Origin of the sequence: Seongchinamella unica (assembly GCF_004354085.1) — a bacterium.
Taxonomy (GTDB): Bacteria; Pseudomonadota; Gammaproteobacteria; order Pseudomonadales; family Halieaceae; genus Halioglobus; species Halioglobus unicus.
Map to the genome: position 1 here is coordinate 114832 of NZ_SMSE01000002.1, position 57671 is coordinate 172502.

Annotated in this window: 50 protein-coding genes and 1 tRNA gene (1 of these 51 running past the window's edge); 23 read left to right on the forward strand and 28 right to left on the reverse strand. The window is 60.9% G+C overall.

The window, feature by feature from the left end:
• Both E2F43_RS07630 and E2F43_RS07635 read right to left on the reverse strand, forming a co-directional pair.
• Positions 1-53, reverse strand: the 5' portion of a protein-coding gene (locus E2F43_RS07630) for a transglutaminase domain-containing protein (protein WP_133211343.1). The gene continues 742 nt to the left of window position 1, outside the view; 53 of the gene's 795 nt are visible here — the first part of the coding sequence; the start codon lies at positions 51-53; its stop codon lies beyond the left edge, outside the window.
• Positions 54-99: 46 nt separating this feature from the next.
• Entirely contained in the window at positions 100-543 is a 444-nt protein-coding gene (locus E2F43_RS07635) for a nuclear transport factor 2 family protein (protein WP_133211345.1), read from the reverse strand.
• A 71-nt stretch (positions 544-614) separates the two neighbouring features.
• On the opposite strand from E2F43_RS07635, the gene E2F43_RS07640 reads away from it, so the two are divergent.
• Together E2F43_RS07640 and E2F43_RS07645 are read left to right on the forward strand one after the other, a co-directional pair.
• Positions 615-1973, forward strand: coding sequence for a DUF2868 domain-containing protein (locus E2F43_RS07640; RefSeq protein ID WP_133211347.1), 1359 nt, complete (start codon positions 615-617; stop codon positions 1971-1973).
• On the forward strand, positions 1970-3391 hold the full coding sequence (locus E2F43_RS07645; protein WP_133211349.1) for a DUF3482 domain-containing protein: 1422 nt from the start codon (positions 1970-1972) through the stop codon (positions 3389-3391). Before E2F43_RS07640 ends, E2F43_RS07645 begins: the two co-directional genes overlap by 4 nt.
• A gap of 7 nt (positions 3392-3398) precedes the next feature.
• Here E2F43_RS07645 and E2F43_RS07650 read toward each other — a convergent pair whose 3' ends face one another.
• The 5 genes from E2F43_RS07650 to E2F43_RS07670 form a co-directional block, all read right to left on the reverse strand.
• Positions 3399-4364 (reverse strand): YheT family hydrolase, encoded by a 966-nt coding sequence (locus E2F43_RS07650; protein WP_133211351.1) that lies wholly within the window; start codon positions 4362-4364, stop codon positions 3399-3401.
• 2 nt (positions 4365-4366) lie between these two features.
• Entirely contained in the window at positions 4367-5914 is a 1548-nt protein-coding gene (locus E2F43_RS07655) for a sodium:solute symporter family transporter (RefSeq protein ID WP_133211353.1), read from the reverse strand.
• Positions 5915-5924: 10 nt separating this feature from the next.
• Positions 5925-7115: a glycine C-acetyltransferase gene (gene kbl / locus E2F43_RS07660; protein ID WP_133211355.1), complete on the reverse strand. Its 1191-nt coding sequence runs from the start codon at positions 7113-7115 to the stop codon at positions 5925-5927.
• Between the two features lie 10 nt (positions 7116-7125).
• Entirely contained in the window at positions 7126-8154 is a 1029-nt protein-coding gene (gene tdh / locus E2F43_RS07665) for an L-threonine 3-dehydrogenase (RefSeq protein ID WP_133211357.1), read from the reverse strand.
• Between the two features lie 93 nt (positions 8155-8247).
• Positions 8248-8559 (reverse strand): DUF4124 domain-containing protein, encoded by a 312-nt coding sequence (locus tag E2F43_RS07670; RefSeq protein ID WP_165954230.1) that lies wholly within the window; start codon positions 8557-8559, stop codon positions 8248-8250.
• Between the two features lie 165 nt (positions 8560-8724).
• Between E2F43_RS07670 and E2F43_RS07675 the strand changes: the two genes are divergently transcribed.
• The 12 genes from E2F43_RS07675 (at position 8725) to mmuM (ending at position 22083) form a co-directional block, all read left to right on the forward strand.
• On the forward strand, positions 8725-9354 hold the full coding sequence (locus E2F43_RS07675; protein ID WP_133211361.1) for an ATP-dependent zinc protease family protein: 630 nt from the start codon (positions 8725-8727) through the stop codon (positions 9352-9354).
• Positions 9354-10871, forward strand: a complete 1518-nt coding sequence (locus tag E2F43_RS07680; protein ID WP_133211363.1) for an inactive transglutaminase family protein — start codon at positions 9354-9356, stop codon at positions 10869-10871. Before E2F43_RS07675 ends, E2F43_RS07680 begins: the two co-directional genes overlap by 1 nt.
• The gene (locus E2F43_RS07685; RefSeq protein WP_133211365.1) at positions 10871-11821 is read left to right on the forward strand and encodes an alpha-L-glutamate ligase-like protein; all 951 of its coding nucleotides are present in this window, start codon (positions 10871-10873) and stop codon (positions 11819-11821) included. The genes E2F43_RS07680 and E2F43_RS07685 overlap by 1 nt, the downstream gene beginning before the upstream one ends.
• A complete protein-coding gene (locus E2F43_RS07690) occupies positions 11821-12249 on the forward strand; it encodes a PGPGW domain-containing protein (RefSeq protein WP_133211367.1) in 429 nt (142 codons plus the stop codon). The genes E2F43_RS07685 and E2F43_RS07690 overlap by 1 nt, the downstream gene beginning before the upstream one ends.
• Positions 12250-12310: 61 nt before the next feature.
• Entirely contained in the window at positions 12311-12682 is a 372-nt protein-coding gene (locus E2F43_RS07695; RefSeq protein WP_133211369.1) for a hypothetical protein, read from the forward strand.
• Between the two features lie 67 nt (positions 12683-12749).
• Entirely contained in the window at positions 12750-13151 is a 402-nt protein-coding gene (locus E2F43_RS07700) for a hypothetical protein (RefSeq protein WP_133211371.1), read from the forward strand.
• A gap of 5 nt (positions 13152-13156) precedes the next feature.
• Positions 13157-14440: an acetyl-CoA hydrolase/transferase family protein gene (locus E2F43_RS07705; RefSeq protein ID WP_133211373.1), complete on the forward strand. Its 1284-nt coding sequence runs from the start codon at positions 13157-13159 to the stop codon at positions 14438-14440.
• A gap of 68 nt (positions 14441-14508) precedes the next feature.
• A tRNA-Arg gene (locus E2F43_RS07710) sits at positions 14509-14585 on the forward strand.
• 778 nt (positions 14586-15363) lie between these two features.
• Positions 15364-16311 carry a patatin-like phospholipase family protein gene (locus tag E2F43_RS07715; RefSeq protein WP_165954231.1) on the forward strand — a complete coding sequence of 316 codons (948 nt, stop codon included), beginning with the start codon at positions 15364-15366 and terminating at the stop codon, positions 16309-16311.
• 386 nt (positions 16312-16697) lie between these two features.
• Positions 16698-20150 carry an indolepyruvate ferredoxin oxidoreductase family protein gene (locus E2F43_RS07720; RefSeq protein WP_133211377.1) on the forward strand — a complete coding sequence of 1151 codons (3453 nt, stop codon included), beginning with the start codon at positions 16698-16700 and terminating at the stop codon, positions 20148-20150.
• Positions 20151-20247: 97 nt separating this feature from the next.
• A complete protein-coding gene (locus E2F43_RS07725; RefSeq protein ID WP_133211379.1) occupies positions 20248-21153 on the forward strand; it encodes a crotonase/enoyl-CoA hydratase family protein in 906 nt (301 codons plus the stop codon).
• Positions 21154-22083, forward strand: coding sequence for a homocysteine S-methyltransferase (mmuM, locus tag E2F43_RS07730; RefSeq protein ID WP_133211381.1), 930 nt, complete (start codon positions 21154-21156; stop codon positions 22081-22083).
• On the opposite strand, the gene E2F43_RS07735 is transcribed toward mmuM, so the two are convergent.
• The gene (locus E2F43_RS07735) at positions 22080-23288 is read right to left on the reverse strand and encodes a protein kinase domain-containing protein (RefSeq protein ID WP_133211383.1); all 1209 of its coding nucleotides are present in this window, start codon (positions 23286-23288) and stop codon (positions 22080-22082) included. The genes mmuM and E2F43_RS07735 overlap by 4 nt on opposite strands.
• A 278-nt stretch (positions 23289-23566) precedes the next feature.
• Between E2F43_RS07735 and surE the strand changes: the two genes are divergently transcribed.
• Complete coding sequence (surE, locus tag E2F43_RS07740; RefSeq protein WP_133211385.1) at positions 23567-24493, forward strand: 5'/3'-nucleotidase SurE; 927 nt, start codon at positions 23567-23569, stop codon at positions 24491-24493.
• Here surE and E2F43_RS07745 read toward each other — a convergent pair.
• The 5 genes from E2F43_RS07745 to E2F43_RS07765 are packed head-to-tail and all read right to left on the reverse strand — an operon-like array spanning position 24462 to position 30426.
• On the reverse strand, positions 24462-25613 hold the full coding sequence (locus tag E2F43_RS07745) for a helix-turn-helix domain-containing protein (protein ID WP_133211387.1): 1152 nt from the start codon (positions 25611-25613) through the stop codon (positions 24462-24464). The genes surE and E2F43_RS07745 overlap by 32 nt on opposite strands.
• Before the next feature lie 36 nt (positions 25614-25649).
• Positions 25650-26432 (reverse strand): SDR family NAD(P)-dependent oxidoreductase, encoded by a 783-nt coding sequence (locus E2F43_RS07750; protein WP_133211389.1) that lies wholly within the window; start codon positions 26430-26432, stop codon positions 25650-25652.
• Between the two features lie 9 nt (positions 26433-26441).
• A complete protein-coding gene (locus E2F43_RS07755; protein ID WP_238946800.1) occupies positions 26442-28370 on the reverse strand; it encodes a flavin-containing monooxygenase in 1929 nt (642 codons plus the stop codon).
• Positions 28371-28389: 19 nt separating this feature from the next.
• Entirely contained in the window at positions 28390-29238 is an 849-nt protein-coding gene (locus E2F43_RS07760) for an SDR family NAD(P)-dependent oxidoreductase (protein WP_133211391.1), read from the reverse strand.
• A gap of 12 nt (positions 29239-29250) precedes the next feature.
• Entirely contained in the window at positions 29251-30426 is a 1176-nt protein-coding gene (locus E2F43_RS07765) for an acyl-CoA dehydrogenase family protein (RefSeq protein ID WP_238946801.1), read from the reverse strand.
• A 191-nt stretch (positions 30427-30617) separates the two neighbouring features.
• Between E2F43_RS07765 and E2F43_RS07770 the strand changes: the two genes are divergently transcribed.
• Positions 30618-31694, forward strand: coding sequence for an SMP-30/gluconolactonase/LRE family protein (locus E2F43_RS07770; protein WP_133211393.1), 1077 nt, complete (start codon positions 30618-30620; stop codon positions 31692-31694).
• A gap of 65 nt (positions 31695-31759) precedes the next feature.
• Positions 31760-32530, forward strand: a complete 771-nt coding sequence (locus tag E2F43_RS07775) for a substrate-binding periplasmic protein (RefSeq protein ID WP_133211395.1) — start codon at positions 31760-31762, stop codon at positions 32528-32530.
• 75 nt (positions 32531-32605) lie between these two features.
• Here the strand turns inward: E2F43_RS07775 and egtD are convergent, their stop codons facing one another.
• From egtD to E2F43_RS07790, 3 genes are all read right to left on the reverse strand, one after another.
• Positions 32606-33601: an L-histidine N(alpha)-methyltransferase gene (gene egtD, locus E2F43_RS07780; RefSeq protein WP_133211397.1), complete on the reverse strand. Its 996-nt coding sequence runs from the start codon at positions 33599-33601 to the stop codon at positions 32606-32608.
• 3 nt (positions 33602-33604) lie between these two features.
• The gene (gene egtB / locus E2F43_RS07785) at positions 33605-34852 is read right to left on the reverse strand and encodes an ergothioneine biosynthesis protein EgtB (RefSeq protein ID WP_133211399.1); all 1248 of its coding nucleotides are present in this window, start codon (positions 34850-34852) and stop codon (positions 33605-33607) included.
• Between the two features lie 152 nt (positions 34853-35004).
• Entirely contained in the window at positions 35005-35679 is a 675-nt protein-coding gene (locus E2F43_RS07790; RefSeq protein WP_238946802.1) for an SDR family NAD(P)-dependent oxidoreductase, read from the reverse strand.
• Positions 35680-35814: 135 nt separating this feature from the next.
• Here E2F43_RS07790 and E2F43_RS07795 point away from each other — a divergent pair, with 135 nt between their 5' ends.
• From E2F43_RS07795 to E2F43_RS07805, 3 genes are all read left to right on the forward strand, one after another.
• A complete protein-coding gene (locus E2F43_RS07795; protein ID WP_238946880.1) occupies positions 35815-36996 on the forward strand; it encodes a thiolase family protein in 1182 nt (393 codons plus the stop codon).
• Between the two features lie 8 nt (positions 36997-37004).
• Positions 37005-38174 carry an acyl-CoA dehydrogenase family protein gene (locus E2F43_RS07800; RefSeq protein WP_133211403.1) on the forward strand — a complete coding sequence of 390 codons (1170 nt, stop codon included), beginning with the start codon at positions 37005-37007 and terminating at the stop codon, positions 38172-38174.
• 110 nt (positions 38175-38284) lie between these two features.
• Positions 38285-38980, forward strand: coding sequence for a TetR/AcrR family transcriptional regulator (locus E2F43_RS07805; RefSeq protein WP_165954232.1), 696 nt, complete (start codon positions 38285-38287; stop codon positions 38978-38980).
• 114 nt (positions 38981-39094) lie between these two features.
• On the opposite strand, the gene E2F43_RS07810 is transcribed toward E2F43_RS07805, so the two are convergent.
• From E2F43_RS07810 to E2F43_RS07845, 8 genes are all read right to left on the reverse strand, one after another.
• Positions 39095-39517 carry a GFA family protein gene (locus E2F43_RS07810; protein ID WP_133211407.1) on the reverse strand — a complete coding sequence of 141 codons (423 nt, stop codon included), beginning with the start codon at positions 39515-39517 and terminating at the stop codon, positions 39095-39097.
• Positions 39518-39539: 22 nt separating this feature from the next.
• Positions 39540-40343 carry a methyltransferase family protein gene (locus tag E2F43_RS07815; protein WP_133211409.1) on the reverse strand — a complete coding sequence of 268 codons (804 nt, stop codon included), beginning with the start codon at positions 40341-40343 and terminating at the stop codon, positions 39540-39542.
• Positions 40344-40362: 19 nt separating this feature from the next.
• The gene (locus E2F43_RS07820) at positions 40363-41205 is read right to left on the reverse strand and encodes an alpha/beta fold hydrolase (RefSeq protein WP_133211411.1); all 843 of its coding nucleotides are present in this window, start codon (positions 41203-41205) and stop codon (positions 40363-40365) included.
• Positions 41206-41391: 186 nt separating this feature from the next.
• Positions 41392-42951 carry a winged helix-turn-helix domain-containing tetratricopeptide repeat protein gene (locus tag E2F43_RS07825; RefSeq protein ID WP_133211413.1) on the reverse strand — a complete coding sequence of 520 codons (1560 nt, stop codon included), beginning with the start codon at positions 42949-42951 and terminating at the stop codon, positions 41392-41394.
• Between the two features lie 265 nt (positions 42952-43216).
• Positions 43217-43594 carry a hypothetical protein gene (locus E2F43_RS07830; protein WP_133211415.1) on the reverse strand — a complete coding sequence of 126 codons (378 nt, stop codon included), beginning with the start codon at positions 43592-43594 and terminating at the stop codon, positions 43217-43219.
• Positions 43595-43653: 59 nt separating this feature from the next.
• Entirely contained in the window at positions 43654-44448 is a 795-nt protein-coding gene (locus E2F43_RS07835) for an SDR family NAD(P)-dependent oxidoreductase (RefSeq protein WP_133211417.1), read from the reverse strand.
• Between the two features lie 84 nt (positions 44449-44532).
• Complete coding sequence (locus E2F43_RS07840; protein WP_133211419.1) at positions 44533-44853, reverse strand: 2Fe-2S iron-sulfur cluster-binding protein; 321 nt, start codon at positions 44851-44853, stop codon at positions 44533-44535.
• A gap of 30 nt (positions 44854-44883) precedes the next feature.
• Entirely contained in the window at positions 44884-45072 is a 189-nt protein-coding gene (locus E2F43_RS07845) for a hypothetical protein (protein ID WP_133211421.1), read from the reverse strand.
• Between the two features lie 116 nt (positions 45073-45188).
• Between E2F43_RS07845 and E2F43_RS07850 the strand changes: the two genes are divergently transcribed.
• Entirely contained in the window at positions 45189-47177 is a 1989-nt protein-coding gene (locus tag E2F43_RS07850) for a beta-glucosidase (protein ID WP_133211423.1), read from the forward strand.
• 114 nt (positions 47178-47291) lie between these two features.
• On the opposite strand, the gene E2F43_RS07855 is transcribed toward E2F43_RS07850, so the two are convergent.
• Positions 47292-47507 (reverse strand): hypothetical protein, encoded by a 216-nt coding sequence (locus E2F43_RS07855; RefSeq protein ID WP_133211425.1) that lies wholly within the window; start codon positions 47505-47507, stop codon positions 47292-47294.
• 41 nt (positions 47508-47548) lie between these two features.
• Here E2F43_RS07855 and E2F43_RS07860 point away from each other — a divergent pair, with 41 nt between their 5' ends.
• Positions 47549-48361, forward strand: a complete 813-nt coding sequence (locus E2F43_RS07860) for an alpha/beta fold hydrolase (RefSeq protein ID WP_165954233.1) — start codon at positions 47549-47551, stop codon at positions 48359-48361.
• Positions 48362-48560: 199 nt separating this feature from the next.
• Here the strand turns inward: E2F43_RS07860 and E2F43_RS07865 are convergent, their stop codons facing one another.
• Complete coding sequence (locus E2F43_RS07865) at positions 48561-50978, reverse strand: efflux RND transporter permease subunit (RefSeq protein ID WP_133211429.1); 2418 nt, start codon at positions 50976-50978, stop codon at positions 48561-48563.
• Positions 50979-50983: 5 nt separating this feature from the next.
• Positions 50984-52066, reverse strand: coding sequence for a WD40/YVTN/BNR-like repeat-containing protein (locus tag E2F43_RS07870; RefSeq protein WP_165954234.1), 1083 nt, complete (start codon positions 52064-52066; stop codon positions 50984-50986).
• Positions 52067-52689: 623 nt separating this feature from the next.
• Between E2F43_RS07870 and E2F43_RS07875 the strand changes: the two genes are divergently transcribed.
• On the forward strand, positions 52690-54525 hold the full coding sequence (locus E2F43_RS07875; protein WP_133211433.1) for an ABC transporter ATP-binding protein: 1836 nt from the start codon (positions 52690-52692) through the stop codon (positions 54523-54525).
• A 113-nt stretch (positions 54526-54638) separates the two neighbouring features.
• On the opposite strand, the gene E2F43_RS07880 is transcribed toward E2F43_RS07875, so the two are convergent.
• Positions 54639-57650, reverse strand: coding sequence for a carboxypeptidase regulatory-like domain-containing protein (locus E2F43_RS07880; RefSeq protein WP_165954235.1), 3012 nt, complete (start codon positions 57648-57650; stop codon positions 54639-54641).
• Positions 57651-57671: the final 21 nt, after the last annotated feature.

Here is a 57671-nt window from a genome sequence, read left to right on the forward strand (position 1 = left end):
GGGGTGGCGACATTGGCGTCGAACATGAGTCGCGTTGATGTGTGCAGCCACATGGGGTGTATCCTGTCGCTAAACCCTCAGGGTGACACCGAACAGGGCTTAATGCCACTGCAGGCGGGTAATTTGCCACTCCCCGTCGATTTCCCGCCAGCGGGATTCAACCCGGTAGAAACCCGCCGAATTCGGTATCAGCCTTTCGCCACCGGCCAGGGCGACGTTCGCTGTGGCCTGGGCCAGGGCGGGCTCATAGGGGTCGATCTCTACCTCCACCTGCGTCACCACCACGCGAATCCTGTGGTAACGCAGGAAGTACACCGCCAGCGCCTTTTGTGCCCCTTCCTTGTCCATGTCCAACTGGCCTGAGCTGCCGCCGAGAAAGGACTCGGCAAGCTTGTCCAGCACCCCGCCGGGGCTGCGTTCGGCGAGCGCGGTCTCCAGCTCGCGGATACTCTCGCGCAGCGCCTGTTCCGGGCCCTGGCGCTGGCCACAGGCGGCGAGCAGCACGACGAACAGGGCGATTGTCGTGGCGAGCGCAGGTTTCATGGCAGTTAATCCGTCCCCAATGGCGTTGGTTTAATCTATCATGGGGCACTGGTAATTGAGAGAGAAGCGATATGCCCGCTCCTGGCGTCACGCCGATCCTGGCTGATATCTATCTGTTGGACAGGCAGTTGCAGGCCGATCGCCGGCGTTCCCTGGAGCAACTGCAGGAGCGCGACCATGCGATTGGTCGGGAGTGCATGGGCGCGAGTGACACCGCCTGCCTGTTGCATTGGCGGCAAGCGGTGGCGGAACCATCAGCGCGCCAATCCGTAGGCTGGTTGAATGAGGCCAATGCCGCACTGCTGTTGCGCTTGTTTGCCCTGCTCGCCGGGGTCCTGGCCATGGGCGGCTTTCTGCTGGCCAGTGAACGGGCACTGGTCAACGTCTTCCTGCTGCTGGTGTTTTTCGTGTTTTTGCCGCTCGCCCTGTCGCTGGTTTCCGCCTGGGTGATGCTGCTGTCCGCAAGGGGCTCGCCGCCACCGGTTTTTGCCCTCAACCCCGCGCGTTTTGTTGCCCGCTGGGCGGTACCTGATGGGAGCTACCTGAAGTCCGGGAGTGGCCCGCTGCGCCTGCTGATACTGAAATACGCCCAGGAATTTGCCCTGATGTTCGCCCTCGGCGTTATCGCCGCGTTTCTGCTCCTGCTGGCGTTCAACGACTTCAGTTTTGTCTGGGGCTCCACCTTCGGTTTCAGCGACGAGCTTGTGGCTGCGGTGACAGGGGTCCTGGCTGCGCCCTGGTCATCATCACTGCCCGCTGCAACGGTCACGCCGGAGATCATCAGCGAGACACGCTATCACGCTGCCCAGCTGGATCTGGGGCAGGTCAGCGCCGCCAGTCGCCGCGGCTGGTGGCCGTTTCTGTTGCTGTGCCTGCTGGCCTATACCCTGTTGCCGCGCCTGCTGCTGTGCCTGGTCGCAAGGCGCAGTTACCGGCGCGGGCTCAATGCCGCATTCCTGGCGGTGCCGGGTGCAGCCAGTGTTCTGGCCCGCATGCGCGCGCCGGTGGTGAAAACCCGGGCCCTGGACGCAGACCACGAGGACCGCCAGGCCAGCCCGGTCATCAGCGAGCAGGGCGCGGTGCTGCTGGAATGGGCCGGTGCGCTCAGCGCCAGTTCCGTGCAGTGGGAGGTGGCCAGGAAATTGCGCGCTGGCCTGGGTTCCCCCGGCGACGATCTCGACAGCATTGAAACTATCAATCAACTGCGTCCGCCCCACCTGCTGGTGGCGGTCAAGGGCTGGGAACCGCCCATGGCGGACCTGGCGGACGTACTGGCCGATGTCCGCGAGGTGGACTACTGCACCCTGCAGTTGGTCGCACTGCCCGGGCGTGAATTGGGCGAGGCCGCATTTCGTGACTGGCAGGCGTTCGCTGACCAATTGCCATTTCGGGTGACGGATGTGGTCGCCCTCGGGGGCGCTGGCCAATGACCGCAGTGCGCCGGGACAGCCTGCCCAGCTTTGCCGTGGTCGGCCGGCCCAACAAGGGCAAATCGTCCATTGTTGCGACCCTGGCCCGGGACGATTCGGTGCGCATTGCCGCTCGTGCGGGTTCCACCCGCTCGACCCGGCGCTTTCCCATGCAGGTGGACGGGGAGGTGCTTTACGAACTGATTGATACTCCCGGGATGCAGCGCTCGCGGCAACTGCTGGCCTGGCTGCAGTCCCACTGCAACGACGCGGCCTCCCGCCCGGCGGCGGTGAAGCGGTTTTTGCAGGAACACGGGCAGGATGAACAATTCGCCGATGAGTGCCGGGCGCTGCAACCCATTGTCGAGGGTGCCGGCATTATTTATGTGGTCGATGGTTCGGTGCCCTTCGGTGCCGATTACGAGGCGGAGATGGAAATCCTTCGCTGGACCGGACGCCCCAGCCTGGCGCTGGTCAACCCCATCGAAAACACCGATTACGTGGAGCAGTGGATTACCGGTCTCGGCCAGTATTTCCAGACCGTGCGCAGCTTTGATGCCCATCGCGCCGAACACAGCAAGCAACTGGACCTGTTAACCCTGTTCGGCCACCTTGACCCCCAGTGGCGCCAGCCATTGCGGCGCGCGGTGCAGGTACTGGAGGCCGACCGGTTGCGCCAGCACCAGGAGTCCGCCGAGCTGATTGCCGGGCTGATCTGCGAAGGCCTGACCTACCGCGTTGAGCAGGCGGTGCCGGAAGGGGCGCCGGAGGCACCGGTGCGCCAACTGCTCTTCAGTCGCTACCAGCGGCACCTGATCAAGCGCGAGCGGGAGTGCCGTACGCGGGTGGAGGAACTGTTCTACTACCACGGTCTGAACAAGTCCGAGCAGGCCATGGACTTTGCCGAGGACGACTTGTTTCACCAGCAACACTGGTACCTCTGGGGCTTGAACCGGCGCCAGCTGCTGCTGGCCGCCGGCGCTGCCGGGGGTGTGGCGGGCGGCGGCGCCGGTGTGGTTGTCGATGGCATGACCGGCGGGCTGCTGGGTGGTCTGGCGACCATGGCGGGGGGCATTGGCGGCGCGATAGCCTCCACCCGCAGTGCCATCAAGTACTCTGACGATATCGCCCGCTGGTCGGTCAAGGGCATACCGACCGGCGGCAATCGTCTCTCCTATGGGCCGTCGCGCAATGTGAATTTCCCCTTTGTGCTGCTGGGCCGGGCGATGCAGCATCATCGCCTGATCAGCCAGCGGACCCATGCGGTGCGCGAATCCCTCAAGCTGACGGAGCCTGCCCTGGACTGGTTGAGCGACCGGGAGCGCCGCCAGCTGGCGCGGGTGTTTGAGGACCTACGTGGCGGCAAACGGCAGCCCGAGCGACGGGCGCAGCTCAGCGCGCTGGTGCAGCAGTGGTGTCAGCAGGTAGACGCAGGTTGAGCAGTCCCTAGTGGAATAATTCCAGCAGGCGCTGGTCTATCCAGCCATCCAGGCGCCAGTTCATCAGGAAACCGCAGTGACCACCGTAGCGCGGCGTCTCTATCTGCAGGGCCGCGGTTTTGGCAATTTTCTCCAGGTCGTCACAGGGAATCATCGGGTCATCCTGGCTGAGAATAAGGTGCGAGGGAATCTCCAGGCCAGCCAGGGTATCGCCGGTGAGGGCGTAGGCGTCGTAGTAGCTGCGCGGGTCGTCGAAGCCGGTGTAATGGGGGACAAAATAGGCGTTCATGTCAGCCAGGGTTGCCATGTCCAGCAGGCTGTCGCCATAGCCGAGCTCGGGAAAGTGCTCCAGCTTGATCGTCAGGGATCGCTTCCAGCGATGGACGAAGTACTTGTGGTAAATCTGGCTGCCCCGCTCCAGCTCGCCCATGGTGCGCCAGGGATCCAGCACCGGGCATACGGCCACCACCTTGTCCAGTTGCAGGCCCTGCCGGGGTGCCTGTGCCGCCAGCCGCAGGGCGAAATTTCCGCCCAGCGAGTGTCCCGCGAGAAAGGTCTTCGGCTGCGGGTAACGCTGTTTGACCTGGATGACCGCATCGATGACTTCCTGCAGCCGGGTTGAGTTGTACAGTTCGGGGTTCAGGGCGTGGCTGGGACCGTGGTCGCGCAGGTGCAGGCGGAACACCGCAAAGCCGGCCCGGTGCAGCGAGTGGGCGTTGGAGAGCTGGTAGCTGGACTCGGCGTCGCCCTCCCAGCCGTGCAGCAGGATGGCCAGTCCGCGGGACGGGGCGGGGTGCGGGTTGTAGAGACCGTGCAGCTGGATGCCGTCACTGCACTGCAGGATCACATCTTCAGCCTCAGCCTGCAGATAGCGGGTGCGGCGCTTCAGCGGCCAGCTGCGCAGTGGCGTGCTTGAAATCAGCGTTTGCACGTGGGCATTGCGCAGCAGCGGTGGTGGGTTGAAGCCGGACATGGCTACGGCCACCACAGGGCCACGCAGATCGCCAGAATGAGCCCGAACATGGCCAGAAGCTGTAAGGTCGGGCGCCGCGGTAACTGCAGTACTTCAGCGGCCCGGTCGCCCCTGCCGCCGATGACGCCGGCCGCGAGGGCAATCGACCAGCCCGCCACAAAGCCGGAGACGTTCCACCACAGCCAGGAAACGGACGGCAACAGTAACCAGATCAGCAGGTTGCACAGCAGGCCCCCGACGAAGCCGCTGATGGCCGCGCCCTGGCCCAGTTGCGGGCGCAGAATCGCCAGCGTGAACAGCATCAGCAGCGGGCCGTTGGCCATGGAGCCGACCTTGTTGATCGCCTCCAGTACCGTCGGTGCGATGCGTTCCACCTGGAAGGAGAAGGCAATCGCGAACAGCCCCCAGGCCACGGTAACCAGCTTTGAGGTGATGAACAGGGAACGCTCCGGCAGCGGCCGGAAGCGGGCGATAAAATCCTCCACGGTACTGGCCGACAGGCTGTTCAGGGCGGAGTCGATGGAAGACATGGCCGCGGCAAACAGGCCGACGATAGCGAGGCCGGCCAGGCCCGGGGCGAACTCCCGGGCGACGAAGGCGGGAAACACCAGGTTGTAGTTGGGCGCGCCGGCCGCGGTGCGGGGCAGGGAACGGATGAAGTCGCCGTGGTCCAGGGCATAGGCGGCCAGTCCCAGCCCCACCAGGCAATAAGCCAGCACCAGCGGGAATCGCAGTACCCCGTTGAGCACCAGGATCTGCCGCAACTGGTTTTCATCGCGGGCGCTGAGCAGCCGCTGGGCCTGGCTCTGGTCGCAGCCATAGTAGGCCATGTAGAGAAACAGGCCGCCGAACAACATCGGCCAGAAGCCATAGTTGTTGCCGCTGGCCAGTCCCCAGTCATGCTGTAGCGGGACCGTACGCTGCTGCAAATCGCCGAAATGGGCGGCCAGTGGCTGCGCCAGCCACAGCAGGGCCACCAGCACCGCAGCCAGCAGCAGGATCATCTGCAGCACGTCGGAGATGACCACGGCGCGCATGCCGCCCAGAGCATCGTAGGTGACGGTGATGCCCATCAGGATCAGCACCGACCAGGCAAAAGGAATGCCGGTGACCAGGCCGATGACCGAGGCGACCCCGTACACGGTGACACCGGTGGCGACCCCGCGGAAAAACAGGAAGCAGCCGCTGGCCACCAGCCGGGCCCCGAGGCCGAGACGCTGCTCCAGATAGGCGTAGATGGAGATAACGCCGCTGTGGAATACGGGCAGGAACAGCACGCACAGGCCCAGCATCGCCAGCGGCACCGCCAGTTCGTACTGCAACCACAGCAGGCCACCGCCGATCACGAAGCCGACAAAGGCCGGCGCTCCCAGCAGGGAATTGGTAGAGCACTGGGTGGCGACGATGGAACTGGCCAGGGCCCAGCCGGGGAGTTTGTGGCCGCCCAGGTAGTAGTCCTCCCTGGATCCCTGTTGGCGGCCCAGGTACACGGCCAGTAACAGCATGGCGGCCAGGTAGAGGCCGATAACACTCCAGTCCAGGACAGTCACGGGATGGGGTTCAGCGTTGCTCGGTAATGGCTTTTGCCCGCCCGAAGGCCTCGATGGCCATTTGTACGTCGTCGTCAGTCAGCGCCGCCGACATCTGGGTGCGGATGCGCGCCTTGCCCCGCGGCACCACCGGGAAAGAGAACGCCACCACATAAACCCCCTGGGCGAGCATGGCCTCGGCGAACTGTGCCGCCTTGGCCGCGTCGTGGAGCATCACCGGGACAATGGGGTGCTCCCCGGGTAACAGCTCGAAACCGAGCTTTTCCAGGCCCTCGCGGAATACCGCCGTGTTGGTTGCCAGCCGCTGGCGCAGCTCCGGTGACTCGCTGACCAGCTCGATGGCCCTGATCGCACCGGCTACCACCGGCGGCGCCACCGTGTTGGAGAACAGGTAGGGGCGGGAGCGCTGGCGCAACAGGGCCACGATCTCCTGCCTCGCCGCGGTATAGCCACCACTGGCACCACCGAGAGCCTTGCCCAGGGTGCCGGTAATGATGTCCACCCGATCCATGCAGCCGCGGAATTCATGGGTGCCACGGCCACCTGCACCGACAAAGCCGGTGGCGTGACAGTCATCGAAGTGCACCAGGGCGCCGTATTTTTCTGCCAGGTCGCAGATCTCGTCCAGGCGGGCGATGTAGCCATCCATGGAAAACACACCGTCGGTGGTGATCAGTTTGAAGCGGGCGCCGGCGACGTCCGCCGCCTTGAGCTGTGCCTCGAGATCGGCCATGTCGTTGTTCCTGTAGCGATAACGCTGGGCCCGGCACAGGCGCACCCCGTCGATAATGCTGGCGTGGTTGAGTTCGTCGGAAATCACCGCGTCTTCCGCGCCGAGCAGGGTTTCGAACAGGCCGCCGTTGGCGTCGAAGCAGGAAGGGTAGAGGATGGTGTCCTCGGTGCCGAGGAAGGTGCTCAGGGCAGCTTCCAGCTGTTTGTGCAGGGTCTGGGTGCCGCAGATAAAACGTACCGAGGCCATGCCGTAGCCCCAGTCCTCGAGCCCTTTTGCCGCGGCAGCGTTGACCTCCGGGTGCTGCGCAAGCCCCAGGTAATTGTTGGCGCAGAGGTTGAGCACGTCGCCTTCCTTCACACCCACGTGGGCGCCCTGGGGCGAGGTGATCAGCCGTTCGTGCTTGAACAGGCCCGCTTCTTCAATGCCCTTGAGTTCCTGCGCCAGGTGTTCGCCAAAACGATCGTACATGTGCTGTTCCTTACAAATCCCAGTTGAGGACTACCTTGCTGGCTTCCCCGCTCTTCATGACATCAAAACCGCGCTGGAAATCGGTGTAGGGCAGGCGGTGGGTGATGACCGGGGAAATGTCCAGGCCCGAGTCGATCATCACTGACATCTTGTACCAGGTTTCGTACATCTCCCGCCCGTAAATGCCCTTCAGGGTGAGCATGTTGAAGATCACCTTGTTCCAGTCGATGGCGGTGTCCTCCGCGGGAATGCCGAGAATGGCGATTTTGCCGCCGTGGCACATGTTATCGATCAACTCGTTGAAGGCCTGCGGATTGCCCGACATTTCCAGCCCCACGTCGAAACCCTCATCCATGCCCAGCGCTGTCTGCACATCGGCGATACGCTCGCGGCTGACATTCACGGTGCGGGTGGCTCCCAGGGTTCTGGCCAGTTCCAGCCGCGAATCGATGACATCGGTAATCACCACGTGGCGGGCGCCGGCGTGTTTACATACCGCCGCCGCCATGGCGCCGATCGGGCCGGCACCGGTAATCAGCACATCCTCGCCCAGCAGGTCGAACTGCAGCGCGGTGTGGGTGGCATTGCCGAAGGGGTCGAACAGGGCGGCAACGTCAAGGTCTATGCCGGGGCTGTGTTCCCAGACATTGGACATGGGCAGGGCCACATACTCCGCGAAGGCGCCCGGACGGTCGACGCCGATACCCGAGGTCTGGTTGCACAGATGGCGACGGCCCGCCATGCAGTTGCGGCAGCGGCCGCAGACCACATGCCCCTCGCCGGAAACCACCTGCCCCGGGTGGAAGTCGTTGACATTGGAGCCGACCTCAACAATCTCGCCGACAAATTCATGTCCCACCACCATCGGTACCGGGATGGTTTTCTGCGCCCAGGCATCCCAGTTGTAGATGTGCATGTCGGTGCCGCAGATGGCCGTGCGCTTGACCTTGATCAGGACGTCGTTGATCCCGAGCTCGGGCTCAGGCACATCTTCCAGCCAGATGCCCTCGCGGGCTTCTTTCTTGACCAGTGCTTTCATGCTGTGTGTCCATTGAATTCAGATCCTGAATTCTAGACGCAAAAGTGCCCCGGGGCGATGTTGGCCGGGAATGGTGGGTCTTATGGGGAGGTATCAGTCGTTGCCGGAGAGATAGCGTGCGGATTCCACCCGGCGACTGTGGCCCTTCAAATTGGCGCGGCCCGCTTCGCTGGTGTCGCGGTCACTGGTCCAGGTGCCCTTGTCCTCGCCCGCTCGGGTACCCTCGCCAAAATTGGTTGGCTCCACCTTGACCTTCTTGCGTTCGCCCGTGGTGGGGCAGGCCTTGTCGGTGAAGGTCTTTTCGCCGCTGACCGGGTCGGTGCACATAAACACTTCCGCGCCGGACAGCGGCGACGCAGCCAGTAGGGCAGCCAGCATCAGGCCGCGGTAAATCCTTGTTCTCATAACCTCGCCCTCGGCGGACAGTCGGGTTTGCAGCTCTACAGTGGCCACTTTCATCCCGCCGGTCGAGGAAAAACTGGAGAAATCTCCAGAAACTCCCAGGCTCCTGCCATCACTGGGCTGGCGGCCCTTCTGTACTTCGGGGAGGGTATTCAGTAACCTGCGCGCATGAAACTCGCCAGTGCCCTGTTGACCCTGTTGCTGCTCTCCGGCTGCGCCCTGACGCCCGAGTCGGAGCCACCGGCAGAACCGCCGCCCGTTTGCCCTGAGCCGGTGAGCTGTGACGCCTGCCCGGTTGCCCAGTGCCCGGAACCGGAAGTGGTGGAAACGGTGAAAATCGTCGAGGTACCGGCGGAGCTGCCGCCAATGGCGACCACCGCTGGAGCCATGCACCTGCCTATTATCGGCGAAGTGGAGTGGGTGCTGGTGGAACCGGTTGGGCTGCGGCTGGAAGCGCGAATTGATACCGGCGCCGAAACCACCTCCATCCACGCCGAGAATATCCAGCTGCTGGAAAAGGAAGGGCGCCGCTACGTGCGCTTTGATCTCGAGGACCCGGAATCGGGGGAACGCCTGCCGCAGGAGTTACGGCTGCGCCGCCAGGTGCTGATCAAGCAGCATGACGATGAACCGGAACGGCGCTATGTGGTGCGCATGTGGCTGACCCTGGGCGAAATGCGCCACCGGGTTGACGTGACCTTGTCGGATCGGGATGTGTTCGAGTTCCCACTGCTGGTGGGGCGTAACTTTCTGCTGGATGCGGCGATCGTCGATGTCAGCCGCAGTCATACGCAATAGTGTTATCCAGTCGCCTCAAGATTGAGTTGATTGCCGGTGCGCTGATCCTGTTCGGGGTGGGACTTACCGTGTACAAGGTCTTCGCGCTGGGCTTTCCGCTGCTGCCCGGCGAGTACCGTGAAGTCTGGACCATCGAAACCAAGATCAGCTTCCAGCCCGAATCCGGGGCGGTGGATGTGAAACTGACCCTGCCGGAACCCGTGGCGGGGTGGGAATTGCTGGACGAGCACTTTGCCTCCTCCGGATTCGGTTTTGCGATACGCGGCGAGGAACCGCGACGCGCCAACTGGACCAAGCAGAATCTGCAGCGTGAAACCACGCTGTACTATAAATTGCAGGCCTATCGCCCCACCGTTGATGCGCTGCCTGATCGGCCGCCGGAAGCGCTGATGCCTCCCCTGCTGAATCCCGACCAGCAGGTGGCGATGGAGCGTCTGTTGAATGTGCTGCGGGCGAAGTCCGTCGATGTCGAGAGCTTCACCTCACTACTGCTGGTGGAGATGGGGCCGGAGGGTAGCGACCCCGACGCCGGCTTTTTGCGCAGTACCTGGGAGGAGGAGTCAGGGGATATCCTGCTGGGAATTCTCGCTCACGCCGGCATCCCGGCGGGCCATTTGCGGGGTATTCGCCTGGAAGACGGCCGGCGCCGGCAGACTGCCAGCGCCCTGCTGGAGGTGTATGACGGCGACAACTGGCTGGTGTTTGACCCGGAGACGGCCAGCCGGGGCCTGCCACCCAACTTCTTCGTCTGGCAGCGAGGTTCGCAAGCGTTGCTGGATGTTGTCGGCGGCAGCCGGTCGCGGCTGGAATTTGCGCTGGTCAGCAACAGCCTGCCGGCCCGGGCGGTGGTGGCCATGGAACAGCGGCTGGGACGTTACGCCCTGCTGGACTTCTCGGTTTACGCCCTGCCGGTAGAGCAACAGGGCGTGTTCAAGGGCTTGTTATTGCTGCCGGTGGCTGCCTTGGTCGTGGTGATTATGCGCCTGCTGGTTGGCATCAGCACTTCAGGCACCTTTATGCCCATCCTGATTGCCATTGCCTTTATCCAGACCACGCTGCTGGTGGGCCTGGGTATTTTCCTGACGCTGGTGGCCGCGGGCCTGTGGATTCGTTCATGGCTCAGTCACATGAACCTGCTCCTGGTCTCGCGCATTTCCGCGGTGGTGATTGTGGTGATATTCCTGATGGCAACCCTGGCCCTGGTCAGTTACAAGCTCGGCCTTGACCAGGTGTTGAGCGTGTCCTTCTTCCCGGTGGTGATACTGGCCTGGACCATCGAGCGGATGTCGATCCTGTGGGAAGAGGAAGGCCCCCATGAGGTGCTGGTACAGGGCGGCGGCAGCCTGTTGGTCGCGGTGCTGGCCTACCTGGCGATGTCGAACCGCCTGGTGTCCCACCTGACCTTCAACTTTCCCGAACTCACCCTGAGCCTGCTGGGCGTTATCCTGCTGTTGGGTAAATATACCGGTTATCGCCTGAGCGAACTCTACCGCTTCCGCAACCTGGGGCGCGACTGATGCTGTTTCGCTCGCCTGCCGCTTTGCGCCGCATGGGTGTGCTGGGTATGAACGAGCGGAATGTCGGTTACATCGGCCGCTACAATCCCCGCCGTAACTATCCGCTGGTAGACAACAAGCTGCTCACCAAGAGCCGGGCCCAGTCCCGGGCAATTCCGGTGCCCCAGCTGTATGCGGTAGTGGAATACCAGCACCAGGTTGCCAGGTCCAATGAGTTGTTGGTGCCTTACCAGGGCTTTGTGATCAAACCTGCACAGGGCAGCGGCGGCCGGGGCATACTGGTTGTGCAGGGCCGGCGCGGGGACAATTACCTCAAGGCCAGCGGCATGGAGATCAGTCCCGACGAGGTGGCCCGCCACATTTCCAATATTCTCGCCGGATTGCACAGTCTCGGCGGCCGTAATGACACCGCCATGGTCGAGGCGTTGATCGACTTTGACCCCTGCCTGGCAAAATTCAGCTACGAAGGTGTCCCCGATATCCGGGTGATTGCTTTCAGGGGAGTGCCGGTCATGGCAATGATGCGCTGCGCCACCCACGCTTCCGACGGCAAGGCCAACCTGCACCAGGGGGCGGTGGGAGTGGGGCTGGATATAGCCACCGGCAGCGCCCTGCGGGCGGTACAACACGGCCAACTGGTGGACGCCCACCCGGATACCGGCGCCAGCTTCGACTCGCTGCAGATTCCCCACTGGGAGCGGGTGCTGGACCTGGCTGCCAGCTGTGTGGAGATGACCGGCCTGCAATACCTGGGCGCGGATATCGTGCTGGACCGGCAGCAGGGCCCCGTGCTGCTCGAATTGAATGCCAGGCCCGGGCTGGCGATACAGGTCGCCAACCAGGCGGGGCTGCGCGACCGGCTGGCAATAGCGGCGGAAATAGCCGCCGCAACCGACGACCACGATGAGAAAATTGAGGCGGCCAGGGCAAGGCTGGGTGGTGGTGGCTGATGGCCTGGCTGGAGCAGTGGCTGCCCGATATTCTGCTGTGGGGCACCGTGGTTTCGCTGCTGAGCCTGTTGGCCCTGCTCATCACCGCACCCTGGGTGGTGTCGCGTCTGCCGCAGGATTATTTCTCGTCCCGCCACCGGCACCCGCTGCAACGCAGTAACGGCATTTTCGGCTGGGGGCTGTCCCTGCTGAAGAACCTGCTGGGATCGCTGTTGGTGACCCTTGGCTTTATCATGCTGTTTACCCCGGGACAGGGTATCCTGGTCACCGTGGTTGGCCTGTTAATCATGAATTTTCCTGGCAAATACCGGCTCGAACGGGCCCTGGTCAGCAGGCAGAGCGTGCTCAACGGGCTCAACTGGCTGCGCCGCAAGCAGTCCCTGCCGCCGTTTGAAGCTCCCCGGCCCCGGGCAGAAGCAAGCGATTGAGCTGCCACTGCCCGGCTGATCGTTTTATAATGCCCACTGCATCCGACGAGAGAGGTATCCAATGATCGGTAAGATGATGGCCATGGGGTTCGACCTCGCCACCATGCCCGCCCGCCTGACCTGGCGCAGTGCCCGGGCACTAACCATGACACCCGCCCAGTTCCAGCAGTTCAGCGATGAGCTGCGCCAGGCTTCGGAGGAGGTCGCCCGCGAGATCCAGACCGTCATCGCCGGCGTCGATGCGGAAATGTCCGCCAAGGCCGCGCATCTGAGCCCGGAGCAGAAAGCGCAGGCGGCCGGGCTGGCGCTGCAGGCCGCCGAGCAGCACCTGAGTATGGCGGCGGTGAACATGCTGCGTGCGCTGTGGTTGTCTGCTCACGCCAGCAGGGAACTGGACCGCAGCGATAGCGTGATTATTGAACACGAATCCTGACAAGCCGTCAGATTCAGCTATGCTGGTTACGGTGCCCAGCAAAGCACGGAACCGGAGTACTATGCCCATGAGATTAATGAAAACCCTGTTGCTGTGCGTGCCCCTGTGGTCGCCGCTGGCGCTGGCACAGGAGGCCACCTCCCTGCAGTCTGACTGGATCGACCTGGTCAAGGGCAGCAAGGGCAGCAAAATGGGTGTGGAAGTGCAGGATGTGCAGCCCGGCGATACACCCGGCACCCGCAAGATCTACATCTCGGTACCCAAGGTGTCCATGGGAAACCCCGACGCGATCGAGGAAGTGGTAGTTGTGGGCCAGGCGCCGGAGAAGTCGGAGCCGCTGGATATCCAGTACGAGTGGGTCTACGACTATGACGACGACAACTATGGGCTGATATTGCAGTTGGGCGAGGGTAACTGGCCGATTCGCCTCTACATGAATTCAGGGCCTGGTTACCTGCACCCGGAATAAAGCTCATGGCGCAATTTACCGAGACGGCACTGGAAGCCGTTTCCATCATCGGTTCGGGCGAAAAGATCTGGTGCCATTCCATGGCCGCCACCCCCATTGTATTGCTCGAGGCACTGGCCCGGCACGCGGTCTCCCTGTCCGACGTCACGATCATGCAACTGCACCTGGAACATGCCGACGCGATTGCCGACCCGGCGCTGGACGGCCACCTGCGCAACCGTTGCTTCTTTGCCGGTAAGACCACCCGCGGCCTGATCAATGAAGGCAGGGCGGATTATGTGCCGATGTTTCTCTCCGAGATTCCCAAACTGTTCCGCCACGGGGAACAACACATCGATACCGCGCTGGTGCAGGTGTCCACGCCCGACCAGCATGGCAATTGTTCCCTGGGCATATCGGTGGAGGCGACCGCCGCCGCCTGCGATGTAGCCAACCGCATCATTGCCCACGTCAATCCCAATATGCCGCGCACCCACGGTGACAGTTTTATCAATATTCGCGACATTGACTACGCCTATGTGGAAGAGGCGCCGCTGATCACTGTCGATAACCGGCGCACATCCGAGACCGAACAGCGTATCGGCGAAATCGTCGCCAGCCGGATCAATGACGGTGATTGCCTGCAAATGGGCATCGGCGCCATACCCGACGCGGCGCTGTCGTTCATGAAGGACCGCCGCGACCTCGGCGTACACACCGAGATGTTTTCCGACGGTGTGCTCGACCTCATCGAGGCGGGGGTGATCACTAACAGCAACAAGAAAGTTGCCCGGGGGCGCACGGTCACCGGCTTCACCATGGGCAGCGAACGCCTCTATCGCTTTGTCGACGACAACCCGGAAGTGACCTTCCTGGACATTGAATTCGTCAATAACCCGGTGGTCATCGCCAAGAACCCCCAGGTGACCTCCATCAACAGTGCCATCCAGATCGACCTGACCGGCCAGGTGTGTGCCGACTCCATGGGTCACAAGATCTATTCCGGTGTGGGCGGGCAGGTGGACTTCGTGCTGGGGGCCAGCTTCTCGGAGCACGGCAAGTCGATTATCGCCCTGCCCAGCACCGCCAAGCGGGGTACCCTGAGCCGGCTGGTGCCGGCCCTGGAACGAGGGGCCGGGGTGGTGACCACCCGGGCGCTGGTGGACTACGTGGTCACCGAATACGGTATCGCCGAACTGCGTGGCCGCTCCATCGCGGAACGGGCCCGCGACCTGATCAATATCGCCCACCCCGACTTCCGCGAGGAACTCTCAAGGGAGGCCAGGGACAACCTGGGAATGTCCATATAGGGGCCAAAATTTCCGTCCGTAAGCCCTTGACGAATAACAACTTCGTCCCTATAGTACCGCCCCTCAACGCGCCTGTAGCTCAGCTGGATAGAGTACCTGGCTACGAACCAGGCGGTCGCACGTTCGAATCGTGCCAGGCGCGCCATCTAAACAAAAAAGCCACCCCTCGGGGTGGCTTTTTTGTTTAGCCGGGTGGGTTTGGTCGCTTAGAGCGCCGGGGCGCCGGACCGGTCCGTTCGACAAAACGCGCCAGCGTTTTGCACCCAGGCGCGTAGCGCCGAAGCCCCTCGGGGTCAGAACAGCCCAAAGGCTGTTCTGAGTCATCGTGCCTCCCACCCGCCAAACCCGAGTTCTCGACGAGAAAGTGCCCGTTCGAAAAACGCGCAGCGTTTGGACCGCAGCGACGCACCCCGCAGGGCGATAACAGCGGAACGCCGCCCGGCCCTGAGGCTGTTATCGGTCAATCGTGCCCCGCCCGCCAAAGCCGATTTCTCGACGAGAACGTGTCCGCGGCTCTACCCAATTAACGGGATCGGGCATTCATCCGTTCCCGATTGATAATCACTCCCAACCGCAGTGGGTCAGCACTCTCAATCGATAGTTCTCAACCTTTCAAAAACCAGAGGCCCTGCTGCGATCATTTCCATTTTGTTGTGGAAATCCTCTATTAGGCGATTGCCTTTGCTGATTCGCCACAGGGCCCAGATCGGCTCCGCCAACGGGTCAGGGTCCTCGCCAGGGATCGTAGCGGGCTGTCGCCTTTGAGCGCTGGAAGTGCCACCCTGGCCTTGCAGGCAGATGAGTGGTCGCGACGGGGTGCGTCTTGCCATGATTGGTACTCCTGATTGTGGGGTAGTATGCTACCGGTGTCAGGCAGCCAATCCACCTACGGGGCTGTTCAAACTTTCTGGGGCCACCTCTCTATGACCACATCCGCGCCCACGGTAAAACGAGCACTCATCCTGTCCGGCGGCGGTGGTCGCGGCGCTTACCAGGTCGGTGTGTGGCGGAGGCTGCAGGAAATCGGCTGGCAGCCGGACATCGTCTGCGGCACGTCTATCGGCTCCATCAATGGCGCCCTCATCGGCTCGGGCTGGGATGCCGAACAGCTTGAGGCGTTTTGGGCATCACTGGATCGAAAACACGCGTTTCGCGTGTCACTGTGGCGGCGAATCAAGTACCGGATCAATCGAGTCCTGGGGCGACACCCGAATTTTCCCGCGTTATTGGATAATGAACCTCTGCGGCAGACCCTCGCGGAAGCGATTGATGTGGCGCGCCTGCGAGACGATCAACCCAGAGTGACGGTGGCGGCAACCAACGTCTGCCGGGCGCGACTGGAGTATTTCGCCGGCGAGCAGCTCACTGTTGACCACATCCTGGCCTCTTGTTCCATTCCGGTGGTCTTTCCCTGGTGTGAAATCGCCGGGGAGCTCTACTGGGATGGGGGCGTGATGGCGAATACACCAATTTTCCCCGCACTGAATGCCGGGGCCACAGAGATTCTGGTGGTATTGCTGGCGCCGTTAGTGGGCGAGCCGGTGGCGCCGCCGAAAACAACCAGGGCAGCGTTTTCCTGGGCGTTCGACATCATTACTATCGGCTCGGCCGCATCCTTGCTGCAGGAGCTTGCGTCCCATCTCGGCCTGGACCTTCGTGCCAGGCGCGATACACTGACCAGCCAGCATTTTCTCGATCTTGGCGATATACGTATCGGAGTTGTGGCGCCGAAAACGGCATGGGGTATCGACTCCATCCTTGATCTGGACAGGCAACATATAAGGCAGCGGATTGGCGCGGGTTATGACGATGCTACCGAGCAGTTAAGCGGATTTTTGCAACAAGCCAGGGGTGAGCAGCCATCCGTGTAATGGATCGGTACAGTAATAGTTTAGCAGGGCAATCGCATGAGGCGATCGGGGCGCGAGATCAGGGTACTGCAATTTGCACCGAGAGGCGTAGCAACGAAGCCCAGAAGGGGCAGTACATCCCTTGGGGTGTGCCGAGCCATCATGCCACCGGATTATCCCCGGCCACTTTCGCCTCCCCGTCATTCCTGGTTCGATCGCGCGACATTAATCTTGTCCGGCTGACCTTGTCCACGGGCGCTTTTTTGTCGGTGCCAGGATGGCAGTTCAGGTTGGTTGATACCAGGCGCTAAATTTCTGATACTGCAGGGGTAATCTGCGATCAACCACAGCGGCTGATTAAGCGCTACACTTGCAGTGCGAAAATACAACATCGAGAGGCAATTCCAATGACGTCGGATAATCCGGTTCTCCAATCCGTTTCGCTGGCGGACAAGTATGACAAGAGCGAAGGACGGGTCTTTATCAGTGGTACCCAGGCGCTGGCGCGGCTGGCGCTGGTCCAGCGTGAAATCGATACCAGGGCGGGCCTGAATACCCGGGGATTCATTAGCGGTTACCGGGGTTCCCCACTGGGTACCCTGGACAGTGTGCTCTGGCGCGAGCACAAACGGCTGGACGCGGCTGGCGTCGTGTTTCAGCCCGGGGTGAATGAGGATTTGGCCGCCACAGCCGTATGGGGAAGCCAGCAACTGGATTTTTTCCCGGACCCGCAGGTCGATGGCGTATACGCGCTCTGGTACGGCAAGGCGCCCGGTGTTGACCGGTCCGCCGATGCGATACGTCACGGCAATAACTTCGGTACGCACAAGCACGGCGGTGTGCTCGTGGTAGTTGGCGACGACCACCCCGGCAAATCCTCCACGGTCGTCAACCAGAGCGAACCGATGTTCGCCGCCATGCAGATACCGGTATTGTATCCGTCAGACGTGCAGGAAATCATCGACTTCGGTCTGCTGGGTTGGCAATTGTCTCGCTACTGCGGGCTCTGGGTGGGGCTGAAGACCGTCAACGAAACCGTAGAGCAGACCCAGACGGTGACAGTGCATAGCGACGAATTTAGCGCCGTTTGGCCCGACCGCGGACTGGACGCCGATAACGTCAACATCAAGTCCGCTTTCAACCCCCAGGCGTTGGAAGTGACGGTCAAGCGGGTGCGACTGCCGCTGGTCAATGCGTTTGTCCGGGCCAACGGCATCGACAAGGAACGGATTGGCGGCAAGGGCGGTCTCGGCATCGTAACGTCCGGCAAGAGCTACTCCGACGTGATTCAGGCGTTCAGTCTGCTGGGTCTCGACAGCGACGCTGCTGCGGCCCTCGGCATCGCCATTTACAAGGTCGGCTGCATATGGCCCCTGGAGCCGGAGGGTATGAAAGAATTTGCCCAGGGGCGTCCCGAGTTGCTCTTTGTGGAAGAGAAATCGCCGATGCTGGAGCCCCAGGTGGCTCAGCTGTTGATCAATGCTGAGCAGAAACCCCGTCTGGTGGGTAAGCAGGATGAGCATGGCTCAGCGCTGCTGCCTTCCGACGTGCAACTGGAGCCCACCGTGATCGCCGACGTGATTTTCGCCAGACTCGACGCCCTGGCTGTGGCCGACCCTGCTCTGCGCGACAGGCACGCGGCGCTGATGGCGGAGATGAACGCCAACCGGGAGCGATTCACTGCCACGGCGTTGAAGGTGATACGTACGCCTTATTTCTGTTCAGGTTGTCCGCACAACACGTCGACACGGCTGCCGGAGGGCAGTATGGCGATGGCCGGCATCGGCTGTCACGGCATGGCGGGGCTGCGACGGGCCGACACGTTGGTACCCACGCACATGGGTGGCGAAGGCGTCAACTGGACGGGGGTGGCACCCTTCAGTGGTACCGAGCATATGTTCCAGAATATCGGCGACGGTACTTACTTCCACTCCGGGTTGATGGCAATTCGGGCTGCCGTGGCATCCGGCGCCAATATCACCTACAAGATACTGTTCAACGATGCGGTTGCCATGACCGGCGGACAGCCCATCGACGGTCCCATATCAGTAGCGACCATGGCGAGCCAGGTGCTGGCGGAGGGGGTCCGCAAGGTTGTGGTGGTATCCGACCAGCCGGAAAAATTTCGCGGTCAGTTACCCCGCAATGTCGCCCTTTACCCGCGCGAGGAGCTCGATCTCGTGCAGCGGGAACTGCGCGAGGTAAAGGGCACGACGGCACTGATTTACGAGCAGACCTGTGCCGCCGAGAAGCGTCGCAGGCGCAAGCGCGGTACCTTTCCGAACCCGGCCAAGCGAATGTTCATTAACGATGCGGTGTGCGAAGGCTGCGGCGACTGTTCGGAACAGTCCACCTGTGTATCGATCCAGCCCAGGGAAACGCCTTTTGGAACCAAGCGCCAGGTGGATCAGTCCAGCTGCAACAAGGACTACAGCTGCGCCAAGGGCTTTTGCCCGTCATTCGTCACCGTGCTGGGATCGGAGCCAAGGAAGCCCAGCGGTGTCGCGCTGGAGGGTGACTTGTTTGCGGATTTACCGATGCCTGCGCGGGCCGAACTGACGCGGGGCAATGTGGGCATTATGATCGCGGGTATCGGCGGAACCGGCGTCATCACGGTTGGCGCGGTGATCGGTATGGCGGCGCATCTCGAGGGCAATGCCTGTTCCATCTACGATATGACCGGCCTCAGCCAGAAGAATGGCGCGGTGTATTCACACCTGCGGATCGCGGAGCGGCAGGAAGACCTCGCCGCGCAGCGTATCGGCGCTGGTGAGGCTGATGTGGTACTCGGCTTCGATCTGCTGGCGGCGCTGTCCGGTGACGCGGGCACCACCTACGCCCTGGGTCGTACGCGTGTCGTCGGCAACTCGAAAATCGTTCCGACCATTGATTTCCAGTTTAACCGCGACATGACGATCAACGAATACCAGGTGGAAGCCGATATCGCCACCCGCGCCGGGACGGACAATACCTATTTTGTCGATGCCACCGACCTGGCCCTGAAGCTGCTGGGCGATACCATCGGCGCCAATATGTTTCTGGTGGGCTATGCTGCGCAGCTTGGGCTGTTGCCGGTCACTGTGCAGGCACTCGAGGAGGCCATACGGCTCAACGGCACGGCAATTCCTTTCAACCTGCAGGCCTTCGCGCTGGGTCGACTGTACGCTCACTCGCCAGACGCGGTTACCGCACTGCTGCCTGAACAGGCCGAAACGGTGCACGAGGAAACACTGGAAGAGCTCATCGCTTCCCGGGCACAGCACCTGGTCGATTACCAGAACCAGGCCTGGTCGCAGCGATTCCTGGCCACGGTGGATCGGGTGCGCGCCGCGGAAACCGCCATCGATGCGGATTCGACGGCCCTTACCCGGGCCGTTGCCGCCAACCTGTCCAAGCTGATGTCCTACAAGGACGAGTACGAAGTTGGCAGGCTGTACTCGGACCCGGCGTTCAAACGCAAGCTGGACGCCACCTTCGAACCTGGTTACACCCTGAAGTTCAACCTGGCGCCGCCCATGATCAGCCGGATCAACCCGTCGACCGGCCGGCCGATGAAACGGGAGTTCGGCCAGTGGATCCTGCCCGGTTTCAGCCTGTTGGCACGACTGAAGGGATTGCGGGGAACACCGCTGGATATTTTCGGCTACAATGCCGAGCGGCGCCTGGAGCGACAGCTGATACGTGACTACGAGGAAATGCTTGACACGGTCCTGCCAGGGCTGGACGAAGACAACCTGGAGGCCGCAGTTGCCCTGGCGTCACTCCCTGACGACATTCGCGGGTTCGGTCACGTGAAGGAAAAGGCAGTGCAGGAGGTCGGGGTACGCAAGGAGGCATTGCTGCAGAAGTTTGCGGCGTGACGCGTGCATGGCCATGCGCAGGAGCTGGCTTCCTACCTATTCCGTCAGCGATGGCCGCCTGCGGGAGAATGGCTAACCGTCACGTTAGGGAGAAAGCATGCTCGAACTAACCACCGTCCGGATATCGCAGGACACTGACAATCCGCGGGTCGCCCGGCTGCTGCTCAACCGGCCGGAACGGCTCAATGCCATCATTGATGAAACTGCCGATGACATCCGCCGCGCTGTGCGCTGGGCGGAGCAGAACGACGAGGTTCACGTCATTGTCGTCGAGGGCGCGGGCAAGGGGTTTTGCGGCGGATACGATCTGGCGGACTATGCCGAACAGCAGGTTGAGCACCCCTGCCAGCAGGAGTCCTATCCCTGGGACCCCATGGTCGATTACGCCTGCATGAAGGACAACACGGAAGGCTTTATGAGTTTGTGGCGTTCGAGCAAACCGACCATCGCCAAGATACACGGTGCTGCCGTTGCCGGCGGCAGCGATATCGCGCTGTGTTGCGACCTGATGGTGATGGCCGAGAACGCGCGCATTGGCTACATGCCGACCCGTGTCTGGGGTTGCCCCACGACGGCCATGTGGACCTACCGGCTCGGGCCGACCCGCGCCAAGCAACTGATGTTCACCGGCGACATGATCGACGGTAACACCGCCGGTGAGTGGGGCCTGGCCAACTACGTGGTGCCGGAGGAGCAACTGGAGCGCAAGACCATGGAACTGGCAGAGCGTATTGCCGGGGTTCCCCGCAGCCACCTGGCAATGCACAAACTGGTCGTCAACCAGGTCATGCTGACCATGGGGCTGGAACAGTCCCAGACCATGGCCACCGTGTTTGACGGTATCACCCGCCATAATCCGGAAGGGGTCTGGTTCCGGCGCTATGCCCAGACTGAAGGGTTCAGGGCCGCGGTTGACTGGCGCGATAGCGGGCGCAATATACCCGAAGGTGAGGAGGCGCGGGCGAGTATACGGGAGATGGACGACAAGCTCGCCGGTCGTTGAGTGTCCGCTACACTCCCAGAGCTGCGCAGCCCGTTGATCCTCGATGGCGGCCTCGCCACCGAACTGGAAGCGCGGGGCTATGACCTGAATCATCCACTGTGGTCGGCCAAGCTGCTGATTGAAGCACCCGATGCCATCAGGGACGTGCACCTGGCCTACCTGCGGGCCGGTGCCGGCTGCATCATCAGCGCCAGTTACCAGGCGAGTGTCGACGGTTTTATCTCGCTGGGGCTATCGGAGGAGGAGGCACTATCGCTGCTGGATCTCTCGATAAAGCTGGGGCGAGAAGCGATCAACCAGTATCGCCACGAGGCGTCGCCGCTGGTGCACCCACTGTTGGCGGCCAGTGTCGGCCCCTATGGCGCCTGCCTGGCAGACGGCTCCGAGTATCATGGGAACTATGACCTGGACCAGGCGGGGCTTTACCGCTTTCATCGCCAGCGTTTGCTGCGACTTGCCGCTGGCGGTGCTGACTTGCTTGCCTGTGAAACCATCCCCTGTATCGACGAAGCCCTGGCTCTCGGCCAGCTGGTTGCCGAGACGGAGACCCCCGCCTGGATCAGTTTTTCCTGCCGGGATGGGGAGCTCCTCAGCAGCGGTGAATCCATCGAGAAGGCGGCCAGGGCGCTGGCCGGTCATTCGTCGTTATTGGCTTTGGGCGTTAATTGCACCGCGCCCGGCCACATCACCTCACTCATTGACCGGCTTCGCCACTGCTGGAGCGGGCGCATCGTGGTTTACCCCAACTCCGGCGAGCGCTACTGCGCCGACACCGGCAATTGGGAGGGAACCCGCAGCCCACTGGAATTCGCCGATGCCGCCGGGACCTGGTTGCAGCGCGGCGCCGATATTGTCGGTGGCTGCTGTCGTACCGGACCGGGGCACGTCGCCGCGCTGCGGCGGGCCCTGGAACTGCCGGGCCGCGCTTAATCCTCCCGGGTGATGGTATAGCCCAGGGCCAGCATCGCCTTGATGGTGCCCAGTACGGTGGCCCGGTCATACTCCTTTTCTGATTCGGGGAGCTGGTTGTAGGCGACCAGGCAGGGGTGGGTTTTCCGGCTGTCGTCACGCACGTCACCCAGCTTCCAGCCGTCCTTGTAGCGTTGCAGTGCCCAGATATCGTGCGTGTGCTCTGCCAGCTTCTCGATCAGTGGTTCCAGTGACTCATCCACTTGCACTGAACCGACGTCGATAGGCCGGGGTTCGTAGCCAAAGTAGTCGTCGAGGTCCCGGGCCAGGTCCAGGGCGGTGGTGTAGCGTCGGCTGGGGTCCCGGGCAATGGCTTTCAGGCAGATGCTCTCCAGCTCCCGCGGGATACTGTCATCAATCTGTCGCGGCGGGCGCACTTCGCCGCTGCCGATCGCGGCGACCAGTTGCTCTCTCGTGTCACCCTGAAACGGCAATTGTCCACACATCAACTGGTACAACAACACGCCCAGGGCGTAGATGTCGGTGCGTCCGTCCAGAGACTGGGTGTTGGTATCTGCCTGTTCCGGGCTCATATACGCGGGCGTGGCCGCGTGGCCGGCCAGCTCCGATCGCTGCTGCGGGTTATAGGCGATGCCGAAGTCGGTCACGTGAGCCTTGCCGTTGTCGTCGATGATCACGTTGGCCGGCTTGATATCGCAGTGAACGATGCCGGCCAGATGTGCATGGTGCAGTGCCAGCGCGGCGTCGCGAATGGTACGCACCGTTTCCGGCAGGCTGATCCGTCCCTGTCGCAGCAGCCAGCCCAGGTCCTGCCCGCGGATAAACTTGGAAACGATATAGCAGGAGCCCTCGGGGGTGCGAATGCAGTCATAGACCGGAACGATGTGCTCATGGTCCAGTTGGGCAACGGTGCGGGCCTCGGCAATGAAGGATTCGACGCTGTCGTAGCGGGAGAGCACCTGCTGGCGCGGTTTCTTTACCGCAACCAGCCGGTCCAGTTCGAGATCGTAGGCCAGAAAGACATAGCCGAACGTGCCCTGGCCCAGGTAGCGCTTGACCTCGAAGCGCCCCAGAACGACTTCGCCCGGTTGCTGGGGCAGTGACTCCCCGGCTGGAAAATCGGCAGCCACCGGCGCATCGGATAACGGACTGAGCTCGGTGTTGTCCATCGTTTCGGTGAGATTAAACGGTCCTTCGTTCATCATGGGTCACTCTTCGCATGTCGTCGCAGTATATCGTGACCGCGGTACTTTGCATCAGCTACGGGGTGCCGGCTGTATGACCGGCAGGACGTCGCATCTGGTTCGATCGCCGTGCGGTATGTATTTGCATACCGGAATTGCCACCGACGCCGGCAGTTTTCAGGTTTTTTGTCCCATTTTTGAAAGTGGGAGGCGTTTGTCACCGGGTTTTGCCATGATTCATTCAGCTCTCGCAAGGAGGGCCTGTATAAAAAACCAATAATTGCCAACGGAGAACCACAGTGAACTTGAAATCGATGCTTTTCGGGGCCGGTATGCTCGCCGCTTCAGCCTCAGCCTCCGCCCTGAATATCGCCCTGACCAATGACGATGGCTGGTCGACCCCGGGTATCCAGGCCCTTTACGAGGCGCTGACCGATGCCGGCCATACGGTGGTGCTGGCGGCTCCCCTCGATGGCCAGAGTGGCAGTGGCACCGCGTTCAACATCAGCGGCCTGGAGATCACCCGCCAGGCTGAACAACAGTACTCCGTGGCCCTGGAGGGCGGGACAGAGGGCGCCGAACCGGCCACCTCGGGCGCTATCGGCCTCACCATCCTCGAGCAGTTGACGGGTCAAACCCCGGACCTGTTGGTGTCGGGTATCAACGACGGGGCCAATCTCTCTGCCGCCACTTATACGTCAGGAACAGTGGGTGCCGCGCTCCACGCCGCAGGGCTGGTGATTGGGGGTGAGTCTATAACCGCCATCGCCATCAGCACTGACGAGCGCTGCGCGGAAGATGCCGCCATGACCGACGAGTGCCGGGAAGTGGCCCAGTTCCTGGTCGATTACATCGATCACCTGGAACAGCGTCCGGCCTTCCAGCGCGGTGCCTCCACCCTGATTCCCAACGGACGCGCGCTCAACATCAATTTCCCCCCGGTAGAGCCGCTGGGCGTTAGAATCGCGACCCAGGGCAAGCTTCCCCTGCTGGCGGGGTCCCTGCGCAGTATCGAACTGGGCTGCGGGGGCTGTACCGAGCTGGAGATCGGTGAATCTGCTGACGGTGGAATCAGCGGCACCACGTCCTTCGAGGGTGGCGACGACGTCAGGAATGCCGACCAGGCCCTGTTTGCCGAGGGCTATATCACTGTGGTGGTGATCCAGCCTAACCTGAGCGCCAGGGCGCAAGGCCTCAAGGGCTATCTGCGCCAGTATCGCTACTGAGTTCTGCCTGTTCCGCCTGACGCCTGAATTCTGTAGGCGTCAGGCCCGTCACTTTCCTGAACTGGCGATAAAACGCCGACTGGGAATTGAATCCGGATTCCTGGGCGATGTCTGCCATGCTGCCGGAACTGGACAGCAGGAGCTCCTTGGCGCGCTTTACCCTGAAGCTGCTCACGTAGTCGAAGAAGTTTTTCCCGGAACAGCGGTTGATGACCTGACTTAGCTCGGGGGCGGGCAGGCGGAGATCTTCCGCCAGGTCTGCAATTCTCAATTCGTGCTGCAGATAGGGCTTTTGCCTCACCATGTAGGCCTCCAGTTGCTGCCAGCGTGCCTGTTTGTCGGCGCTGTCATCTTCGCTGGAAGCGGTCGCGGTGTCTTTCCGGCTGCCTGCCCCCTCCCGGTGCCCGGCAAAGACATCGGGCTGGGCGAGGCCGAAGAAAGCGATCAGGTAATACAGCGCGATCACGGTAAGTGATGAATAAATGCTGCGCGGCCACAATTCCATGCCGGGCAACAGCCGAATCAGCGCAACCAGCAGACCGGTAAGTGCCATCAGCAGGCACAGGGCAACCAGCAGCTTCAGCCAGCGCAGGGTGACCGACTCCTCGAATGAAAATTCGTCTGCCAGCCGTTGACCGTAAGCCAGCACCTTCGCCAGGCTGGCGGTGAGATAAATGACCGAGACGGCATAGACAAACAGGCCAGTCAGGGCCAGCGGGCCGGGGGGCCAGCCACTGCGGGCCTGTTCCAGGCCGTTGCTGCTCAGGTCGGCGCCGTTAGCGGACACCAGGGGGAGGGCGATGATGGGTAGCAGCGGCCACAGGTGCAGCAGGTGTACCGGCCGCAGGTGAAAATCTGCCTGTGTCATCACGCTGACATAGCCGTACAGCAGCGGGCTGCTGAGTACATAGGCGAAACCGAGCAGCGATAACCCGGGCATTTGCTGCAGCAAACCGGTATGGAGTGCCAGAATCAGCACCAGGTAACACAGATTGCAGGCCAGCGCAGCGGCCAGCAGGCTGTTTGCCTGCCGGTTGCCATCCTTACGCAATAATAATCCGGCCATCACAATAAGGCCCAGCAGTATGCCGGTGCCCGCCACAAATTCACTGACGCCCATTCAGTTACCGATAGAGTGTGTCAATATCGGTCCAGTTTAAACCAGTCCCAGCAGTTCCACGATGCCATGGCTGTGTCCGGCGGTGTAACCACCGTCTACCACCAGGGTCTGGCCGGTCATGTAGGAGGCATCATCGGAAGCCAGGAACAGGGCGGCGCCGGCGATCTCCTCGGGCTTGCCAAAGCGCCCGAGTTTGATCTGTTTGCCGATATCCGCCCTGAAGTCGGGCATGGACGCCATCACGTCTTCTAACAGCGGGGTTTCAATAAACCCGGGACAAATGGCATTGCAGCGAATGCCGAGGCGGCCATAGTCTATGGCGACATTCTTGCTCAGTAACACCACGCCGCCCTTGGAGGCGTTGTAGGCGCTGCCGCCTTCTGTGCCATTGATGCCTTCGACACTGGCCACGGTGATGATACTGCCGCTGCGCTGGCTCATCATCTGCTCGATCACAGCCTTGATGGCGAGGAAGGTGCCCTTGAGGTTGATGTCGACCACCCGGTCCCAGACGGCCTCGTCGACCATATTGACCGGGCCGCCATCACCCACGCCGGCGGCAGTGATCAGGATATCGATGGCGCCGAATCGATCTGCTGTGTCATCCGCAATTCGCTTGAGTGCCGCGCCGTCAGTCACATCCACCTGGTGCAGCGCGCTGCCGCGATTGCCTGCCACCTGCCGGTGCCAGTCCGCAGCCGGCTGCAGATCTACACCAATCACCGTGGCGCCCTCGTCGGCGTAGCGCCTTGCACAGGCCAGGCCAATGCCGGAAGCGGCGCCGGTGATCAGGGCGATGCGGTTTTCCAGTCTGCTCATGGTGTCTCCTCAGCTGAGTCGGTAGTCGCTGGCCTCCACCTGCTTGGTCCAGCGCCACATGTCGATGATTTTCCACGGCCATAACAGGGTAACCTTGCCCTGCGCGTTCTGGTAAAAGCTGTGTACACGGGGGTGCTCCCAGATCAGCCTGGCGTGCTGCTCCCGGAATCGTTGTTGGTAGGCGGCGAGGGTCTCATCCCGGCACTCCAGTGTTTTCTCGCCCGACTGCAGTAGCAACTTGAGACACTCCATGGTGTAACGCACCTGGCATTCGCCGTTGAACACCAGACTGCCGCCGAAGGCGAGATTGGTGCCGGGGCCAAACATGCAGTAGAAATTGGGAAATCCCGGTATCGTAATTCCCAGGTAGGCGGCCGGTTCGGTGGCCCAGGTCGTGGACAGTAATCGACCTTCGCGGCCGCGGATTTCCATCGGCCATAGAAAGCGGTCGGTTCGGAAGCCGGTTGCATAGATGATAACGTCGGCTGCAACCTCGCTGCCATCGTCGGCGATGACACCGCTGGCCGTCACTGCCGTGATGCCCTGGGTCTGCAGGTCCACATTGTCCCTTTTCAGTGCCCCCAGCCAGCTGCCGTTGTCCTGCAGCGTCCGCCGTCCCATGGGCGGGTAATCTGGTATCACTTTCTGCAGCAGGTCGGGGTCATCACCCACCTGGCCACGGATATAGTCACTGAACATCTGGTAGACGAAGTCATTCATTTCGTTGACCGAGCGCTCCTGGTGGGGCCAGTCGGGGTCGACGATAATGGTTTCGTAGGCGCCGTCGCAGGCGCACCAGAACAGCAGGAAGCGAAACCAGCGGGTGTAAAAGGGGAGGTGCTGCAGACACCACTTTTTGCCGGCGGGGACTTCCTCGTGGTAAACCGGGTTTTCGAACATCCACGGCGGGGTCCGCTGGAAAACGGTCAGCTGAGCGGTTTCGGCGGCGATCGCTGGCACGATCTGAAACGCGCTGGCACCGGCACCCACCACGACCACTCGCTTGCCGTGACAGTCGATGGATTCGTCCCAGTCAGCAGAGTGGCACCACTGGCCCTGGAAGGAATCAACTCCGGGAATATCGGGCAACCTGGGGCGGTTCAGCTGACCGACAGCGCTGATGACCGAGTTGACCTCGTGGCACTCTTCGGCGCCGGCGCCGTCACGAGTGGTGACCCGCCAAAGGCCGCTTTGCTCATCATAGCTTGCACGGGTGACTTCCGTGTTCAGGCGTATGTTGTCGAGCAACTGGTAATTGGTCGCTACATCTTCGAAGTATTTCTGCAGTTCCGGCTGTTGCGCAAAATACTGGGACCAATGGTGCGCCGGTTCAAAGGAATAACTGTAGAGGTGGTTGCTGACGTCGACCCGGGCGCCGGGGTAGCGGTTTTCAAACCAGGTGCCTCCCACGGAGGCATTTTTCTCGATCAACACATAGGGAATGCCGGCCTCCTGCAGCCGTATTGCCGCCAGCAACCCGGACATGCCGCCGCCAATAATGAGCACTTCGTGGGCCTCGCGGCGGGCCACCGGCACCTCGGGCCCCCAGGCGTCGGTTCGCTGGTCGACCCCGTCCAGTTCCATTTCCTCCAGCATCATCGGCAAATACTCCGGCGGCACTTCCTGCGCTACCAGGAAGTTCATCATCCTGTGAATCGTGGCTGTGTCCGGCTGGGCTGGCAGCTGGCAACCGCCATCGCGAAATTTGCAGATCACCTCCAATGCTTGTGCGCGGATGGCGGCCTTATCCTGCTCGGACATATAGCCCTGGTATTCGTTGATATACGCTCCGCCGGGGCGTATGTCGCCATCCAGCAGGCTGGCGTCGCCGCTCATGTGTATCATGCTCATCATCAGCGTGGGAATACTGGCGTCGGCCAGCGCCGCTTCAATGAGTTGGTCATCCCTGGGGATATGAAAATGTGGTTGCTCAGTCACAGTGGACTCCTGCCCGGATTTACAGAGGAGGTGCGAAAGTCGGGTTACGCCCTTCGCGGATATCGTCGAGCCTCAGGTTGGCGGACTCACGCCAGGCCTCCTCCGAGAGAATGTAAAACTGCTCGTTGCGAATCGCCTGCAACACGCGCTGGGCCATGATTTCCGGCCCAAGACCCCCGGCGACCGAAGCGGCCAGACTTTCCATTACCAGGTCACGGGCATCGGAGCTGACGACATCGCCGGCATCACTGTAGCGCCGGGGTCGATTGCGCTCTGCCCGGGCGATGCCCGTATTGATGGCTTCCGGACAAAGGACCGACAGCTTGACCTGTGGTGAGTGAAATGCCAGCTCGTGGTAGAGGGATTCGCTCAGCGCCAGCACGGCGTGTTTACTCATGTGGTAAATACCGGAGTAGGGCATGGCGGTGAGCGCCGCCATCGATGCAGTGTTGACCATGTGGCACTCACAGTTCTGGGCCTGCATGACAGGCAGGAAGCTGCGGATACCGTGGATAACGCCCCAGAGATTGACGTCCAGCACCCAGCGATAATCTGCCAGGCTTTCTTCCCATAGCAGTCCGCCGGTGAATACCCCGGCATTGTTGCAGGCCACGTGAATCGCACCGAATTGGGCAACGGCCCTGTCAGCCAGGGCCTGCACTGCCTCGGCCTCGGCTACATCAGTGACCACGCCAATGCAGTTTGCGCCCTGTTGCTGCAAGCGGGTAACCGCCTGTTGCAGCGGCTGCGCCTCGATATCCGCCAGCACGATGTTCATCCCCTCGGCGGCAAAGGCTTCGCCCATGGCCAGGCCGATACCGCTGGCGCCGCCGGTGATAACCGCTGTTTTCCCCGGGAAATCCTGCATAAGTCAGTCTCCTCAGAGCGCCATGCTGTCATCGACAAGGCCCAGCATCAGCTTGCCTGCCTCGGTGTAAATCTTTTCGCTGATAAATGCATGCTGGGTACCGGTATACATGTCCCTGAATGAGCGCTCCAGGCGGTTGCCCTCACGAATGGCGGCAGTGCCGGCGGCGAGGTGAGCCCACTGCACGGCTTCCCTGCAGGCCTCTGTCGCATAGGTGGCAGCCAGACGCATATCCGCCCGCATTTGCGGCGTAAGTTCGGCCCCCCCTGCGACTGCCGATTCACACTCGGTAAACGTGTCCACCATCAGTCGATGGGCCGCCCGCCACAGACCCTCGTGGTGGGCGAGGTCGCGCTGGAAGGTCGGCTTGTGCGCGATAGAACTTTCCTCGCCCATGCGGACTTTCTCCCTGGCCAGGATAACCACCTCGTCGATGGCACCGCGGGCCACACCCAGCGCCCAGGCCCCGTGTCCGCAGGCGGTAAGTGGCATGAGTCCGAAGCGGTAGGTGATACCACCACGGCGCGGTTCCCGGGTAAACAGGGGGTATACCCGGTGCAGCGGTACAAAGACCTCTTCCAGTTCGTAGTTGTAGCTGCCTGTACCCTTGAGTCCCTGCACGTGCCAGCCGTCGGTAAACCTGACCTCCTCACGGGGGACGACGGCTACCAGCATCTTCGGCATGCCGTCTTCATCCAACTGCATGTCCTCGCCTGCCATTGGCAGGAAGCCGGCGCATACATATTGGGAATGCCCGGTTCCGCTGCCGAACTGCCAGGCCCCGGAGAGCCGGTAGCCGCCTTCGACCACAGAGCCTGTGCCATTGGGAAAGAACTGACCACCCATGGTCACCCGGTTGTCGTTGCGGCTGAACACCTCCTCAAAGCCCTCGTCGGGCAAGTAAGCGGCGGCAAAACAGGCGGAGGGCAGGTTGGCAATGCCTATCCAGCCAAGGGAGCCATCCTGCCTGGCCATTTCCATCCAGGTGGCGATCAACTCTTCAAAACCAGGCTCGCGCCCGCCTGCGGCTTTGGGGTTCATGAATTGCATCAGGCCGCTTTGCCAGAGCGCGTCAACCAGCGGCTGGCTCAGGGTCCGGCCCTGCTCGGAGGGGGTCGCCTCTCGCAGTGCAATGGTCTCGATGCTGCGGGCCATCATGGGTCCGCTGCCCTGGGTCATGTCGTTCATTATTGTTCTCCGGCGCCGGTACAAGCTGACACAGTATGCGCCTGTTACGGCGATTCCGAATCGGTGGCAGCCACTTGGCCAGGTTAAGCGGGTACAGGTTTAAGAATTTGAGCCAGGCCTTTGCCCCGAGACAAGGTTTTGCCGGTGGTGGCATACTGCTCTCTCCTGAGCCGATAATCGACGGAACCGGTATGTTGAAACAGATTATCCCCCTCGCACTGATGGCACTGCTCTCCGCCTGTGTTGATGACGAGATGCAGATTAGCGGTTGCGAGCCGATGGGAGACATTGTTCCCATTTGCGGTATGCAGACACCGGAAGATATCGCCGCGCTGCCGGACGGGCGCCATCTGCTGTTGGCCAATTTCGGCGGCATGCATGACGGTACCGGCAGTCTGTCCCTGTTTGACACTGACAGCGGCCAACTCACGCCGCTGTTTCCACCGCGCAGTGGACCAGTCGATACCGGGGATCCGCTGTGGGGAGAAGCCGATTGTGAGCCCCCGCCCCTGGCCCGGTTCAGTCCCCACGGCACCCATTTGCATCAGCTTGCGGACGGGCGCTGGCGTTATCTGGTGGTCAATCACGGTGGCCGCGAGACCATTGAAATGTTTGAGCTGCTGGGCGTGGGCGCGCAGAGCCGGTTGGCCTGGCGCGGCTGTGTGCCGGCAGGGCCGGACACCTTTATGAACGATGTGGTCGGCCTTTCCAGTGGTGACCTGGTCTTCACCCGGATGTTTCACGATGGCGGTCGCCTGGAGCAATTGTTGAGCCTGCTGGGGCGTAATACCGGAGACCTCTGGCGCTGGAGCCGGGAGACCGGCTTGCGGGTGATTCCCGGCACCGAGGCCAATCAGCCCAACGGTATCGAAATCTCCGCTGATGAACAGTACGTATTTGCCAACATGTATTTCACCGGCGAGGTATGGAAGGTCGATGTGGATACCGCCGAGGTGATCGCGACCGCACCGGTTGCCAGCGGCGATAACAGTGCCTGGGGTTCGGACGGCCGGCTGTGGGTCGTTACCCACAGCGACAGCCTGCCCAACCTGCTGTCCTGTTTTGAGCACCAGGCGCAACCCTGCGGTGCGGGGTTTGAAGTGGTGGCGGTGGATCCGGAAACCATGGCCCATGAGCCGGTGTTCTCCCATCGCGGTGCCCCGATGGGGGCGGCCACCATCGCGGTGCCGCAGAATGGCCGGGTTTACCTGGGCTCTTTTGTCGGTGACAGGATGATTTCTGTCCCGGATTTCGGCCTGGCCAGATAGTCGTAGATATTCATTTCGTGCCGGTTTATGCTGCCCTCGCATACGCGTTTAAACAAGGTGATTTCATGTTTCGATTTGTAGCATTGCTGGTCGCCGGGCTGGCCTTTTTCAGCCTCGGTGCCCAGGCCCAGCAGCCCCTGAAGCTAATGGCCAATACCTCGCCGCCCTATGCGGATGCCCGCTTGCCGCAACGCGGCCTGGCGCTGGAACTGGTCGAGCATGTGTTCTCCTCAACGTCGGTGAAACCAGAGATTTCAATAGAGAACTGGTCGCGTGCAGTGGAGGGGGCGAAGCTCGGTGTTTACAAGAGGCTCGCCGCCGTCTGGTATTCGGAGGAACGTGCCCAGGACCTGTTATTCAGCGAACCCTACCTGAGCAGCAAGCTGATCATCCTCAAACGGCGCAACGAACCACGCAACTTCACCGACCTGCGCCAGCTGTCCGGCGCCCGCCTGGGGGTGAGAACCGATTACGCCTACGGGGTAGACCTGGCGGCGATTCCCCGGCTGACCCTGGTGGAGGAAAACCACCTGATCCAGAACCTGCTCAACCTGCTCAGCGGCAAGGTGGACTTTGTGATCGGTGACAGGCGCACCATCATCTACCAGTTGAACGAGTACCTGAAAGACAGGCTGAACCAGTTCTCGGTGACCGGCATCCAGCTGCAGCCGGTGGCGCGCCACGTGGCCATCAGCCGCAGCCTGGCGGGGCATGAAGATATCATTGCCGAGTTCAATGCCGCCCTGGCCAGGGCTGAGTCAGACGGCAGCCACCAGGCCATTATTGACAAGTGGGACCAGCGCTACGTCGGGGTACAGCCGGCAAGCCGGAACTGACGATTGGGCCAGCGCCCTCGTGGCGGGCTGTTAGCGTCCGCCGCAGCCGCGCCAGTGGATTGTTTGGCGGCGAGGTCAGGCAGCTGAAAGGTAGTGGACACTGAACAGCCGATCAGGGTCCAGCCAGCTCTGGCGCAGGGCCAGCCCGGCAAGACCCGCGAGGGCTGCGAACCCTTCTATCGTGTATTTGTAGGAGTTCTCTGTGTGGATGGTCTCACCGGCACTGAGTTCGATGTAACTGCCATTGCAGCGCACCCGCTGGTCTTTCTTACTCACCAGGTGCATTTCAATACGCTGGACCTTTACGTTGTAGAACGCGCAATGGCTGAAATTGTTGCGGTCGAACGCTGCATCCAGTTCCCGGTTCAGTCGCGTTAACAGGTTGAGGTTAAAATCCGCCGTGACCCCGCTGGTATCATTGTAGGCTGAGTTCAATCGCTCTCGGGACTTGTGCAGGTCTACCCCGACCACTATGCCACCGTCTTCGCCGATGACCCGGCGCACCCGTTGCAGGAAGTTTCTCGCATCCTCCGGCGTCAGGTTGCCAATGGTGGAGCCGGGGTAGAACACCACCCGTTTCCCCGGTGGCAGGTGTTTGAGGAAAGACCAGTCACAGTTGAAGTCGGCACAGATCGCCCTGATCGGTAACCAGGGATAATCGGTACCGAGCTGCAGGGCGGTTTCCCGCAGGAACTCCGCGGAGATATCCAGGGGTACATACGCAGCAGGTCGCAGCGCCTCCAGCAATAACCGGATTTTCTCGCAGCTACCACTGCCTGGCTCGATGAGCACGCAGTCAGTACCGCAGTGAGCACTGATGTCATCCCGGTGTTCTTCGAGAATGGCCACCTCGGTGCGGGTGGGGTAGTACTCGGGCAGGCGGGTGATCTCCTCGAATAACTGCGAGCCGCGCTCGTCATAAAACCACTTTGGACTGATGCGCTTTTGCGCTTGTAGCAGGCCCTCCAATAATTCCTTTCTGCCATCTCCCGCACTGGGATGGGCGTTGTAGAAATGGACATTGGCGGGATCACCTTGCGGTGAGGACCTGCCCTGGCGGCTAATGGTCATGGATTATCCCGTTGACAGTGACTTTGCCAGGCGGATGCCGCTGAACTGCCAGCGATCCGGTGGGTAGAAGAAATTGCGATAACTGGGTCGCACATGATCTGCCGCAGATACGCACGAACCGCCGCGCAGTACCCATTGGTTACTCATGAATTTGCCGTTGTACTCCCCGATCGCATCGGAACTCGGGTTGAAACCTGGATAGGGACTGTAGGCGCTCTGGGTCCATTGCCAGCAGTGTCCGTAGAGTTGTTGCATGCCACGGTCGCCAGTGGCTGGCGGAGGATGCAGGTGACCGTCGTCGATACCCTCGCTCGCACCGGGCTCGAAGCTGGCTGCCAGTTCCCATTCCTGTTCGGTAGGTAATCGAGCGCCGGCCCAGCGGGCAAAGGCGTCAGCCTCGTAGCCGCTGACATGGGCGACGGGGGCCTGGGCCTCCCTCCGCTGGAGTCCATGGAGGGTGAACTCCCATCCCTCGCCGTCCACCTCGCGCCAGTAATAGGGGGCACGCCAGTGCTCCGCGCAGACCGTAGACCATCCGTCCGCCAGCCAGAACTCGGGGCGCCGGTAACCGCCATCGTCGATAAAGGCCTGGTACTCAGCGTTGGTGACAAGCCTGTTGGCAAGCTGGAATGGCTCAAGATAGGTCTTGTGGCGCGGTAGTTCATTATCGAAACAGAACCCCGGGCCCTGGTGGCCAGTCTCCACCAGGCCCCCGTTGTACTTGTGCCAGGTCACTGGCGCTGCAGTCGAGTGCCGGGGGGCGGGCGCATCCCGATACGCCGGTGCCAGAGGATTGGCCGCCAGGGAATATTTGAGGTCGGTGAAGAACAATTCCTGGTGCTGCCGTTCATGTTCTATCCCCAGGCGGATCCGTCTGCTGACTTCTGCGTGATTCGGTTCCTGCTCGAGCAGCCTGGCAATTCCTGTATCGATGAGGTCGCGGTAGTGTTTGACCTCGGTCACGGTCGGGCGAGATAACAATCCCCTCTGGTCTCGCGGATGTTGGGCGCCAATACCGTTGTAATAGGAGTTGAACAACACTTCGTAGTGAGGGTCGGGGCTCTGATAGTCCCGGAGAAAAGGCTTCAGCAGGAAGGTTTCAAAAAACCAGGTGGTATGGGCAAGGTGCCACTTGGGCGGACTGGTGAAAGGAGCTGCCTGCAGACCATAGTCCTCGGGGTAAAGAGGCTCGCAGAACGCCTCGGACCGGCGTCGAGTGTGCAGGTACAACTCCTGGATGTTGTCGGTCACGCCTGTTTCCCCGGCTGCTTACCTTCAAGCGTAGCAGCTTTTGCGGAAAATATTGTGACGGGCTACAGTCCTGTCGTGGAATGATGGCGCACTGCCAGGATTTTTCCCGAGTGGTCGTCGTATACCCCGGCCCCGGAAGGCGCCTCTTGGGGTCAGGCGCGGCCTCTCACCGGGATGAGAGCGCCGTGAATTTCGCCGGCCTGGGGCGAGGCCAGAAAGCACATCACCTCTGCCAGTCCGCTGGGTGTAACCCAGGTACTGAAATCAGCGTCGGGCATGCCCTGGCGGTTGGCCTCGGTGTCGATAATGCTCGGCAGGACCGCATTGACGTTGATGTTGTCTGCCCTGAGTTCATCGGAAAGGCTCTCGGTCAGTTTCATCACCGATCCCTTGGCACAGCAATAGGCACTCATTGAGCCCTGTCCCTGCAGCGCACCCAGCGCGCCGATGTTGACGATCGCACCGCGATCATTTTTCTGCAGCAGGGGGACGGCGGCCATGGTGGCATTGCGCAGGGTGTCGACGTTGATCTGGAACATGCGCTGCCACTGGTCGGAATCGGGGTCGAAAGCCGTGTCGCCCATGGCAAAGCCCCCCGCGATGTTGAACAATGCATCCACGCGGCCGAGTTTGGCGAAGCACTCGCGTGTGGCTGCCGGGTCCAGCAGGTCCACGCTATAATAGGCGTCCACATTGTCCAGTTGTCCCGTGTCGGCAATGTCCAGGCCTGTTACGTGGGCACCGTATTCACGGGCTTTCGCGGCCGCAGCCTGACCCAGTGAGCCCGCCGCTCCGGTAATTACAACTCGTCGCTTGTTGAGAATCATGGGGTTTTAACCTTTTGCTGGCCGCGTACGGGATAAGTGTACAACAATGGTGATTATATATAGGATTCATAGCGGGTGCCATCATCTATTCCGGGCCAGGCACTGCAGTCACTTTTTGAGGTTAACAGAATGAATATGGACGCAGATGATATCGTAATTGCCGCCGCAGCCCGCACGCCCATGGGAGGGTTCCTGGGAGCCCTGGACTCTGTGGCGGCGCCGGAACTTGGCGCTGTGGCCATCGCCGGGGCGCTGGCGCAGGCGGGCCTGGATGCCTCCGACGTTGACGAGGTGCTGATGGGTAATGTGCTGGCCGCGGGGCTGGGCCAGGCGCCCGCCCGGCAGGCCGCTCTCGGGGCCGGCCTGGGTGAAAGCGTGCCCTGCACCACCATCAGCAAGGTGTGTGGTTCCGGCATGAAAGCGGTGATGTACGCCTGCGACCAGATCCGCGCTGGCAGTGGTGAGATCATGGTTGCCGGCGGAATGGAGAGCATGTCGCGGGCTCCCCACTTGCTGGAGAAAACCCGCGCCGGACTGCGTCTGGGGCACGCCCGGATCAGGGATCACATGTTCGTCGACGGACTGGAGGACGCCTACACCGGACGGGCGATGGGCGAATTTGCCCAGGAGACCGCGGACCTGAAAGGCATTACCCGTGAGGAGATGGATGCCTTTGCCCTGGCCTCCCTGGCCCGTGCGAATGAGGCCATAGAGAACGGTTATTTCTCGGCAGAACTGGTCCCGGTGACGGTAGGCAAAGGCGACCGGGCCCGCGAGGTGAACGTGGATGAACAGCCGGGAGCCGCCAGGCCGGAAAAAATTCCGCATCTGAGGCCCGCTTTCTCGCCCGAGGGTACGATTACCGCGGCGAATTCCAGCTCGATTTCAGACGGGGCGGCGGCACTGCTGGTGACAACGGGGGCCAGGGCCCGAGCCCTGGGTGTTGACCCGCTGGCACGGGTGGCGGGTTACACCAGTCACGCCCAGGCCCCGGGCCTGTTTACCACGGCGCCGATTGCGGGGATCAACAAGCTGCTGGAAAAGACCGGCTGGCGGGTTGAGGACGTCGACCTGTTCGAGATCAACGAGGCCTTCGCCATGGTCACCATGATGGCGATTAATGACCTCGGCCTGGATCATGCCAAGGTCAATATTAACGGTGGCGCCTGTGCGTTGGGGCATCCGCTGGGCGCCTCCGGGGCGCGGATCATCGTCACCCTGCTGCACGCGCTCAAGCGACAGGGTAAAACCCGCGGGGTGGCGAGTCTTTGCATCGGTGGCGGTGAAGCGACCTCTATCGGTCTGGAGGTTTTGTAGGAAACACGATGAATTTTGATCTCACTGAAGAACAAGCGAGTGTGGCGGAAATCGCCCGGCGCTTCGCTGAGACTGAACTGGCGCCGGTTGCCGCGCGCCTGGACCTTGGGGCGGATAAGGAGGCAGACCGGGCAATTTTCCTGAAGAACCTGCAGGGGCTGGCGAATCTGGGTTTCATGGGGATGAACGTGGATGCCGAATACGGTGGCTCCGAGGTTGGGGTTGTGGCTTTCAGTGTGGCCATCACTGAAATCGCCCGGGCCTGTGCTTCAACCGCGGTCACCATGTCGGTCACCAATATGGTCGGCGAAGTTATCCAGGCGATTGGCAACCAGCAGCAGAAGCGGGATTACCTGCCACGGCTGTGCTCCGGGGAGTATCCGGCGGGCGGCTTCTGCCTGTCGGAAGCGGGCGCAGGATCCGACCCTTCAGGGATGAAAACCCGCGCCGTCAGGGACGGTGATGATTGGGTCATCGATGGCACCAAGATGTGGATCAGCAGTGCGGAATACGCCGGCGTTTTCGTGGTCTGGGCCGTCACTGATCCCGATGCACCGCGGGGCAGGGGGATCTCCTGCTTCCTGGTGGAGGGCGATACGCCAGGTATTACCGTGGCCAAAGCAGAACACAAGATGGGGCAGTGCGCATCGGCGACCAACCAGGTGATTTTCGACCAGTGCCGGGTGCCGGGAACGGCCCTCATGGGACAGCTCAACGATGGCTTCCGGATCGCGGTGGCTGAACTGGCGGGCGGCCGGATCGGCATCGGTTCGCTCGCCCTGGGTGTCGGCCTGGCAGCCATGGACTATGCGCGACAATACGCCAGTGAACGGGAACAGTTCGGGACGAGTATCGCCAGTATGCAGGGGCCACAGTGGATGATGGCGGATGCCTATACGCAACTGGAGGCGTCGCGCCTGCTGGTGCTCTTCGCTGCGTTCAACAAGGAAAACCAGCGGCCCTTTTCCAAGCAGGCCTCGATGGCCAAGTTGCACGCATCGGAGACCGCCAACCAGGTGTGCTATACCGCGATACAGTTGGCGGGGGGCATCGGCTATACCCGGGAGGTTCCGCTGGAACGCTATGCGAGGGACGCCCGGGTTACGTCGATTTACGAAGGTACCAGTGAAATCCAGCGGGTGATCATCGCGCGTGAACTGCTGGCTGAAATTGCCTAGCAGGCGCTCCCGGACGATTGCGCTCGTCCGCGCAGCGTTGGCGGCGCGGTAGCGTTTGGAACTCAACTGGCGCGAGACCAATAGCAAGACCAGGGCCAGAGGAGAACAGCGTGGCAGCGAAACAGGATAAAAATCGCCGCAAGCGGGACCCGGAAACGACCCGAACCGCGATTCTGGAGGCGGCCAAAACCGTATTGGCCCGCGACGGCGCCGAGGGTTTGAGTGTATCCACAGTGGCTAAAGTGGCCGGAGTCAATCGCGGGACTGCCTACCAGCACTTCCAGCAGAAAGAAGACCTGGTGCGAGCCACGCTTGATTGGGTGTCCCACCAACTCCTCGATGCGGTCTTTGAGGGTGGCGACCTGGACCGGGCGGTCCCGCAGGACCAGCTCAGGACGGACCGGGATCACATGGATGAGGTGATCGAGCGCATGGCGGGATTCAACCGGCGCCTGGCCGAATACGCGATAGAAAACCCGGATATTGGCCGGGTCTGGTTATACGATGTGCTGTCGCGGGAGAACCCCCAGGAAGACGTTTTTTATCGACGCTTCGAGCAGGCGGTGCAAACACTCGCCGACAGCGATGCCAGTGTCGACGATATCGACGTGGAGGTTCAGTCAGTCATGACGCTCACTGGTTACTTCATGTGGCCTGTCTGGGTACGGGCCCATGCCCGCGGCAAGCGGGCGCGCAAGGAGATGGCAGCGCGTTATGCGATGGAAATGTTGCGAAACTCCATGTACGGGGTGCTGCGGGTCGACACCCACTCTATTCTCAAGGCCTACCTGAAGAGCAATTTGTAAGCCTGCTACTGTCATCTAATCTCTCTCCGGGTAGAAAACGCCCAGGCCCGGTCAGCGCAAGCCGATTGGGAATGCCGTGGGGGCGATGGACTTGCGCCTCACTGAACCCCGAGTCTACACCGACGTATGGCTGGGCACTTGTTTCTCCAGTAAAAGCAGGTCCTCAGGGAACTGGACCCACCTGTACTTCGATTTTGTCCAGGCACTGGCCGCCGGCATCGGGATATCTGGATCGTTGAAGCACCCGGCGGCAATGCCTGTCTGGCCCTGAAAAAGATCGACCCTGAAGAACACGGTCGAGCCACAATCCGGGCAGAAGAAGGTGGTGTTGGTGTTGCCACTTTCCACCCTGAACTGATAACTCTTCGTTTCACCACTTTGCGCTACCACCTGGTTGTCAGGGAAGTACAGGATGGCTGCAAACGGCGAGCCTGTTCTTCGCTGGCAGTTAGTGCAGTTGCAGACGATTGACAGTTCAGGCTTGCCGCTTACGGTGATGCTTACCTTGCCGCACAGGCACTTTGCTTGCTGTTTCATGGCTATCTCCACTGGCTGATAATCAGTTGGCTTTCGCTTTATCGCGCCCTGGCATAGGGGCGCTTCCAAGCAGCGATTTGAAGGGGAACAACTTTGAAACCGAGTTCCGATAGTCAAGATACTGCTGGCCGAAGTGGCGTATCAGGTCGCGCTCTTCGAAGTAGATACCGATAAACACGTAGGCAGTCCAGACCAGGGCCAACACCAGGTGACCCACTGTCATCTGCGGGGTGGACCACATGACCAGCAGAATACCCACATACATGGGGTGTCGAGAATACTTGTACAGCGAGGGCGTCTCGAAGCTGTCCGGGGCAAGCTCCTTTCCGGCAAAGGCGTGCCAGGCTTGAGACAGTCCAAACAGGCGCCAGTGGCTGATCATAAAGGTCGACCACAGCACCAGTCCCGCGCCCAGCAGGAAAATCAGCGTCAGGCTCACAGCCAGCCAGCCCTCAGTCGCCCAGATTACCGATGATTGCGGCTGCCACGCCAGGAACATCCACGCCAGGAGCGCGCAGGTGAATAAAACATAGGTACTGCGCTCGGCACTCTCGGGAATAAACCTCGTGACCACACGCTTGACGCCAGCGCGAGCCATAATGCTGTGCTGGAAGGAAAACACGAGCAGCAAAACAATGTTACCCAGCCATGCGGGAATCGCGGGCAGGGCGAAATAGACAGACCCGGAGTCAACGGTCTTGGCCGTCGATAGAACGGGAATCCATTCTGCTAAAAAACCAGCGCCGAGAAACAGCACCAGGTAATTGAACACCGCCAGAAAGAAAAGATAGGTGATAACGCTGTAGCCAAGTTTGATAAATTTCATGGTGATCTCCGTCGCGGACTTATCCGTTAATAACAAGTTGTTGTGCACGCTCAAAGTCGCTGCCTGCTTCGATGAACCCGATGTGTTCCACAATGGTGGAGTGAACCTGCTCAGGGTGAGTTGAGGGCCCCAGATGTCCCATATCCCTGAGAGTTTGGGTGCTGGCCTGTGGGTATTGTTGGGCGAGAAGTTCCGCCATCCGAATGGCCTGCCGATTGGCCCTGGCCCCAAGCAGAAGCCTGACCGGCCCATTGAACTCAAGCTGTGAAAACGTGTTTGGCGATGTGTTGTGATACGCCTCCAGGAAGTCCTGGTACACAATGGGTGCAAGTCGGGAGAGTTTGCGCTGAATCTCCTCGGGAAGCGTTTGCCAGGTGCCGGGTTCGGCCCAGAAATTGACAAAGGTTTCCATGCCAACGCCCGCTGAGGCTCCCTGCAAAACTTCAGAAACTGCCAGCAGGTCTCCAACTAACTCCAGGTCGTGCATTTGGCCACTGTCCCTGAGCAAAGCCGGTATGACGGGTTCGTAAAAAGTCAGGCTCCTGACCTGTCCGGGCACCGTTTTTACGATCTGCAATGCAACCGATGCCCCGAAAGAGTGGGCGATTAGGTGAACAGGCCTATCCAGCCGGGTCATCGCCTTGACAACCGGTGCGGCACGGGTCTGCAGCGTCGCTGCACGATTCAGGCAGCGCCGGTCCTGTGCCCCGTATCCCCTGAGATCGGGGGCGAGAATAGTGCGCCCCGGCGAAAAGGCGTTAACCAGTGGAGCCCATAAGGCGCCACTGCTGGCTGACCCGTGAATCGCCACGATGGGGCGCGATTCACGGTCTCTCGCGTCGGATTGTCGATGTTGATGCATTAATTTCTCCTCAATTTACCTGGCCGCTCTCCTGGCGTTTGCCTGTAACGTGGGAAAATGAGCCCTCGGGACGGGCCTATTTACCCAAATTTGGAAGCAGGGAACTTGCAGAAATTCCGGGGAAATCTGCAGAAATTGGGGTAACGGTGAAAAAGTGACTACTGATGGCGGAGGGCCCGCCGTGAATTACAGGCCCAGGCGCATCAGTGATGAGGTGATGAGGCTGCGAATATTCCCCTGGCCGAAGGGGAGGGCTTCAAAGAAGTAGTCGCTATCGATGTCTGCGCGGCGATTTTTTCCGCGCTCCATCCATTTCCTGGCTGCCAGCAGGTCGCTATTCATTTCACAGATCGCCGCCGCCAACATATCCATTACCACAATAGCCTCGGGTTGCAGTGCGGCTTTTTCCGCCCAGACCCGGGCATTTTCGAGGTCCTCGTCAGCCAGGTAAGAGAAAGCCTTGATCCCGTAAAAACCGTAGAGGAATGGGTCCAGAGGACTCAGGGAAACGGCATGTTCCGCGTTGTCGTAACCGCGCCGTTCGTTACTCGTCATCAGGGAGGCCAGGCCATGGGCGTAGTAGCCATGGGCATAATTGGGGTTTAGCGACAGTGCGCGTTCCAACCAGGCGATGCTGTGTTCGGTTTCGCCACGTAGCCAGTGGCTGCGGCCCATGACGAAATTGGCCAGGGGATCGAGCCGGTCCAGTTCAATGCTACGCTCGGCACTCTGGACTGCGTTCTGCACCGCCTGGTTGCGGTCGATACCCGCATACATGTTGAAGGCGTTTTGAAATTCGGCCGCGGACAGTCCGGCGTGTGCCCTGGCAAACCGGGGTTCCAGCTGGACCGCGTGTCGAAACAGTGCGGTCGCTTTTTCATTATCTTTGGCTGTAAAACGATACAGGTGGGCGGTGGCCAAATGGTAGGCCTCCCAGGCGTCCAGGTTCTCAGTAGATTTCAATTGCGCCCGTTGCGCTTCGTGTTCTGAAATCTGGATTTCCAGGATAGAGGTTATTCTCCGGGTAATATCAGTCCGTACTTCATTGACCTGGTCCCTGCTCATGGCAATGTGGTCAGCCAGTATGATGGCACCGCTCTGCAGGTCGGTAAGCTCGAAGCTGAAATGTGCCTGTCTTCCCGCAGTATCGACGAAGCCCGACAAGCAGTAGCGCACCGTTGTCAGTGCAAGCAGCCGCTGCAGGTCTTCTTCACTGCTGCTCAGCTTGAAGGCGCTCGACCGGGAGATGACCTTGAGCCAGCGCAAGCGTGACAAGCCGGTAATTATATCGTGCGCAAGTCCCTGTGGAAGTATCGAGGGCGCGCTGTTGCCGGTTTGGGAAAAAGGCAGAACCAGGATAGACGGCCTTTCGTCATCGACGCGCTCAGTAGCGTGAGCGCCGGGACCCGCCAACCGAAAATTCCCACCGGGTGACGCTGTGACATTCACCTCAGCAATAAAGCGGAAGCCAACCCCGTGTACCGTCTTGATAACACGTTGCGCTCGACCGTCATCGCCTATCGCCTGGCGGGCACTTTTGATGCGGCTGGATATCGCGGCATCGGACATGATGCGTCCATTCCAGATCGCATCGATCAAATCCTGTTTGGTCACCACACGGTGACGGTTATCGATCAGGGTTTGTAGCACGGCGAAAACCTGGGGTTCGACCTCGACAGGCTTGTTATCCTCCAATAACAGATAGTTATCGGTATCGAGTCTGTAGTTGCCAAATGATGCGATCATGAGAGGTGTGAAGCTTTTGCCGGCTTTTTATCGCTCGTGGCAGTTTTACATGTATCGGGCCGGAGCGCTATCCCTGCATCAGTGCAATGCTCTCCCTGTCAGGGTTCGGCCGGAACAGGAGATGGCCATCGGGGGCGTCCAGCGTTTGGGGTGAACCCGGACACCGAGTTTGCAGATTCGTGCCACGCTAGCATCTCCATTTCCGACTGAAAGGAGGAATGCCACATGATCGAGAGTCTCAATGAAGGAAGTGCAAACTTCCACTTCAAGGCTCTCGGTCTGTATTCGGGTGCCTGATACTCCACATGAAGTAGAGAGAAGCGACTATTGCCATGAAGAGCATCACAGTAATGAGCCAGGTCGCTCCAACACTGTTGTCTACCTGCCGATCCGGGTTTAGTCGTTTTGCTTCCATTGCGAATTCCAGTGCCCGGCTCCACCAGGCGAAAAACCACACTGAAATAATTGTTGTCGCGCAGACATAAAGAACGGTCACGATCATAACCTGGGTGCGGGTGAGTTTATCGCCGACGAGGTAAGCAATAATCAAGTATCCCGTCAGAACCGAGAGATAAAGGCCCAGCGCCGTCTGGCTATTGCCGAGAAACAGGCCCCATGCCTCAACCAGTTCAGCTTCCGTCATCCTTAGTCTCCCAAAAAACGACTATTTTTTGCCAGATGTAGTGATACTTCTTCCTTGAGCTAGTCAATCAGTCCTTCCAGTCCATGCAGACTGAGCTGGTAGAGCCGTTCCTTTTTCAATCGCTCCGCGTTAGCGAGCAATGTTGCAAGTTCGTCCTTTACATGAATGAAGTGGCCGCTGAGCTTGCCGTATTTGCCTGTCACCAGCTCACAGGCCAAACCTGCGACATCTTCCGGACGCTGAAAGTCATCCTCAGGAATGTCATTGATAAAAGGTAAATCGCGCGTCATGTCGGTTAAAACGAGACCGGGACTTATACAGAATACCTGTACACCCTGGTCGGCAACTTCCACCGCGAGGCAGTCAGTAAAGCGCGCTAACGCGGCCTTACTGGTTCCATAGGCGGTAGCCATGGGAGACGGGCGAATAGAGAGGTAACTGCCAACATTGATAATAATGCCCTCGCCGCGTTCGATCATTCCCGGCAGAACCGCCTTGGTATACAGCATGGGGCCACGCACATTGGTTTCCTGTACCCGCCACCAATCGTCAGCATCCATGTCTATCAATAATTGTGGCCCGTCGGTTCCGCCACCAATACCGGCGTTGTTAATCAGTACCTCGATGGGACCAATGTCGGTAGTCACCTCATCAATGACTGACTGGCTGTGGGCGGCATCGGTGACATCGGCCAGAATGGCAATGCCCCCGGGCAACTCCCTGGCGACCTCCCTGAGTTTTTGCTCGTTGCGGCCCGTGACCGCGACACGGTTACCCAGGCCCGCCAGTGCAATCGCCATCGCCCGGCCAATACCCCGGGTACCGCCGGTGACAAGTATGTTTTTTGTGTTCATGCCGTATCACCTCATTGAACGTCAGTCCTGGAGTATAGAACAGGTAGGTATTGAAGCCAGAAGGTTACAGAGAAGTCACCCCGCCTAGAACTGGCTGGCGGGCAGGTGCACGACAAGACCGTCCAGTTCATCACTGAGGGTAATCTGGCAGCTCAGGCGGCTGGTTTCCCTGGGTTCCATGACGAAATCGAGCATTTCGGATTCGACCTCATCGGCGACGCCGGTTTTTTCCATCCAGGCTTCATCCACGTAGCAGTGGCAGGTCGCGCAACTGCGGGCCCCACCGCATTCGGCCAGAATGCCCGGGACACCATTACCGATGGCCGCACGCATGACGGTCGTGCCGGCAGTCACGTGTACTTCGTGTTCGGCCTGGTCGTGGGTGATGAATGTCACAAGGGGCATTGGAGGTATTCCTTCAGTCGTTTTCCAGGGTCAGTTGGCAAAAGCTTGCTGTGCTTCCACGTTGTCGTCCGCCAGCGATTCAGAATTCGCGTTCTGTCCGGCAGGCAGGGCCTTGCGCGCCCGCTTGCGATAGGTAATGGTGCCGCCCTGGCGCAGGCTTGTGACGAGTTGCGCGGCGGCATGGCTGGCGCCGACAATAACAGTGTGTTCTGTGGCCATCCGACATGTTTCCTGGTTTTCAGGTAAACAACGATGTTGACTGACAATAACCTACCCGTCAATGTATTGACTGCCGGTATTGTTGTGACTGGCGGGTAACGAACAGGAGATGGGTGATGGAGGCAGGGTTGCGTGCAGATGAACGGCTGGAGTCGGAGGTCACCGGGCTACTCGCGGCCATGACCGTGGCTGAAAAGTTGTCGTTGCTGGCGGGCAAGAGCTTCTGGCAGACCCAGGGGATTTCGCGGCTGGGACTGGCACCGATGAAGCTGACCGATGGACCCCGGGGGATCGGTTTGCACTCCGGTTTTCGGCGTTGTACCGCGTTCCCCACTGGCATCGCACTGGCCGCCAGCTGGAACCCGGAGCTGGCGCGGGAGTTTGGTGAAGCCCTGGCCCTGGAGGCGCGCTCGGTCGGCGCCCAGGTGGTGCTGGGGCCGGCGGTGAATATCTGCCGCACCCCGCTCAACGGGCGCACGTTCGAATACTTTACCGAAGACCCCCACCTCAACAGTCGCCTGGCGGTGGCCGCGATCAGGGGAATCCAGGCCACCGGTGTCGCCGCCTGTGTCAAGCATTACGCGGCCAACAACCAGGAAACATACCGCATGAAAACCAGCGCCGAGGTCAGTGAGCGGGCCCTGCGCGAGATCTACCTGCCGGTATTCGAAGCTGCCGTGCGAGAGGCAGACGTGTGGTCGATCATGGCGGCCTACAATGCGGTCAACGGTGTCGCGGCCTGCGAGAGCGCGGACCTGCTGCAGGACCGCCTGCGGGACGAATACGGTTTCAGCGGCTTCGTGGTATCGGACTGGTTCGCCGGCAAGCGCACCAGCAGCGGCGCGGCCTGCCTGAAGGCGGGACTGAACCTGGAAATGCCCGGCAAGGGTATCCGCATGCGCCAACGGAACCTGCAACGGGAGTTCGATGCCGGTGCCTTCAGCGAGGCGGAACTGGACGCCAATCTTCGCAACCTGCTGCGGGTGTGGCTGCACACTCGCCCGGCCCAGGGCCATCCGACCGGCCGGCGCAATACGCCGGAGCACCAGAAGCTGGCGCGACGGATGGCGGAACAGGGGATGACCCTGCTGAAGAATGACGGGGGGGTGCTGCCCCTGGACCGGACCCGGGTTCGCCGCCTGGCAATACTGGGCAAGCGGGCGCGCAAGCGCACGTGCCTGCCGCTGTACGGTGGCAGTGCGGGCGTGTGGTCGCCCTATGAGGTCACGCCTTTGCAGGGTATTCGCGATTTCCTCGGCGATACCTGCGACATTGTCGACGACCCGGCCGCCGCCGACGCCGCCATCGTCGTGGTGGGGCTGGGCCATCGACTCGGCGGCGACAGCGAGGTAAAGGACCGACCGCACATGGATCTGCCGCCGGAGCAGGATGCGCTGGTTCGGAAGACCCTGGCGACAAATCCCAACACTGTCGTGGTGGTGGTCAGCGGCAGCCCGCTGGCCATGCCCTGGGCGGACGATGTGCCCGCCATACTGATGGCCTGGTACCCGGGAATGGAAGGTGGTCGGGCCATTGCCGATACCCTGTTCGGCGAGGTCAATCCCGCGGGCAAGCTGCCGGTGACTTTCCCCCGGAGGCTCGCGGACAGCCCTGCCCACAGCGATCCCCGGCGCTTTCCCGGCAGCAGCGAGCAGGTACATTACGACGAGGACGTCTTCGTGGGCTATCGCCATTTTGACCGGGAGGCGATCGAACCCCTGTTTCCCTTCGGCCACGGGCTGTCCTACACGCAGTTCAGCTACTCCGCTCTCAGGATTGGCGGGTGGACGTCCGACGGGGAACTGGAGCTTTCCTGCGATATTCACAACAGCGGTAGCCGTGATGGCTGTGACATCGTGCAGGTCTATGTTGGCTGCGCCAACCCGCAATTGCCAAGGCCACCGAGGGAGCTGAAGGGCTTTCAACGGGTGGTGCTTGCTGCCGGGGAGTCGCGGCGCATAACGATAACCCTGCCGGCAAAGGCCCTGGCCTACTGGTGCCCCGAGCGCAATAACTGGCATATTGACAACGGTGAGTATCAGATCGCCGTCGGCGCTTCCAGCAGGGACCTGCGACTGACCGGTTCGGTGGCCTACCCGGGCTAACCAGTCGCAAGCGGCGGGGACGCCGCTTATCCCGCTTCTCCTGGAAGAAGCAAGCGATGATGTCATAGGCGTCCCGGGCCTCGGGAAAGTCCGGCTGGTAGAAGTAACAGTGGCTCATATCCTCGGCTTTTGTATTCGCGCCGCCTCAAGTCGCATGCGCTTGCAGCTGCCCCGGCTGTCGTCGATAGCCGTGAACTCCCCGTCGATGGAGTCGTAAGGCCCTGGTTGACGTCTCCTGCGGGAACCCCGCTGCCCGGGAGTACGGGTGAACCCGTAGCCACCGGCGCTGATGAGCAACAGGGTAATAATCAGGATTATCCATCTGGACATCGCTACAATACCCGGATGACAGGTCCAATGAAGGAAAACCGGTGTCTGGAAATTATCCCGGCTCGATACCTGAAAAGGTAACGACGCTTCATTGTCCAGGCGTCGACATTCACGCCTCGCAGCGCGGGGAGCGGCCGGACGCGGTGTTTCTGCACGGTTTCAGTGGCAGTCTGCAGGTCTGGGACCCGCTCTGGGACGAACTTGATGGAGATGTCATCGCATTGCGTTATGACCTGCGCGACTTCGGGGCGTCCCGCGCCCACGATGAGCGGGAGTTCAGCCACAGTGAAGACCTGCTGGCGGTACTGGACAACTGTGCCCCGGGACCTGTGGACCTGGTGGGCGTTTCCATGGGGGGCGCAGTGGCGTTGAATTTTGCGCTCGATCATCCGCAGCGGGTGCGACGACTGGTGCTGATCAGCCCGGCGATTACTGGCTGGGAGTGGTCCGACGACTGGCGCGCGCTGTGGCGGCCGATTATCGAACAGGCCCGCGCCGGTAACATGGACCGGGCGCGCCAGCTCTGGTGGCAACACCCCCTGTTCGAAACCACCCGCAGTTCCAACGCTGGTCCCGCCCTGCGCGCGAGCATTGACCGCTTCGCCGGTCGGCAGTGGCTGGCGGATCACCAGTTGCCGGACCATCCCGACCTGGACCGGGTGCACGGCCTGGCTGTGCCCACCCTGCTACTGACGGGTGAGCGGGACTTCAGCGATTTTCTGCGGATTGCCGACCTGCTTGCGGGGGCCGCGCCGGACCTGCGTCGCCTCACCTTCCCGGCCGCGGGCCACCTGTTGCAGATGGAGCAACCGCGGGCCGTGGCTGGTGAGTTGCGGGCGTTTTGGTCCGGCTAAGATCGAGCCGTTATTCATCGGAGGGGTCGGTGACAAACAGCTTGCGCACCGCAGGCAGCCAGTCCCGCAGTCCTCACCGTGGTTGCTATCGCCCCATGCGGGTCCGCTGTCTTTCTCGCTACCGGGCCCTGGTGAACGTCGCTTGCAGTCGAATTCGCTGACCGTGCGCTTCCAGCGTTGCCATGCGTGCCAATCTGAATCATCCCTCTGTCTTTGCGTTTCCCGGAGGCTGATGATATTCCGCAGGCGCAGGTTCTGCCGCCCCGGTTGCACGACCCGGTATTTTTGTCGGCCGTATCAGGAAGGTCGCCAGCGCGGGCAGCAGCCACAGCGCCCCTACCATGTTCCACAGAAACATGAAGGTGAGCAGCATGCCCATATCGGCCTGGTATTTGATGGGTGAAAGAATCCATGTCACCACCCCGATGCCCAGCGCAAACCCGGTGAAGGCGACGGCTCTTCCCGTGGTAGTCAGTGCCAGATAATAGGCTTCACGCATGGGCAGGCCCCGTCTGAGATAAAAGCTCAGGCGGCTGAATATATAAATTCCGTAGTCCACGCCGACGCCGACACCGAGAGCGACCACCGGCAGCGTCGCTACCTTGATACCGATGTCGAGTTGGGCCATCAGGGCCTGGCATAGCGCCGAGGTCATGCCCAGCGGCAGGATAATGCAGATAACGGCGACCAGGCTGCGGAAACTGAGAAATACCAGTGCCGCGACCACCGTGTAGACGAGGGTGAGTATTTGCGACTGGGCCACCGCAATTTCCTCGTTGGTCGCCGCCTCTACGCCGGCGTTGCCCGCCGCCAGCGCAAAGTGAATCTGGTCGTTGCCGAACCTTTGCTGGAAGGACTGCACTTCGTCGGTGATTCTCTCCAGGGTTTCTGCCTTGTGATCGTCCAGGAACAGAACCACCATGGCAAGGCTGCAGTCGAGGTTCATGAGGCTCCGAGGTACATTGGCCAGCCCACCGTCTATCACGCGTTGCCTGCGCGACAGGGTTTCCCACCTGGCATTGCCTTCATTCAACGCAGTCGCTGTCATGCGTACCACGTCTGCCGGGGAAATCACCGACTGGACCCCCGGTACGTTCTCCATATACCAGTCGAACTTATCGATCAGGCGGATATTGCGGTACAGCCCGCAGGCTTGTAATGGCGTTTCCACCATGACCACGAGGATGTCAGAACTCACCGCGTAATTACTGGTGATGAACGAGTTATCGAGATTGTAGCGAGAGTCCGGTCGCAGCTCCGGAGCCCCGGAATCCAGGTCGCCGATCTGCATTTTCTGGCCACCCCATATACCGACCCCGTAGCCCGCCAGCCCGACGAGCAGTGAGATGGCGGCGACTTTGGGTGTGGCACACAGGGAAACCAGTGACCACAGTTTGTGGCGACGGTTCGGGTCCACCTTCATGTGTTTGACCCCGGCCTTGCTCATGCTGGTATAGGAAATGATGACGGGCAAAAGCACCAGGTTGGTGAGTATGATTGACGCGACACCGATACTGGCGGCTATACCCAGTTCCTGAATCACACCGATGTCGATGACCAGCAGGGTAATAAACCCGATACCGTCAGAAATGAGTGCGGTCATACCCGCGATATAAAGCCCCCTGAATGCGAGACGAGTGGCAATCAGGCGGTGGCCCCGGTCACCCAGTTGCAGGGCTACTGCATTGATAACCTGCACCCCGTGGCTGACGCCGATGGCCAGCACCAGAAAGGGCACCAGGATGGAATAGGCATTGAGGCCGTACCCAGCGAGGCGCAGTAGTCCCAACTGCCAGATAACAGCGAGTATCGAGCAGAATAGCGGAACAAACGTCGCCCGAAGGTCGCGAGTGTAGACGTAAAGCAGCACAAAGGTGATCAGCAGGGTCACCGCTGCGAAGATGAATATCGCCCCGATGCCCTCCAGCAGGTCACCGATTAACTTGGGAAACCCGATAATGTGAATGCTGATGTTCTCGCTTTCATAGCTCTGCCTGACCAGCTTTTCGAGGTTGCGCGAGAATTCCAGGTAGTTCAGCTGTTCGCCGGTGGTGGGATCGGTATCGTAGATGGGTACTTCGATTATCGTCGACTTGAAGTCGTTGGCGACCATCGAGCCGATGATCCCCGACCGATTGAGATTCAGGCGCAACTGCTCCAGCGACTCTTTCGATCCATCGTAGTCCGGGGGGATCACAGAACCCATATCGAAGCCGTCCTCGGTCACCATGGTCCAGCGCACGTCAGGACTCCAGATGCTTTTCAGACCGTTTTTGTCGACTCCGGGGATATAGAAAATCTCGTCGGAAATCTGGCTCAGAGTAGCGAGATACTCATCATTGAAAATATCGCCCTCACGCACTGCGACCGATACTTTAAGGCTGACCCCTGCGGCACGCAGGTCGCGCATGTGCTCGTTCATTTTCTGGATGAAGGGGTGGGTCTGGGGCACCAGCTTGGCAAAGCTGGCGTCGGGCTTGATCTGGTAGGCCTGGTAGGCGAGGAACAGTGTCGCCAGGGTGAACAACAGCAGCACCAAAGGCCGGTGGCCGAAGATGAGGCGTTCCGGCAGTCGAGCGGTTTTCAGGGCATCGTATTTGAATTCAGCGTGTTCCATGGTTGCTACCTTGCGGACTCGTCATCAATGACAAAATTGATGCTGCCGCCGCGTCCCACGGCGGTAAAAGCCGCCGAACCCGTTGGCGCAACCCCGTAAAGATCACGGTTGCTGCCGAGTTCCAGTGAGATAAATGTGTCGCCATCATCCCTGCTGGCGACGGCTGTGCCATTGAGTCCTACCATTACCAGTGCGCCGTTTGCGGTGGCGACCGCGCCAAACAGGCTCGAGGCTGTGCCGGAATCCAGTTCCTCCCAGGTCGCGCCCCGATCGCGCGACCGGTAAATGGTGCCCAACAGTCCGTAGGCGAATACGCTATCGGTCGCCGGGTTGACCACGACGCCAAAGAAACTTCCGTCGTAGCCTGTCTCGATGGCCTCCCAGGTCTTGCCGCTGCAGGTGGAACGAAAGATGTAGCCCCACTCTGAGGCGATAAACAAGCCCCCTGCTGAGTCAGCAGTGATTCCGTTCAGGTGTAACTCCTCGTCATTGTTCACCGCGTAACTGTAGTCTTCCCATTGTCGGCCATCCGTTGAGGTGGAGAGCAAAACGCCGAAGCCACCGGACGCCCAACCCCGCTTGCCGCAGAACCCGATAGCCATCAGCGGTGGCGCATACACGGGGTCGCTCATGGCCTGCTGCGCCCGTTCTAGGGCGTACTCGGCGTCTTCCAGGTCAGGCTCCAGGGTGGCGACCCTGTCATCGGATGCAACTTCCAGCTTCGCCCGCAATTCCCTCAGGGTTTGCTGGCTGCGGCTCACCCGGTCCTTGTTGATGTTCAGCTGATCGCTGACGCCGTCGCGCTGCAACTCCCAACTGGCCCCGCCGTCGCTGCTGAACAGAATGTTTCCGTCATGGCCCACGGCCCAGCCGTTTTTTGCGTCTCGAAACAGCACCCGGGTCAGCATGACGGACGTGGGTACCCTGGCCTGGGTCCAACTATCGCCGGCATTGTCGGAATAGAGAATGTGACCGCGCTCGCCCACGGCTACAAGACGCTCGCCGGCCGCTGCGACGTCCAGCAGCAGCGATTTGCTGGCGCCGGGCATCATCATGGCAGGGTCGGTCTCTACGCCCCAGACGGGCATTATCAGCAGATTCGCGAACCAGAACCCGGTCAGCAGCTGAGTGAGGGATCGACGCAATCGTCGGGTACGGCCGTTATTTCTCTGTGGCATATCTGTAAATGTAATTATTTTTCGTCGATTCAAGGGTGAAGAACTACCGTGCAGTGTAATCGTACCGGGCTACATATGGTATTGCTTCAAATCAATCCTTCCGGATTGCTCAGGAACTGTTGTATCAGCGTTTTACTTGTTAATGAATATGCCGATCCGCCGGTTCGCAAGGCGTTAAGTCTTCTGGCTTGGTGGTCGTGACGACAGGGCGAATACCGCGATATCTGCAACAAACTGCAGAGCGCTTGCTATCAGGTTTGGCTCGCGTTCTTGGCATTCCCGTAGCGCTGTATCCTGTAACATCCAACTCCGGATTTGCTCAATTACCGATGGTGAGCTACCGGGACTTGCGGTGCTATCCATCCTGGCAGAATGTCAGGCCGTGATCATTGGCCATAGCGTTGCTTCACCTGGCCTGGAACGACAACCTGGAGACGCGCAGTCCGGTTCCAGCATTGTTTATGTGCCGGTGATGGGCGTGAAAATGATAGTATCTTCTGCAGGTTAACCGATTCGGGACATGCGCCTGGCCGATGGCATTCCGCTTTTTTGAACAGCTTATCGATCCGTTTCCGCCTCCTGTGCCGGGGCGATCGCCGCAGTCCGTCTACCGTTTCTGTCGCCACCACGCCAGGGGGCTGGAACCCTTTCTGCTGGCGATGGCGCTGCTCAGTACGGCCATTGCGATCGTCGAAGTTTACCTGTTCGAGCTGATGGGACGGCTGGTTGACCTGCTGTCAGTCAGTAGCCCCCGGGAATTTCTCCCGGGCCCCGGGGGCGACCTGTTGTGGCTGGCTCTGGGGGTTATTGTTGCCTACCCCATTCTGGTGGGAATCTCTTCCCTGCTGTTGCACCAGACCCTGATGGGCAACTTCCCGATGATCGTGCGCTGGATGACCCATCGTTACCTGTTGCGCCAGAGCCTGAGCTTTTTCCAGGATGAGTTTGCCGGGCGCATTGCCACCCGGGTGATGCAGACTTCACTGGCCGTGCGCTCGACAGTGATCAAGCTGCTGGACATCATGGTGTATGTCTCGGTGTACTTTTTCTCGGTGCTGGTTTTGCTGGGCACCATCGACCTGCGGCTGATGCTGCCCATGCTGTTCTGGCTGGGCTGCTACATCGGCCTGCTTTACGTCCTGCTGCCCAGGTTGCAACGCATCTCTGAGCGCCAGGCGGATGCGCGGGCGACGATGACCGGGCGCATCGCTGACAGCTACACCAACATATCCACGGTCAAACTCTTCTCCCACGCCCGCCGGGAGTCGGCCTACGCCAGGGAAGGGATGGAAGCGTTCCTGGGTACGGTCCATCCCCAGATGCGTCTGGTCACCTGGATGGAAACCGGGGTGGCGATTAACAATACCATTATGCTGGTGGCCGTGGGCCTTAGCGCGCTTTTCCTGTGGTTTCAGGCCAACATCACTCCGGGAGAAATTGCCGCAGCCATTGCCCTGTGCCTGCGACTCAATGGTATCAGCGAGTGGATTATGTGGGAGGTTTCCGACCTGTTCGAAAACGTCGGTACGGTCAAGGACGGCGCTGGCGCCATATCACGTCATATCGCTGTGGAGGACGCCGAGGACGCCAGCGAACTGGACGCCAGGCAGGGGGGGATCAGCTTCCAGCATCTGGGTTTTGCCTACGGCGAGGGCAAGCCGGTGTTCGATGATCTCAACCTGGAGATCCAGCCCGGGGAGAAAGTCGGCGTTATTGGCCGCTCCGGCGCCGGCAAGTCCACTCTGGTGAATCTGTTGCTGCGCTTTTACGACCTGGACAGCGGCAGTATCCAGGTGGATGGGCAGGACATCCGCAAGGTCACCCAGGAGAGCCTGCGTGCCAACATCGGCATGGTGACCCAGGACACCTCGCTGCTGCACCGCTCAGTGCGGGACAACATTCTTTACGGTCGCCAGGACGCCACTGAGGAGCAATTGATGGCCGCGATCGACAAGGCCCGGGCCCGGGAATTTATCGAGGAGCTCGAAGATCAGTCAGGGCGACGCGGGCTGGACGCGCGGGTGGGCGAGCGGGGGGTCAAACTCAGCGGTGGCCAGCGCCAGCGGATTGCCATTGCCCGGGTGATTCTGAAGGATGCTCCCATCCTGGTGCTGGATGAAGCCACCTCGGCGCTGGATTCCGAAGTCGAACTGGCGATCCAGGACAGCCTCTACCAGTTGATGGAAGGCAAGACGGTCATTGCCATTGCGCATCGCCTGTCAACCATTGCCGCGCTGGACCGGCTGGTGGTGCTGGATGAGGGGCGTATTGTGGAGTCGGGTACCCATACCGAACTGCTGGCGCAGGGCGGCATCTACAAACGGCTTTGGGACTACCAGTCAGGCGGGTTCCTGGCACCGGAGTATTGAGTTTGCGCGGCCTATCGGGCGAGCAATAGCCGCGGTCACACGCCGGCTCAGCTCTGGCAACGCCTGTCTCCGCAGCAACAGGCCGGTGTGACTGCCAGAGCGATGCGCGATAGTTAGTCACATGTTCCGCTTGCCACGCCGGGGGCGGTCCAGCCGTCGTTGCCTACGTCGATGAACAACGGGTTGGTAAAGGCGAAGGCAGGCGTTCCCGCCTCGCCGAGATTGCCGTCGATAAGGTCGTCCAGACTCGTGTTGCCCTTTCTGGCCAGGCTGGCCGGGAGAATCGGGAACAAGGGCTCCGAAACGCCGTCACTGCCCCGGGCCATGGCCACGACCCAGGCGTCTTCGGCCAGGTTCGCCAGGGTGACCGTCACGCTGATACTGGTGCGCGAAGCGCCCGGGACAGAGGCGTTAACCACGACCTTTTCGGAAACCCAGCCGTCGTCCCCCGCGGAAATACGAAGGTCCGGACAGACCCGATACCGGGCGGCAGCATCGACCGCCGATGTGCGCTCGGGTTGGTTGTTGATATAGAACTCGATGGCATCCACCGCTGCCCACTCGGGCGTCGCCACCGTGGCGACAAGTTCGACGTCGCTACCGGGGTCCACGGAGAGCGTGGTACTGGCTTCGGTTTGCAACCCCGCTTGTTGGGCCTGCTCCTGGTAAACCCCCTCAGCCCGCAACAGCAGGAATGGCGCGTTGCTGCCTATCGCCTTGCCGGCCTGTACCGCCGCTGCAAGCTGCTCTGCAGCGGCAGACAGGTCCGCAGCGCTGTCGAGGTCGCTGGCGACCAGTGTCCTGGCCGAGGTGCGGGTAAATCGTCGATCGTGGGTATCGGAGTTGGCGATGCCGGTCCGCACCAGCCCCTGGTTGATCAGGTTGAACCAGTCGCCGGCGTTCTCACCGAGAAATTCGTTGAGTATTGCGCCGCGCCCGTTGGTGCCAATCCAGACCTCCAGCGCATCAAACCCGGCATCGAAGGCATTGACCAGCGTCGGGTCTAACCTTTTCGCCGCCAGTTCCGCGCTGGATGCTGGTGGGGTTTTGCCGGTGTCGATAGCCAGTCCGGAGGCGCCGAAATGGGAACCGATATGATTGATCTGCACCAGGTTGTCCATGGGGTCATCGAGCAAGCCCGAAATAATTGCCTTCGGCGCGAGGTTGTAATTGCCATAGGCGGGGAAATCTTCCCCGGGAGGCGCAGCACCTGCCCAGTCGAAAGCGCCGCCGCTGATACTTTCCGGGTCAACGGTCACCGGCCAGCTGTTGAAGTGACCGTAGTCAAACGTGGTGGTTTCGCTACTGGCGGCCACGCCAATGAGATCTTCCACGCCCATGGCCTGCAGGGTCGGCAGAAAATCAGCGCGCACGCCGTGGTCCGAGGGCGTAAAAAAGTCCATGCCTTCGGCCAGCATGACGGCAACCCGCTCTTCCCGGGTGACCTCCGAGTCTGGGCTGTCAATGGCGTGCACGTGAAAGTCGCTGTGTACAAAGCCATCGGTCTCAACCACCTGTACGATTTCCGCCTGGACGGTGGTCACTTGGCCGGGCAATATGCTCACGTTCTGCCTGAACGCCGAGTACCTCGGGCCGCGCGAGACAACAACCTGGTAGTCACCCGGTTCAACTGGCAGTCGTTCACCCGTGCCCGTGCGGTCGATGAAGAAGGCCTGGGCTACACCGTAGGGCAGGCTGTCTGCCCCGGGATCGCCGAACACACCCGCGGTAAAACCGTTGATAAAATTGATGGCGGTCGGGCTGGGATCGAAACCCACCAACTGTACCTTGGCGGGCCCCGGGCCGATTTCGTCGATCACGGTGACATCGAGGTAGCCCGGCTCTGGCAGCGCAAAGTCACGGGTGAGCGCGGTGTCCACGCTTACCGTGAGCGAGGAGGGAGTATCGCCGGGGAACGGGTAACCCTCACTATTGACCCTGATTTCATACTCTCCAGGCGGCAGGGTGAGGCGGTACTCACCGGCTGCGTTGGTCCTGCTGTGGTTGACCATGAACAGGGAGGGAGGGTCGGTGCTGTCGTCCAGCACCTGGTAAACAGCCACCTGGGCTCCTTCCAGCGGCTCGCCCGCGCTACTCACCACGCCGCTGACCTCGCCCGTTGCAAATCCGAAAATCTCGTCCCGAATGGCTGCAATGCTGGCCACGCTGCCGTCACCCACGGCGAAGTAGCGGCGTAGAACGAGCTCACCATCAGCGGGAATGGTGTAGTTCGGGCCGACCACCCCGAGGATGAGAGGCAGTACCGATTCGCCGTAAACCGCGATATTGATGCCGACTGTGGAAAAGCTGGAGGAACGTTGCTCCCCGTGAATCAGTCCGTAGGAAACGCCGGCGGCACCATCGACGCCGCTGTAGGCCACAAAGTTGCATTGATCACACAGGCCGTCTTCCCGTGACTCGCAGCTGACGTAGGTTTTGGTGGGGCAGGCGTTGGTAAAGGCAGGTTCGCCAAAACCGGCGTGGGGCTGGAAAAATTCCACCTGGCCGGAACCGTTCATGTACTCGGTCATATAGACCGGGAGGTCTTCGGCGCCCTGGTTGGTAAACGTGGTATCGATCACCACATGGCGGGCATCGGACTCGAGGCGATAGCAAGTCTCGATGTCTACAGGGAGGTCACGATCATCGGCGCTGGGGGGCAGTGGCACACCGAACTCGATGATGGCGGAACTGGGGTTGGCCAGTTCCAGCAGATCATCGGGCCCGGTTGCGCAAATTGTCGCCGCCTGGCCGTCACTGCCGTCGCGTTCGATGCGCACATCCGTGTAGTTGGCCGTGTTTTCAATATTCAGCCCGAGAACAAACTCTTCCATGTGGTCCGGTAGCAGGGTACCGCTGGCACTCTTGCGGCTGACATCAATAATGTTGCCGCCAAAGGTGCCAATGCTGAGCCACTGGCGACCTGGCTGCTGGATAATGACCCGCAGGTTCTCGTTTTCCAGTACGAAATCTCCCGACCTGCCGCGAGCCAGAGGACCCGACAACAGGTCTGCATCGCTGGCGACCCGGGCTGAAACGGTCGACGGGGACGGAACCGGCGGTGGCGGTTGGGGATGGCGATCACGGCTGGAGTCGTGACAGGAGGAAAGGGCCAGCATCGCCATAAAAAGTATTGCTGGCCCGAC

Excerpts from the sequence above, each read along its gene's own strand:
- E2F43_RS07635 (WP_133211345.1), bottom strand. The coding sequence starts at position 543 with ATGAAACCTGCGCTCGCCACGACAATCGCCCTGTTCGTCGTGCTGCTC.
- E2F43_RS07640 (WP_133211347.1), top strand. The coding sequence starts at position 615 with ATGCCCGCTCCTGGCGTCACGCCGATCCTGGCTGATATCTATCTGTTG.
- E2F43_RS07645 (WP_133211349.1), top strand. The coding sequence starts at position 1,970 with ATGACCGCAGTGCGCCGGGACAGCCTGCCCAGCTTTGCCGTGGTCGGC.
- E2F43_RS07650 (WP_133211351.1), bottom strand. The coding sequence starts at position 4,364 with ATGTCCGGCTTCAACCCACCACCGCTGCTGCGCAATGCCCACGTGCAA.
- kbl (WP_133211355.1), bottom strand. The coding sequence starts at position 7,115 with ATGTACGATCGTTTTGGCGAACACCTGGCGCAGGAACTCAAGGGCATT.
- tdh (WP_133211357.1), bottom strand. The coding sequence starts at position 8,154 with ATGAAAGCACTGGTCAAGAAAGAAGCCCGCGAGGGCATCTGGCTGGAA.
- E2F43_RS07670 (WP_165954230.1), bottom strand. The coding sequence starts at position 8,559 with ATGAGAACAAGGATTTACCGCGGCCTGATGCTGGCTGCCCTACTGGCT.
- E2F43_RS07675 (WP_133211361.1), top strand. The coding sequence starts at position 8,725 with ATGAAACTCGCCAGTGCCCTGTTGACCCTGTTGCTGCTCTCCGGCTGC.
- E2F43_RS07685 (WP_133211365.1), top strand. The coding sequence starts at position 10,871 with ATGCTGTTTCGCTCGCCTGCCGCTTTGCGCCGCATGGGTGTGCTGGGT.
- E2F43_RS07690 (WP_133211367.1), top strand. The coding sequence starts at position 11,821 with ATGGCCTGGCTGGAGCAGTGGCTGCCCGATATTCTGCTGTGGGGCACC.
- E2F43_RS07695 (WP_133211369.1), top strand. The coding sequence starts at position 12,311 with ATGATCGGTAAGATGATGGCCATGGGGTTCGACCTCGCCACCATGCCC.
- E2F43_RS07700 (WP_133211371.1), top strand. The coding sequence starts at position 12,750 with ATGAGATTAATGAAAACCCTGTTGCTGTGCGTGCCCCTGTGGTCGCCG.
- E2F43_RS07705 (WP_133211373.1), top strand. The coding sequence starts at position 13,157 with ATGGCGCAATTTACCGAGACGGCACTGGAAGCCGTTTCCATCATCGGT.
- E2F43_RS07715 (WP_165954231.1), top strand. The coding sequence starts at position 15,364 with ATGACCACATCCGCGCCCACGGTAAAACGAGCACTCATCCTGTCCGGC.
- E2F43_RS07720 (WP_133211377.1), top strand. The coding sequence starts at position 16,698 with ATGACGTCGGATAATCCGGTTCTCCAATCCGTTTCGCTGGCGGACAAG.
- E2F43_RS07725 (WP_133211379.1), top strand. The coding sequence starts at position 20,248 with ATGCTCGAACTAACCACCGTCCGGATATCGCAGGACACTGACAATCCG.
- E2F43_RS07735 (WP_133211383.1), bottom strand. The coding sequence starts at position 23,288 with ATGATGAACGAAGGACCGTTTAATCTCACCGAAACGATGGACAACACC.
- E2F43_RS07745 (WP_133211387.1), bottom strand. The coding sequence starts at position 25,613 with ATGGGCGTCAGTGAATTTGTGGCGGGCACCGGCATACTGCTGGGCCTT.
- E2F43_RS07750 (WP_133211389.1), bottom strand. The coding sequence starts at position 26,432 with ATGAGCAGACTGGAAAACCGCATCGCCCTGATCACCGGCGCCGCTTCC.
- E2F43_RS07760 (WP_133211391.1), bottom strand. The coding sequence starts at position 29,238 with ATGCAGGATTTCCCGGGGAAAACAGCGGTTATCACCGGCGGCGCCAGC.
- E2F43_RS07765 (WP_238946801.1), bottom strand. The coding sequence starts at position 30,426 with ATGAACGACATGACCCAGGGCAGCGGACCCATGATGGCCCGCAGCATC.
- E2F43_RS07770 (WP_133211393.1), top strand. The coding sequence starts at position 30,618 with ATGTTGAAACAGATTATCCCCCTCGCACTGATGGCACTGCTCTCCGCC.
- E2F43_RS07775 (WP_133211395.1), top strand. The coding sequence starts at position 31,760 with ATGTTTCGATTTGTAGCATTGCTGGTCGCCGGGCTGGCCTTTTTCAGC.
- egtD (WP_133211397.1), bottom strand. The coding sequence starts at position 33,601 with ATGACCATTAGCCGCCAGGGCAGGTCCTCACCGCAAGGTGATCCCGCC.
- E2F43_RS07790 (WP_238946802.1), bottom strand. The coding sequence starts at position 35,679 with ATGATTCTCAACAAGCGACGAGTTGTAATTACCGGAGCGGCGGGCTCA.
- E2F43_RS07795 (WP_238946880.1), top strand. The coding sequence starts at position 35,815 with ATGGACGCAGATGATATCGTAATTGCCGCCGCAGCCCGCACGCCCATG.
- E2F43_RS07800 (WP_133211403.1), top strand. The coding sequence starts at position 37,005 with ATGAATTTTGATCTCACTGAAGAACAAGCGAGTGTGGCGGAAATCGCC.
- E2F43_RS07810 (WP_133211407.1), bottom strand. The coding sequence starts at position 39,517 with ATGAAACAGCAAGCAAAGTGCCTGTGCGGCAAGGTAAGCATCACCGTA.
- E2F43_RS07815 (WP_133211409.1), bottom strand. The coding sequence starts at position 40,343 with ATGAAATTTATCAAACTTGGCTACAGCGTTATCACCTATCTTTTCTTT.
- E2F43_RS07820 (WP_133211411.1), bottom strand. The coding sequence starts at position 41,205 with ATGCATCAACATCGACAATCCGACGCGAGAGACCGTGAATCGCGCCCC.
- E2F43_RS07825 (WP_133211413.1), bottom strand. The coding sequence starts at position 42,951 with ATGATCGCATCATTTGGCAACTACAGACTCGATACCGATAACTATCTG.
- E2F43_RS07830 (WP_133211415.1), bottom strand. The coding sequence starts at position 43,594 with ATGACGGAAGCTGAACTGGTTGAGGCATGGGGCCTGTTTCTCGGCAAT.
- E2F43_RS07835 (WP_133211417.1), bottom strand. The coding sequence starts at position 44,448 with ATGAACACAAAAAACATACTTGTCACCGGCGGTACCCGGGGTATTGGC.
- E2F43_RS07840 (WP_133211419.1), bottom strand. The coding sequence starts at position 44,853 with ATGCCCCTTGTGACATTCATCACCCACGACCAGGCCGAACACGAAGTA.
- E2F43_RS07845 (WP_133211421.1), bottom strand. The coding sequence starts at position 45,072 with ATGGCCACAGAACACACTGTTATTGTCGGCGCCAGCCATGCCGCCGCG.
- E2F43_RS07850 (WP_133211423.1), top strand. The coding sequence starts at position 45,189 with ATGGAGGCAGGGTTGCGTGCAGATGAACGGCTGGAGTCGGAGGTCACC.
- E2F43_RS07855 (WP_133211425.1), bottom strand. The coding sequence starts at position 47,507 with ATGTCCAGATGGATAATCCTGATTATTACCCTGTTGCTCATCAGCGCC.
- E2F43_RS07865 (WP_133211429.1), bottom strand. The coding sequence starts at position 50,978 with ATGGAACACGCTGAATTCAAATACGATGCCCTGAAAACCGCTCGACTG.
- E2F43_RS07870 (WP_165954234.1), bottom strand. The coding sequence starts at position 52,066 with ATGCCCGTCTGGGGCGTAGAGACCGACCCTGCCATGATGATGCCCGGC.
- E2F43_RS07875 (WP_133211433.1), top strand. The coding sequence starts at position 52,690 with ATGGCATTCCGCTTTTTTGAACAGCTTATCGATCCGTTTCCGCCTCCT.
- E2F43_RS07880 (WP_165954235.1), bottom strand. The coding sequence starts at position 57,650 with ATGGCGATGCTGGCCCTTTCCTCCTGTCACGACTCCAGCCGTGATCGC.